This is a genomic window from Bradyrhizobium sp. LLZ17, assembly GCF_041200145.1.
In the GTDB taxonomy this organism is placed as follows: Bacteria; Pseudomonadota; Alphaproteobacteria; order Rhizobiales; family Xanthobacteraceae; genus Bradyrhizobium.
The window spans coordinates 7102995-7160665 of the sequence record NZ_CP165734.1; the positions used below are offsets into that span (position 1 = coordinate 7102995).

A 57671-nucleotide genomic window follows, 5' to 3' on the forward strand; every position below is an offset into this window, starting at 1 on the left:
CGGTCCCGCCCCACATCCAACCGCCGATCGCCCAGGTGCCAAGTGCTACGCGCGACACGTTGATGTTGGTGCCGGGAATGTTGATGTGTTCCATTTGCAGCTCACTCCTATAGGGTCGATCGAGCATGAAGCGGCTCCTGTTGTGTTGGGCTTTCGAGCTTTGCGGTTGGAAGAGATTTCCCGGGTGCGCCGCTCAGTCCGGCCTCCTCGGCGGCCAGCAGGCCAAGCGCAGACCAATCCAGCTCAGAATATCCGCGCGCTATCCCGGTGATGAAGCGATCGCGAACGACGTTGAGAGTTGGCATTGGCACGCCTGCCTGCTCCGCCTCCTGGAGCACCAGCCGCATGTCCTTGAGCGCGAGTGGGAAGACGAGGCCGCCGGTGCGGTATTGTTGTCCTGCGATCTTGCTGCCATAAATTTGATGGAAACGGCTTCCGAACATTGTGCCGGTCATAATGGCCAGCAGTTCCTCGGCATCGAGCCCGCGTTTGCGGACGAGCGCACAGATCTCCCCTAGGATTTCCAGATTGGCCGCGATCATGGCGTTGCCGGCCAGTTTGATCAAGTTGGCCGTCGCCGGAGTGCTGCCTACCGCAAACGTATGCTGGCCGAGCAGATCGAAGATCGGCTGGCAGCGCGCGAGTTCCGGCGGCGCGCCGGCGGCAATGACAAACAGCTGGCGGGCCTTCGCGGCATCAGGGTTTCCAAACACCGGGGCTGCAACATAGCTCTGGCCGTTTCGTGCGTGTTCGCTGGCCAGTTGGGACGCCGTTGTGGGGCTGATCGTGCTCATCGAGAGATGGATTGCGCGCGGCATCAAGCCCATGAGCAGGCCGGCGATGCCGAGGTCCTTCCGACCGAACGCGATCTGTTGAACGGCTGCATCGTCAGGCAGCATGCTGATCACCAGCTCGCACTCCAACAGGTCGCTAAAGGTTATCGTCGGCTCAAGACCGAGCGCGGCCAGGACTCGTTTTTGCTCTGGGCGCCGGACATAGGCGACCACTTCTTGACCGGCAGCGGCGAGATTTGCCGCCATCGCAGTCCCCATTCGTCCGAGACCGATAAAACCGATCCGGCCTGCGTGCGGCGCGTGTTGCCGGCCGGTCCCCGAATTCGCCTCTGCGTTGGTCATTGCCGCTCTTTCCTAATGTTTGTTCGTGGACCGGATCGCCACGCCGTCGAGCACATTCAGGGCCGACGTCCCGAACACCGAGTTGGTGGCGCCGGAGGCAAATCTGATGAAAAAGAGTTCAGGTGGCGGGAGGCCGTTTGATCCTGCCGAGGCCAAGGGCGGCTCCTTGTTCCTTGCTCTGCAGCGAGGAGCCTGCCACCGAGCGAGGCGGCAAGGGATCGGCACGGCAGCGGAAACTCTCTACCCGATACAGGGGCTCGTTCTCGCCGTCAGCCGCAGTAGGATGGCCAGAGATTGCGCGGACGACCATAGTAGAGATCGTAGCAGTCAAGGCCGTTGTCGAAGTTAGCACCGTATCTCGGCCAGTGCATGGAATCGTGGTGTAAACTCGAACCATAGGCGCCCACATGATTACCCGGGCCGATGCGGCCGCCGCCGAAACCACCCATGTGGGTGCCACCGATTGCACCCACATGGACGCCTCCACCGAAACCGCCCATATGACTACCTCCAAAGCCGCCCATGTGGCCGCCACCACCACGTGCCTCTGCTGTCGCCGTAAGCAGGCTTGCCGCAAGTGCCGCCGCAGCCAGCATTGTCAATAGTCGTTTCATCACGTCGTTTCCTTAGTTGGGCAAAGCACCAGATTTTTGGCGTTTCGAGATCAGATCGAATGTTCTCTCTCCGAAATCACCGGCGGTATTGGCTCTCTGTCAGCAAGTGCGAACCCCGGCAGGCCGTTCAAAGGAACATCTTCTCACGCCGCTTCAAAACGACGAGATGATCTCGATAGAACGAGGGATCACCGCACTTGTTAGCTTTCGGCTTTCTTAGCGCCGCACGCCTGCATGAGCGTCTGCCGATTTTCCCGTGGCGCACCCGACGCGATGTCGATCGGCCGACGCACAGCCGGTCTACGCAAGCAACCGGCTGACGAATCAGCGGCGCGCGTGGCCCAACGGTCGACAAGCCGTTTTGTCCCTCTGCCGATTGGGTGGATAGTCGTCGCGAGCGGCTCACAACGCGTTGAATGGTCGCGAGCAAGTGTGCGTTTAGAAGCTAGGTATCTGCTCGCATCTCGTCTGAAGCGGCTCAAACGTCTTGGGCCGCTTGCATCCAGAGGAGAAGTTCGATGACCAAAATCAAGCTAATGGCGGGTGCATTGATCGCTACCGCGATGCTCGCAACCCCCGGCGCGGCTCGCGAGAGCGACATTGCTCAGCGGCACGTCACGCGTGAAGCCAATCCAAGCGCTTTCAATGCCTTCCCATGTATCGACAGCCGGGCCGGCATTCCAACGCACCACGTCGACGCACCTGAGAAAGCCCCCGGGGGCGTTTGCGACTTCGGCGATAACCCGATGATATGCTGATGATGATATGCTGATATTGGCGTACTGCGGCATGGGGACGTCGGTTAGGAGGTCACCGTTACAACCGGACGCTCGTCGGACGAGTTGGTGAGAGGCGCCATCCAGCCAAACACGCATCGGATGCGTGCGCCGAGGAAGTGATCATGACAATGTTGGCCAATGATGCAGCGGTCGAGAGTGTCGCTCCTGGTCATCGGGGCTGCGCACCGATCTCCGCCAGCACGCAATCGGCATTTCATCAAGTGCAATCAGCCAAAGGTGACGAGGCTCGTCAAGCTCAGCTGAATTTTCTGATTGCCGTGGCAAGCGAAGCTCTCGCCAAAGCAATCGGTTTATCGGCAACGAAGGACGTCGACGGTCCCTCTCGAAAAGGGCAGTTGCTGCAGCATAGCGAAACCCTACCAGATCGCAGGAACGTATCAGCTATCGCCGCAAGATGGGCACATTTCTCCGTTTTCCAGTTCCTTATCTGGAGCCAGTCACTGTGAAATCATTCCTTCTTTTGTCTGTCGCCCTCGCCGCGACGGCCTTGGTCTCGTCACCAGCGGTTGCGCGAACCATTTCCGATGAGCAAATGATGAAGCTGGATCTCGGGGCCCGCGTCGAACAACGCTGCAACAGGCGCGCAATGGGTCTTGTTGGACGCGAGCACCGCGGCTTCCACCCGGACGAACTCGTAGCCTACGCTTACGGCGATCCTCGAAGCTCAGGCGCCGTCGTTGATGCGTCAGGAGCGGCTGTCCGGAGCGGCAACGCCTGGTATCACCTCGCCTATTCGTGCCAGACTTCAGCCGATGGCCTCAAGATCGAACGGTTCAAATACTCGCTCGGCGGTGCCATCCCCAAAGGCGATTGGGCCGAACACTACCTCGTTGCGCCTTGAGCCTACGTTGTGAAACGCCGGCTGACGCGTTTCTCTTGGTTAAGGCCGGTCCTGTTCGGGCTGGCAGCGGCGTCGTGGCGCTGTTTGCGATTGATCTCGTGCTGCCGCTTACCATGCGCAAGCATAGCCCTAGTCCGACGCATTCTGCCTACAGAACGTTCTGGGATGCCGCAGAGCGTCGGTCGTGGCTCGACGGCCGCTCGTGGGCAAGCAGGGTCGACATGAGCACATTCGAGTGGTACAAACACCAAATCTTCCGTTGAGTTAAAACGTTGATTTTGTTGAAGTTTGGTGGATTGATGTCCAGTCAGCGCGTAGGTACATCCGCCAATAAGACCGAGCCCGATCAGGGTCAGGACGATCGAGGACGTCCACTCCCCAGGTGGACGACGTGATGTTTTTCGTGGCGCCACCGGCGCTCCCTGGAGAGCTCCATCTTTCGCTTTGTTAGGAGAAGTTTCCGCAGCGCGATCAGCCTCTGTGGCTGGCGAAGTGCCGCCGTTCGTAGACGATGGATCCGCGTCCGTCATGGTTACCTGCCCAACCCACGATGCTTTCGTCTAGGCTTGCTCCGCAACTATAAACGGTTCACGCGCGGGAGTAACCTGCGCAAGTCTACTATTGCGCCGCCTGGGCGATGACAGCCGAGTTGCTAGTGGCGTGATCCTCAAGGACGGCCACGATCCTAGCAAGGGTAGGGCCCGAAGTTTGTGAAGTCGATGCTCGCCTCGTTGAGTTGGATCACTTCTTCGGCGAACAAGACCCTTCCATACTCACCCGCAGCCCCGTGCTCCTTGTCAGGATTGAATAGTCTTCGCCAACAGGGTCGGATCCAAAAATTGTTCGATGTAAGATCGCGCAGATTTAAGCGACGTTTATAAACTCATGCCTATCGTAGTCCCACTGGTCGAAGTTCACGCCACCGAAGGTCAGACTGTTGGACGCTCTCTTCTCGATCAGGTTGGCGCTCGATTGCATCCGGTTCATCAACAGCGTGCGAATAATCGGCTTTTGTGTCTCCCACCAGTCGTTACTCACACACGTATTTTCGAGATATTCGAAGGCGGTCTGAATGGCTAATGCGCTGTACAGCGAAGAGCCTTGGGCAAGAAGCGAGTCGGCAAATTGCTTGCCGATCTTGGAGTGCTCCTTGGGCCAGAGGAATATAACGGTGGCGTGATCCGCCGCCGCGAGAATGTTGAAACAAACGATCTGAGCGATGGTTTCAAGATCATTGAGCACCTGAAGCGGCTTTCCTTCGTAGTCAAACTGGGCAAGGAAGCCTCCGACGGTCATGATCGAGGGAAGCTTCTTGAAGTGAACTACGAGGGCGCTCACCTGGTCGTGCTTTTCTGCAAACAGGTTCGTAGCGCAGGTCTCAAAGGCCGTTCCTGCATCGCGGACCCCTGCCAAAGTACCGACTGCATGCGCCATTAGGAAATCGATTGCTTCTTTGTTCTTTCGCTTGGTTTTTTGCTGTTGTTCGATCTGGTGCAGTATCGAATGATACGCCGTCGCCTTTCGATATAATTCAGATGCAAGCGTCCGATATTGAAGCAGCGTAAGCTGGTGACCGTCGAACACAAGGTTATCGTCTTCAATGTGAGAAAAGATCTTGTTGTCGTGGGTGGCACAGAAGCAATTCAGGATTGAAAAATTTCTGATGCCGTATTTCTTTGCCGTGAGCTGCCCATCGGTGCGGGCAAAATCGGCTGGAGTGCCGGCGACAGCATACACGTGGCCGTCTGGTGCCATCTTGGCAAGTTGGCTGCGCGGAATGGTATGGGCGGCGACGATTTTTCCCTGGCAGGGCTCGGGCGAGTGCGGCTTTGCCAGACATGTCTTCGTCTCGAAGATGCCTTTCATCACCTCCGCCGTGGTCCAGTAATCCGGAGGTATTTGTCGTTCGGCCATCAGCCCAATACCCAGTCCTCTGCGTCGATCAACTGCATCAGGTTGATGCAGTCGACCTTCATGGCGTTACAGACGCCGGGAATCTTGCCGAGGCTGCCGATGCCGGTCTCCTCGGTAATGATCGTGTAGCCTTGCACCTTGGCAAGCGCGATGACGAACGGGTCGGCTTGAAATTTCTCTTTGCCCGCCGACACTAGGCCTGTGTAGGTGTTGACGATATGGTCGACCTGCTGCTGCACCACTTCGTCAGGCGTGATGAACATGGTCTCACGCGGCTTTAGCCAACCGTGAAGCTCCTCAGACCGTTGTTTGTTGCATTCCCGAAGGACCAGCGTCGAGGAAACCAGCCGGCCGTCGGTGACGAGCTGGTCCAGTTGCTCCCATAGCTTCGGAAAACGGTTCGGCTTGTAGCGTTCGTACCAGGCGGCAATCAGCGCGCTCGTATCGATGCAATAGGTCTTTTTGGCCATGCCGGCTTAGCCCGCCATGCCAAAGGCCGCTTTTTCCATCACAGGAACGGTCGTAACCTTCATATTCAAAAGACCTGCGACGTCGCGCAGCGTGAAATATCGATCGTGATACCCCTGGAAAATCAGCCGGGTAAAGGTGCGGCCGAGCTGGCTCAGCACCACATAGTGGTACTTCGGGCCGCCCTCGGACGCCTCCTTCTGCTCATCGAGCTGGGCGTAAATCTTCTGAAATTCGACCCGCTTGCTGTCGTAGAAGGCCTGCGTCGTGCGACCAAGCGTCAGCAGACGGCGCAGGACCGCTTCTTGGCTGACGCCAAAACGCAGAGCTAGCGCTTCCAGCTCGTCGTCGCGCCAGCTCTTCTGGCTGCCCTTCTGCGTCACCAGCTTTTCGCTCAGCAGCCATTCGCGTGGCATCAGCGTCGCCGCCGCGACGGCATTACAGAACTTCTCGACCTCGGGGTTCGGGGCATCGTTGCGGTCACCGCCCATGTTGCTGACGCCGCTCTGGCGTAGAGCCAGGTGACAGAACTCATGCAGTAGTGTGAAGACGCGGCCGTTGCCGCGATCTTTCCCGTTGATGAGGATCACCGGCATCGTTTGCTCGGCCAGCGCGGTGCCGCGCATCTCGCGAATTTTCAGGCGGGGCACGATAAAGACCAAAACGTCCTTGGCCTCGATCGCCAGACGCCAGCCGTCGAAGGCTTTGCGGCCGAAGCGCTGTTGCTGGGCCTCGGTCACACCCAGGTACTCACGAATTTCCTGGCTGAGCTTTTCGATGTCGGATTTAAGCGTGGCCGTCAGGTAGAAGGTCTGGACCTTATCGCCCAATTGGTCTCGAACGGTCAGCGCGATCTCGCGCCGCTCCCTGGCGAGCCGGATGGCGTAGGTCAGCGAAGGAGAGAAGCCTTCCTCGACCCCGGGAAGGCGGCGGAAGTCCTGGATCGGCTGCCAACCTTTGGGGGGCGTCTTGAGGTAGAAGAGACTGACCGGCCGCTTGTAGAGGTCGGCAATATCCAACAACTTGGCGAAGGTCGGCGTCTCGTCGCCCTTTTCGAGCGCGCCGAGGCGATCTTCGTCGATGTGAAGACGGCGCGCGGCCTCGTCCGGGCTGAACCCGGCCTGCTCCCGCGCCCATGCAAGCAGGGCCGGATTGATCAGGGCCTTTACACTCTTCGCCATCTTCCGTTTCCTCGGCGGGTTTCTAACCTGACCGTCAAGGGCGTTACACAACTTTCAGCAGCACCGGTCTAAAGAACCGTTTAGGGCGTGAGCAAGAAAGCACAGGGCCCCGATGTTTATCGAGACCCTGCGCCGATCGAGCATTCCCAATCCCATGTCGAAGATAAGCCTTCTGCGGGCCAGGTCAATGGAATGGCGTTTTCAGCGTCAGAAATAATTCAATATATTCAATAGCTTGATCTTCGTACGGCTGTCGCCGGCTGGTCCGATGTCGGTATGCTGTCGGCATTCTGACGTGTTTGGCTTGCAGAGGCGGGCCTATGCTTCGGGTCATAGGAGGACGACATGAATACCACACTGCTTGACCCCAAGGTTCTCGGTTTCTGGGCCCGCTGCGTCCGCGAAACACAGCATCTGTCCCAGGAAGCCCTGGCTGCGAATGCGTCCGTCAACATCAGGACGGTCCAGCGTTTCGAGGTCGGCCAGCCCATCAACGTGACCTCGCGGCGTGCTCTGGCGAAAGCGCTGGGATATGACAAGCCGGATATCTTCGATGATCCCAAGTTCATCGAAAGTGTACTCGGTTTCTTCGATGGTCTGAAAACCATGCAGCAGAAGAACCTAGACGACGAGCATCCCGACCATGTGCGGATCGGGGCTCAGCCGGTGGCTTCAGGCCAGGAAGCTGCCAAGTTTGCCGACGTAATCAATGCGGTGTCGTTCTCAATCGACGAGGGCTTGCACGACAACACGAAGGCGCTGGCCGCCAGCTTCTGTGACTACGTGCAGGACTTGATGGACCTGGACGACGTGCCGATGTCCAGCCGCCTCGGGTTCGCCAAGGAGCTGGATGGCATCTTGCAGGACCTGCGAGAAAATGGCGCCAGCGTCTATTCAGCGACGCGTGACCGCAAGTTCCGCAATGACAGCTGGGGTGATGCGCCGGCTCTCGAGATGACGGTAGGCTATCTGGTTATCGTTCCCGCCGACCGGCAGCTCACCCAGCTCTACATCCCGCGCCGGGCGAGGCTCGGCTGACGGGGCAGTGCAAACGAAGCAATATGATCGTGCGACGAATGCCCATTTTCGGCCGGATAAGCCCAGTGGTGCGACCAGTAAGTCATTGATTGTTCTTGACCCGTCGCTGACTCTTAATCAGCGGGTCCCAGGTTCGAGCCCTGGTGCGCCCACCATATCAATCACTTATCCAGAAAAACCGTTTGAGCGCCCGATTTTCAAACGGTGATTTTGCTCAGGTGGTGCCTCGCTGCAAAGTTGCTGTCAAAGATGGCTCGCGCGTTTTGAAACCGGCGAATACGATTTCTCCAATGATGGATTGGAGCGAGAGTTCAAATGTTTCAATCGGTTAGAGGGTGGCGTGTGCACAACGTGTGCACCGGGAGATCAAGAAAAATCTATTGAGCGCAAGTGGGGGCGGTCGTTGTTTGGAGTGATGTATGGCCCTAGCACGGTGGACGGCCTAGCAAAGTTGGGTCACCAGCAGAGTAGCTGAGCGTTGGTGGAGGTTCGTCGTGAAGCATGAGCGTCTTGATCACGCTCATTGTCATTGCGTCCTCGCGGTTCGGTTCGGCCGGCTGATCCGGCCCAGCAACGGCGGTTAGTCAGGTCCGCCCAGGGGCGAGCATCGTATCCAACGTTGCGTGCGGCCGATGCGCCCGTCGCCACAGCTTCATACAATTGCCGCCGTGCTACTTTCCCGCGCCCGTGGTCAGGCCGCTAACAATGTAGCGCTCGAGGAAGATGCCGACCAAGACGAGCGGGGCGATTGCCGCCGTCGACAGCGCCGCCATCGACCACCAGTTGATGCCTTGCGAGCCGGTCTGGCTCGCCACCATCACCGGCAGCGTCTTCGCGTCCGTGCTGGTGAGGAGAGCCGCGAAGAAATACTCGTTCCAGCACAGCACCAGCGACAGGATGAAAGCGGCCACCATCCCGGGCACTGCAAGCGGCAGGATGATGCGCAGGAACGCGCCCCAGGTCGACAGTCCATCGACGAACGCGGCTTCATCTAGCTCGATCGGGATCGCGTTGAACTGGTCGCGCATGATCCAGATGACGATGGGCAGGACCGAAAGCGTATAGAGCAGGATCAGGCCGAAGCGGGTGTCGAGCAGTACGAGCGCCTTGTAGAGCACGAGGAAGGGCAGGGCGAGCACGACCGGTGGCAAGATCAGTTGCGACATAAAGAAGAACAGGATGTCGTCGTTGCGCATCCAGGCGAATTTGTAGCGGAAGCGGCTGAGGCCATAGGCGGCGAGCGACCCGAGGATCAACGCGAGCAGGGACGCGCCTGCCGAGGTGATGATGCTGTTGACGAACCGGCTCGTGAACTCCGCGCGGGCGGTTGAGGTGCCGAACAGCGTGTCCGGCGACAGCCCGAGCGAGCGCCATCCCTTCCAATCTGGCTGGAAATCGACCCATGGGATTAGATGCGCCTGCGTGACGTCGACTGCCGATTTGAACGACGTCGTCACCGTCCAGTAAATCGGGAACAGGCAAATGAACGTCCAGAACAGGAGCGCGGCATAGATCAGCACGCGGCCAAGCACCCGCTTGGCGCGCGGTGCCGCGGGATGCCGCCGGACGGATTTCAATGCCGATGTCGATAGCGACACGCGCGTGGACTCCTTGGTTCTAGACGACCCTCTGCGTCCAACGCTTGGACAGGCGGAGGAGCAGCGTCAGGAGGACGATGATCAGCACCAGATAGACCATAGCGAGTGCCGTGCCGTATCCGACATTGGAGCGGTCGCGGTACACGCGATAGATGAAGCTCGATACGGTGTCGGTCGCGCCCCCGGCCCGCCGGCCGTCACGTTGATTACGATGTCCGCAAGCTTCAGCTTGAAGATGATGCGGATGATGAGGACGGTGATGCTGACCGGCAGCATGATCGGAAAGGTGACGTGCCAGAACGACTGCCAGCCGTTGGCGCCATCGACCTTGGCAGCCTCCTGTACCTCCCGCGGCATGGCCTGGAGGCCGGCGAGCAGGATGATCATGATGAAGGGGATCGACACCCAGGCGTCCATCGCCTGGATGCTCAAGCGCGCCATCCAGGGTGAAGCGAAGAACGCCGGGTTCTCCCATCCAAGATAACGCGCCAGCGTCGCAGCGGGCCCGAAGCGATATTCGAGGAGCGACTTGCCGATCATCCAGCTCACCGCGACAGGGCTCAGCATCATCGGCAGCAGGAACACCACACGGAAGAACTTGCGCGCGCGGATCTCGGTGCTGAGCAGCAGCGCGAGGCCGAACGCGATCGCGTACTCGCCGAGGACTGCGACCGCGTAGAAGATCATGTTGCCCAGCGCGTTCCAGTAATAGGTGTCGTTGAGCATCGCGACGAGATTGCCGAAGCCGCTGAAGCGCGGGCCTTCGACCGAGCTGGAGATTCCAGTCGAGCGAGGCGATATAGATCCCGAAGATGGTCGGGAAGATCACCACCGCAGTGGTGAAGAACACCGCCGGCAGCAGGAACAGCGCGCGCTGGCCGCGCTCGCCGCGGATCAGCACTTGGCCGATGGCGAAGCCGAGGGCCCAGATGAGATAGGCGATGAGGACTGGTCGCCAATCGGCGAACCCGGCCGCGGTCGCACCGGTCGTGTGCAGGATCTGGACGAGGAGCACGAGCAGGAAGCCGAGCGACGCCACCGCGACAAGCGCGCGGCCAGCGGCCTTCCGCCTGGCCGTCGCGCGCGCTACCGCGGGCTGGTGGTGCAGGTCGTCGGTCACGGGAGCTGAATTCTGCATGGCAATCGAACTCTGCCGATCCTGAATGCCCGGCCTGCCCCGGGCAAGTTTTCGGCTGGCACCGCGAGAGCGGCGCCAGCCGAGCGTCTTCGTGATGCTCATGCAGCTACACGCCGAGCGAGGCCTTGTAGAGTCCGATCTGCTGCTCGCGGCCGATCTGGTCGGTCAGCTTCTCCCAGGCGCTGGCGATGTTGTTCGCGCCGGTCTGCGCGTCGACCTTCCCGGCGAAAATCTTCGTCAGCTCATCCTCAGCGATGCTGTAGTATTGGAAGATGCCGGGGATGCGCGGTTCGACCGCCCGGTTCGGATGATTGTAGGAGCCAAGCTGCGAGTTGAGGTAGGAGGTGATGTATTTGCGGTCATAGCCCGCGGCCACCCATTCGTCGAACTGGAAGTGGCTGGTGCGGTGGGCCTGGAAGCCCGACGGATACATCACCATCCACAGCGACAGATCCTTGCCGCCAAGATGCGCGGCTGCGCTCCAGGCTGCCTTGTGCTTCTTCTCGTCGCCATTGACCCTGGCCATCACATAGACGCCCCAGCCGAGATAGGCGCAGTTCGGCGCGTGGTTCGGACCGCTCGCGAGCTTGTCCCACTGTCCAGTCTTGGAATTATAGACATCGTCCGATCCCGGCAGGATGTTGAAGCCGACGATATCGCCGATGACCGAGGTGTCGCTCGCCTTGGCGACCTGGCCGATGTCGCCCCACCAGGGGATCATCGAGCCGATGCCGGCGAGAAATTGCTGGAAGCCGGTGGTGTTCGGATCGGCATTGAGTTGGTCGGCCGGCTCGAACGGCAGCGCGTCAATGACGTCCTGGATAGCGCGCACCCAGGCCGGATTGTTGATGCGCGGTTTCATCGTATCGATGTCGAACAGCCAAGCCTTGTCGTCGGGATGTTTGGCGTAGGCAGAGGCGCGGCTGCCGAGGAAATAGAAGCCGAATCCGCCCCAGGGCTTTGGCGCATCGAGATAGCCGAACGCGCTCTGGTTCTTGATCTTCTTGCCTTTGAGGAATTTCGTCACCGTCTGGACCTGCTGCCAGGTTTTCGGCACGCCCCATTCGCCCGTGTTGCCGGCATCTTTCCAGGCCTTGGCAAGGACTGCGTCGGAGAAGACGTCGGTGCGGTAGTTGAAGTTGTGGCAGTCGCCGTCGATAGTGACGCGATAGGTCTTGCCGTTCCAGGTTCCGACCGGCGGCTTCAGATAGTCGACATAGTCATCGATATCGATCTGCTTTTTGACCCAGTCCGGCATCTCCGATGCCAAGCCCTTACCACAGACATCGCCCTCGAACGGCGCGCCCATCTCGAGGATGTCAAAATCGACCGTGCTGGTCGCGATCGCCTGCTGGAGTCTTGGATTGTAGTCGGCCTGGGCGAGATCGATCCAGGAGATTTTAGCGCCCGTGTAAGCTTCCCACGGCTTGAGGAAGCCCCGGAACAGGAGATTGTGCAGGTTCTGATTGTTGAGTCCCATGAACGAGAGCTCGACGCCCTTGAATTCGCCTTCCTTGACGCTCGCCTTTGTCGGGCCGAGGCAGAGCTCGCCGACCTTCTGCCAGTCGGCGTCCGTCGGTGCGCCCTTACCGACACCCGGAATTTGCGTGATCTGCGCGCGCAGGTTGGCTTGCGCCAATGCGAGCTCCGAGAACGTGCCGAGTGCGCCGCTGGTCCCGAGTGCTGCGGCGCTCGCCGCGCCTCTCAGCACCGTTCGCCGGTTCGGCTGGAATGCGGAATGCTGATCGTGATCGTGCTGTTTCACCGCGATACCTCCCGTTTTTGACTTTGCGTGACTTTCTTTTGTGAAGTCTAGTTCGCCCGAGCACCTCGATGACGTGACGCTCGGCGGACTTCCGCGTCGTGGCGATGGCGGCAGAGGCCGCTTCGAGTATGCAGCGGCACATATCAAAGTCAACGAATGCGGTGAGGCTGAGGTCGCACGTGCCGTCGATGCGCGAACGATGAGCGGAGTCTTCGCAATGCCGCGCTGCAAGATGATTGATGCCGTGCAGCGCTGATCACCGCGGTGATCGTGAATGAGCAGGTTCCGCGAGCGCGATATCATCTCGACGTCGTATTTATGTCAGACGCCTCGTGCAGCCGTGCCGTCGTCCAGACAGTTTTAGGTGTTCACCTCAAGCAGCATCGGGCGGGATGACGCCCTAAAGATGAAGCAGCCATAGAAGCGCCGCTCTCCGGTCTGGATCACGCAATAGGATCTCTTCGCAAATTCATAGAATGCAATTCACTCGACTGAGGCCATCGGAAAAGATCGGCCCTGCTTCGCACCGATTTCGGCTTGGACCTTGCTCTGCACAGGCGGATTTTCGTTGGGCTGACCGACGATCTCCATGCGGGATGCCGGCTTGTCCACGAAGCTGTCGAGCGGCAGCCCCGACGGGATCGCGCGTGCGGCGCGGCTTGCGGTGATCGCGCAGCTCTGTTTTAACCTGCTCGCCTAACTTGAAGTTTGCTTGAGCAACGAGGCTCAAAACTCTTCACGGGGGGCGCGAGATCTGCGCACCCGGCCGTCCATGTTTTGCAGGTTAAGCGGGAGCAGATGGAGTGCATCAACGGACATTTGTCCGGAGATGGGCCATGCAATTTTAATTCTCTGACCTATGCATCTCTGTCAGATTGGCAGGAGCACGATTTCCGAATACAGCCTGTCGAGTTGGTCGCCGGCGAGCATCGGGGAGCGGTAACAGGCGTGCGGTGCGAGCATCACTCCTCGTGGGGAGACCGGAAACAGCCGCGCCTCAGCGACGAGCGCCGCCGTTCGCTGTCGGCGCAGGATCGCCAGCTTGACGCGCTCGAGATGCCGCAGCAGGAGCGCCGGCGCACTACAATGCAGGATGTCTGAATAGGAGATTCCTCGCGGTAGAACTCGCGCCAGTACTCCAAGTCGGCCCCCTGCAAGACGGTGAACGCGGCGCTTCACCACGAGATACGCACAATCAGACCCGTCGCTGACCGTGAATTGCAGACAATCATACGGTGCGTGATCGTCGAAGATCTGTCGTTGTTCGCTGGTCAGCCTCTCGCGGACCACGGTCGAATCGAAGCTAATGACAGGCTGGGTCGACGCAAACAGCGTCTCGACCTGTAGCAATGGCGGCATGGCGATCCGGTGCAACTCCAGCGGCTTGAACCGCTGAGCCATGAGGGCAGCCCAGGATGTCCGTTGTGGGGTGAAGCACGTGTAGGTGAGGTTCTCGTCATCCAGCATCGAGGCGAGCAAGGCCATGCCACAGCCAGAGTACTGCGGCTGGACGACCCAAGACGACAGATTGCAGACGAGGACTGCCTCCCCGTTCACGCGGCGTTGGGCGGTGACGGCTCCGATAAAACCAACGACTGCGTTGTCGTCGACGAGTATGAAGCCGCGCCCGTGCTCGGACCAGTCATGGTCCAATAATCGGCGCCATGTCATGGCCTTGATGCCCGAGTCGCGGAAGGATTCCTCAAGGAAGCGGCAGATCGACTCCTGATCGTCCGGGCCCATGGCACGGAGACGCAGACCGGACCGGCCAAACTGCTGGGCCGGCATTATCTCCGCGCCAGTCGACAGGACCGCGATCAGGCCTTCGATCGAGGGAGCCGCCAGAAAAGCCGGGAGGGGCACGGGACGCCCAGCAACGCCCTCGATCTCGAGCAGCAGGCTCACCACTGCCAGCGAATCGGCGCCGCATTCAAGAAGATGATCAGACCAACCGATGGGAGCTACGCCCAGCACGCGCTCGCAGATCGCCTGCAGATCCTTCCGCAGCCGCTCAGCACCCGGGATCCCTTCACGGATCAGCGCCGGTCCCTGCGAGGCACTGGACCCCCGGAGAGCTGGATGGTTGACAATGGCCTCAAGACATTCGGAGTTCTGCAGGGCGTCGCGATTCCGTACGGGGCGGCCATTCACCGCATCGCGCGCTGCGGCTTCGGAGCGCTTGCCGTTGAAGGTGACGGGAAGCGCCTCGACTTGTGCGATACGCGCAGGCGCGAAGGCGGCCGAGCCGCAGCGCGCAAGCTCCGAGCGGATATGCTTCGTCAGTGTGTCATCAATCGCCAGGCCTTCACGCAGCACGACCAAGAGAACCATGCGTGTGCCGCCCGGCTCCTCCTCCGCCTGTTGCTCCACTGCCATAGCCTCAAGGATCTCCTCGACCCCGTCCAAGATGCGGTAGATCTCCGCTGCCCCTATGCGGATGCCACGCACATTGAGAACGCCGTCGGAACGGCCATGCAGGCGCCAACCGCCATGAGGCGTGGCCTCGATCAGATCGCCATGTGTCCAGAACCCGGGGTTTTGGGCAAAGTAGGTCGCATGAAAGCGCGTGCCGTCGGCGTCGCCATGAAGGCCTAGGGGACGCGAGGGAAAAGGGTTGGCGCATACCAGCTCGCCAATCAGCGCTTGCGGATCGTCAGTCGGCGGCAGCGAGCGGACATCGAGGCCGAGGCTCCGGCACTGTATCTCGCCGCAATGGACGGGCAGGTTTGGACTACCAAGGACAAAGCAGCCGATGATGTCGGTGCCACCTGAGATCGACTGCAGCGGCATCGCTGCCTTTACTTGGCTGCTGACCCAATCGTACTGGGAGGGATAGAGGATTGAGCCCGTGGAGAGCATGGCCCGCAGAGCAGAAAAGTCAAACAGTCGGCGGGGGAAAAGCCCTTCTTTTCGCAGAAATGCAGATAGGCAGGATTAGTGCCGAAGACGGTCACGCGCTCCTCGGCCGCGATCCGCCAAAAAGTCTCTTGCGCCCCGAGCGGCCCATCGTAGAGGACAATCTCCACGCCGGATGCGAGCGCGGAGAGCTGCCAGTTCCACATCATCCAACCGCATGAGGTCTGGAAGAACAGCCTGTCGCCGGGACCGAGATCACAGTGCAGCCGGTGCTCCTTCGCATGTTCAAGCAGGGTGCCGCCGGCGCCGTGCTGGATGCACTTTGGCGCGCCCGTGGTGCCGGAGGAGAACATCGTGAACATGGGCTGGTTGAACGGCAGTCGTGGCCAGCGCGATAGATTCTTGTCGCTCCCCTCCTCACGGATCAGATCGGCGAGCCTGTGCAGAGGCACCATGGTTTCGCCGGCGGGAAGTGAGCCGTCGTCCAGAGCAATTATCGCGGTAAGCTCGGGCAGGCCAGCCGCCGTTCCGACCACGCGCTCGGGGACCGGGACACCCGAATCCCATGGCTCCGCTCTGAGGCAGCCGAACAGCACCACAGGTTGCAGAGGGGCGAAGCGGAGGAGGATCGCTTGCACGCCCATGTCTGGCCCGCAACTGGCGAACGTTGCGCCAATGGCAGCCGTGGCCAGGCAGGCAATGATCGCCTCCGCGTTGTTGCGCGCGATAGCCACGACGTGATCGTCACGGCGCACGCCGAGCTGCTGTAACGACCTGGATAGCCGGGCGACCGCTAAGTGCATCGCCCCGCGCGTGAACCGGTCGCGCCTTCCATCAGGATGGCAGGCCGTCACGATCTGTTGGCCTGGAGGGCCAGCGAGGAGGCATTCGGCGTAATTGAGACGAAGCTCAGGGAAAAAGAGCGCGGACTCGCAGGCATCACCGACGCAGACCGGCTCAATCGCGCCATCCCGCGGCAGATCGGACCATTCCACGAAGAGGCGCCAAAAGCGGCGAAAGTCGTCAACCGAGAAGCGATCCATCGCTGCATGATCGGGAAGAATCTGTCCCGTTCGCATCTCACACCATCTGATGAATGCGGTCAGTTGCAGAATCTCGTCTGCAGGCGGTGAGTTGCAAATGCGCGACGGCGCGATCGTTCGGACCGAGCATCACTTCCTCTCACGTCAAGAACAGCGCGGTTTCGCGCGGGCTTCACCTCCAGGTTAGAGTAGCCGGGAAGGGCGGCAATTGAAGGCGCGCGAGCCGGCGGCCAAAACCTCCCAGAAGGGTTTCTATGATCCACCAGCACCGGAAGCCGCGCATTAATGTAAGTGAATGTGTTCGTCTATTAGGAGGTAACTCTTCACCAATCGCCTTGCGACAAAGTGGGCTCTTCACACGCCTCGCGGAAAACCGGATTTTTGCCGAGCCGGGGAAACCCGGTAAACTGGCACCAATGTTTTTCAGTTGGAGGTGACGCCAATGCCGCTCATGGCTTTCGACACGTCGCATTGCAATGTAGATCTGGAGCCCTCACCGATCGAGCCATCGTGGATCATTGAAGGCAATCCGGAAGCTCGCTCGCGGCGTCTGTCGACGAGCGGGTGCAAGACTGCTTGGACCGTGATCTGGTCGTGCACCGAGGGCCGGTTCAACTGGCACTATGATTTTGACGAAACCATCATGATCCTGGAAGGATCGGTTGTGCTCGAAAGCGAAGGCATGCAGCCGAAACGCTACGGCGTCGGAGACGTCGTCTTCTTCCGCAGCGGTGCCAGCGTCAAATGGTATGTCGACGGTTATGTGAAGAAGGTCGCCTTCTGCCGCCTGACAAATGTGCCGGGGCTCGGCTATGCCATCCGCGCGCTCAACAAGTTCAGGTCCGTGATCAGGCGGAGCAACCCGGCCCCTGGTCCCCGCGCTGCTTTGTTTTAACCTGCTCGCCTAACCTGAATTTGCTTGAGCAACGAGGCTCAAAACTCTTCACGCGGGGCGCGAGATCTGCGCACCCGCATTCGACGGCCTGCCAACTCTGTTATAAATTGGGGAGGCCGCCAGCGCTCCGGACGGCAGGGCTTGGGGCCGGAGCCGGTTCCATCCTACGCCTGATGGTCGAGAATGATGATTGACCGAAGAGGTATCCTTCGGCGGCTCGTAGGAGCGTTTTTATTTCGACGCACAAGAAGCTCGTGGATTTGCCCTGCGCGCGTCCAAATCGGAACGATCCGAAAAATGCATCGTTGGCAATCAACGGCGTGCTGGCGTGCTCGAGGCTGTTGGGAGATGACTCTCCGTGCTCTCTCCAGATCATGTCCTACGTGATTGCCCGAACTGTCATGCTTGGCCTATGCCCGCCAACTTCATCCGCTCGAGCTGGTCAGGCCAGTTGCCCCAAACTGAGTTTCGGTGCGCAAAGTGTGGTCATGAAGAGACCACGCAGGTCGAAAGCACAGGGGAGATGAAAGCCATTAAGAAGCGGCGGCGGAGATGGTTCGTCGCTAGATAGTCCTAAGTAGGACCGGCTTTTTTGAAATCAGGCATCGGAACGTTGCTGCTGTTGCCACGTTTCCCATTGCCCTTCCCCGAGGGCGTCTACCAGGCTCCAGCTCCGCAATCCCCATTGCCTCCAGAGCTGGGGCCATTTTCTGCCGAGAGATATCGCGGCTGATCCGATAGCGGCCACAAGTGGTCCAGTGGGGCCGTTTTCCGTTTGGTCTACAGCCAAACAAAAACGCCGCCTGCTTGAAATGGAGCGCAGGCGGCGGAATTCCAGCCCCGGGAGGGGAAATGTAAATATCCCGATCGTGCCCCGTGGCGTGGTGTAGCTGGCGGTGGATCACCGCGTTCGCCGGCGAGAGCCGGGCTGGTCAGCTGGCGATAGCCGTGAGGCTGACGCTCGGATCATCGCTCAACGGCGCGATGGTTTCCAGTGTCATGTAACGGGCACGCTGGACCGCCCATTCATCGTTCTGTTCGAGCAGGATCGCGCCGATGAGGCGGACGATGGCATCCTCGTTGGGGAAGATGCCGACCACCTCGGTGCGCCGCTTGATCTCGCCGTTGAGGCGTTCGATCGGGTTGGTGGAGTGCAGCTTGGTCCGATGCTGCGGCGGGAAGGTCATGTAGGCCAGCACGTCGGTCTCGGCCTCGTCGAGGAAGCCGGCCAGCTTCGGCAGCTTTGGCCGGAGCTGGTCGGCGACCTTGCGCCACTGGGTTCGCGCGGCCTCGGCATCGTCCTGTGCGAATGCTGTGGCAATGAAGGCGGAGACGACACGCCGTCCGCTCTTGCCGGCATGCGCCAACGCGTTGCGCATGAAGTGGACGCGGCAGCGCTGCCAGCTGGCATTGAGCACCTTGGCAACAGTGGCCTTGATGCCTTCGTGGGCGTCGGAGACGACCAGCTTGACGCCACGCAGGCCGCGGCGGGCGAGCTTGCGCAGGAACGCGGTCCAGAACGTCTCGGCCTCGGACGGGCCGATGTCCATGCCCAGCACCTCGCGCCGACCGTCGCTGTTGACGCCGACCGCGACAATCACCGCGACCGAGACGATGCGGCCCTGCTGGCGCACCTTCACGTAAGTGGCGTCGATCCACAGATACGGCCAGTCGCCTTCAATCGGGCGGGCGAGAAAGGCCTTCACCTTGTCGTCGATCTCGGCGCAGAGCCGGCTGACCTGGCTCTTGGAGATGCCGGTCATGCCCATGGCCTGCACCAGATCGTCCACCGAACGGGTCGAGACGCCCTGCACATAGGCTTCCTGAACCACGGCGGTGAGCGCCTTCTCGGCCATGCGGCGCGGCTCGAGGAAGCCCGGGAAGTAGGAGCCCTTGCGCAGCTTGGGAATGCGCAGCTCGACCGCACCGGCGCGGGTCTCCCAGGTCCGGTCGCGGTAGCCGTTGCGCTGGGCCAGACGCTCGGGGTTCTTCTCGCCATAGGCCGCCCCGGTCTGGCCTTCCACTTCCAGCTCCATCAGCCTTTGGGCCGCAAAGCCGATCATCTCGCGCAAGAGATCGGCGTCAGGGGTCTTCTCCACGAGCGTGCGCAGGTTCATCATGTCGGCGGTCATCGGTGGTTCCTCTGGTTGCGTTGGCGTATCGCAACCCGATCCTACCGGAGAACTGCCGGTGACCACCGCAAAGCCGCCCGCCCGCTACGGCGCTATTGGGGGCGCGCGTCCGGGCGGCTTTGCTCTACCGAGCTACACCACTACCGGGGAGTACGTCATGCCAAGCTGATGAATGCTTGTGGGTGCAAGTCCCATCCGGCCAAAGCCGAAGCAGGCAGGCCGGGACCGAGTCTTGCGGGCGTCGCGGCAACGCGGGGTTCGAAGTGTAGACAGGAGCCATGCGGGGTGCGGGAATGAGCCTCGAAAGGTGGATGTTCGCGGAGGCCGAGTGTGTTCCCTAAACACGAAGGCAGCATGAGCATCGTCGTTATGCGAGACGATGCCGCTCCGTCGGGGTCGATGGCCGGATCACGCATGGAAGGTAATCATCGGAACATGAGAGGCCCGACCGGGTCCGTTGGATTGGTCTCCAACGGGGGGCAGCGGCAAGGCAGTGCCAGAGCCGCGGTCCGAGCTGAGGTCGGGAGTCGGACTGGTCCATAGTACCTGTGAAGTCGTCGAAGGAAACGAGACGCATGGAGGGAAGGGGTCAGCCCGAGGGGAGCCCGCGCGAGAAGGCCAGGGTCCGGACACAGAGCCGGGTTGCCTTGCCGCCGAACCTCGAACGGGTGAACACGGCAGCCAAGCAGGCTGCTCAAACCCGGTTCACGGCCTTGCTGCACCACGTCAACGAGGACGCTCTGCGTCGGGCGTTTCGACGACAAAAGCGGCAGGCCAGCGCGGGGGTCGACGGGATAACGGTGGCGAAGTACGAAGAGAGGCTCACGGATAACCTCCGGGAGCTCTGCGGACGCGTCCACACGGGTCGCTACCGGCCACAGCCGGTGCGACGAGTCTACATCCCCAAAGCCGATGGCGGTAAGCGGCCTCTCGGTGTGCCGGCGCTAGAGGACAAGATTGTCCAAAGCGCGGTAGCCGAGGTGCTGAGCTCCGTCTACGAGGTCGACTTCCTCGGGTTCTCCTACGGCTTCCGGCCGGGGCGGAATCCTCATATGGCGCTTGACGCCTTGCACACGGCGATCATGAGCCAGCGCGTCAACTGGGTGCTCGATGCCGACATACGCAACTTCTTCGACTCGGTCGACCACGAGTGGCTGCTGCGGATGGTGGCGCACAGGATCGCCGATCCTCGCATATTGCGGCTCATAGAGCTGTGGCTGCGGGCCGGCATTCTTGAGAGCGGCGAGAAGCAAGAAACGGACAGGGGTACCCCGCAGGGGGCGGGCATCAGTCCGCTCCTCGCCAACATCTTTCTGCACTACATCCTCGATCTCTGGGTCCACCAATGGCGCCGTCGCCGCGCACGCGGTCGCGTTGTGGCCGTTCGCTATGCGGACGACTTCGTCATGGGCTTCGAGAGCAAGGTGGATGCGCAGGAGATGCTCTTGGCCCTCAAGGCGCGGCTGGCCAGCTTTGGCCTGATGCTTCATGAGGGCAAGACGCGGTTGATCGAGTTCGGTCGATTTGCGGCCCTCTCGCGTCAGCGGCGCGGCGAGCGGCGACCCGAGACCTTCGCCTTCCTCGGCTTCACCCACTACTGCGGGCGGACCCGGGACGGCCGGTTTATCGTGAAGCACAAGACGGAAGGGAAACGCCTGACGCGCAAGCTGACGGCGTTGCGCCAGGAGGCCTGGCGGCTCATGCACGAGTCACTGGCCACCCAGCACGAGTGGTTCGCCGCAGTGCTGCGTGGACACTACGGCTACTACGGCAGGCCGCACAATTATCCAGCGCTTAACGGCTTCTACCGCGAAGTGCGTCGGATCTGGCTGCACTGTCTGAGACGGCGCAGTCAGAAAAGTCGGCGCATGGGCTGGTCGGAGTTCGAGGCCCTGACGGCACGCTTCCGTCTGCCCGTTCCACGCATCACTCGCACTTGGGCGCAGGCGCGGATATGACGCGGGTTACCCTCGGGAAGAGCCGGGTGCGGGAAAGCCGCCTGCCCGGATCTGTGAGGGCGAAAGCCAAATGGCTGAGCTACTCGACCACGACCAATATCCCGATACCGTTCTGTTTGCACAGGCCGTGCCAAGGTTCATTGCGCCCGGGCGTGACACTCGCGGACCGGAATTAGCTCGCGGCAAACGACCCGCTCGCCACAGCTAGGCAGGTCATGAAGTGTTCCTCCTCAGAAAGCGGCTTCCAGCCCTCCGTCCTAACTTTACCGCCAACGCGCGTCATTGATCCCTGTTCAGCTTGCCCCGGCCGCAAGGCGGTTCTCTCCCCTTTGGGTTTAACGCCGGGACATGGTGGCGGTTCAATTCCCGCATCACGTCAATCCGTGCAAACATCGTCGGGCCGCCGCCTTTCCGCACCAGGATCAGCGCTTCCATAGCGGCTTGCCATCCAGGCGGCGTGCTCTTTCTTCGGCAGCGAGGAGCTGTATTCGCCAGCCTTCAGGAGCGTCCGTAGAGCCTTTCTGCCAGGCAAGAGAATGGTATCATCGAACACCCGGCACCAACTCATCCGCAGGGGTGATTGTGCGTGTGGAGCGTCGTCCTCGCCGGTTAGCTTTGCCACATAATCATCGATGGCGTCGATGAGTTCGTGCGCCGGTTCGCCCGGCTTCTTTCCAAACATCAGGTTCTGCCGCAGCCGCTCGAGTTCTGCAAGATCCGCTTTCACAACTTCAGCCCGCGCAAACTCGCGGCGTTTCTGTTCCTGCTCCTGATAATGGGCTTTTGCAGCCGCCCGGTTCTCTGTCTTCGTCATGCCGCCGTCGAAGCGAGGCGGCGACCACGAGTCAAATCGTCGAGCCCTAGTAGCTCGGCACACGCGCGAGCTACTGCGTCTCGTGGGTTGTGGAAATGTTGGCTCGCGCGAGAGGCTATGAGGCGAGTTTCCTCTGATGTACCCTCCACGCGAACGGAGCTTGATTCGTCATGCTGGAAGCCGTTCTCATGTTGCTCGGAATCGGGGCCGTGGCCCTCCTGCTCATCGCGTTCTGGGGATTGCACAGACACGTATAGAGCGGTACGAGAATCTCGTTTATGTTCACTCAGCCAAACCTCACGGGGGAAGCGGGGAATGGTTAGGCCCGGTACGCCTTGCCGGAAGTGGACGTACCGGGCCGCGAGTGCTTAATTAATCAAGAGCCGCGTGTTCACGCTGGCGGGCCTGCCGTGCCAAAAGCGACACTTGGGATCGGTGCCCGCCGACCGCCAACATGATCAGTCAAAACTTCCGGCGGCTGCCAGGTCGGCGGGCTTTCTTTGGATCTGAGAACTTTACAAGCGCCTGCTAGGCCTCAGCAGTTAGCACCAGCTTCAGGCGTTCGGCTTCCTCCTCGTAGGTCGGCCGCCCAACCGCCGGTCCCAATCAGAGCAGGCTCCTTGCGTTCTCGATCATAAACGATCCTACCCACGCTTCGCTTCCTGTTAAAAATCTGGACTGTGAAGGCGCACTCTCATTCAACGGATGGTCGTCCCGGAATTCCCCAGCTTTTTGGGCTAAGTAATTCGGAACGATCAAGCTGCGCATTCGCCCATGTGAACCCGAAGGGAAAACTCGGCAAGTTTCCGTCCGGAAATCCGTCGCCAATGTGCGCAAACGAACAGTGCTGATTACCGATTTGTCCTAGGCTCGCGACGCTTGGGCCTCCTCAGAGTCCAGGCACCTCCAGCGGCCCCGGCCCCCAATCCCCAGAAGCCCCCCACGGCCGGGGCCGTCTTTGCCCGCGGCGATCGGCGGCCCGTGACCTTCTCCTCACCGTCTGACGAGCTTGGATCGGGCATACCGATCAGCACCGTGTAGGCATTGCCGTCGCCAAATCAGATTCATCAGGACTAGCATCTCGGCATCCGTGCGTTCTGTTGTCGCCTGGGCCGCCTTCTCGATGGCTCTGAGCTGAATTGGCGACGGCCTATTTTGGATGGGAACGTTTCGGCTGCCGGTGGTTTGGGAGTCATCACCGTCCGAGACCCTTGGCCGTTGCGGTGACAGAGAGACGGCACTCCCGCCCTCGGATGGGAGCGCCATATGCCGCGTTACTATTTCCATATTCTAGACGGAACTTCCACGATCGATGAGACGGGCGTGGAGCTTGCCGATCTCAGACGGAGGCAAGGGTCGAGGCCATAAAGCTGGTCGCGGGCGTGTTGTTCGGCGGGGGGGCCCGGCTTTTTGGGACGGCCATCCCTGGCAGGTTGCAGTCACGGATGGTCCGTCGCCAACGGCGCGGCAAAGATAGTTTGTGCTGAACTTTTCTTCGACTACGCCGGCCTCTGAACAAAGAGAGCGCGCCGTGACCTCCGGCCTCGAAACACTGGCGCACGCGTTGGCAACGACCGCCGCCTCTCCACAGAAGTAAGTCCGCCTGGCAGCTTCCACGTAAGCGCCGCTCGCGCTGGCGGGCCTGTTCTCCGTTGCGGAACGGGTTGATCTTTGCACCCGTCTAGTTACGATTGACAAATGATCGGCGGTTGCTGAGAAGCTGCGTCGCAACATCAATTAAGGCCGCCTACTGAGGCAGCCTCTTGCTGCGCGCCGGCTTACGCCACGGTGCTTTTCCCGTGAACAAAACTTCTCATCAGTAGCGCCGATAATATCGATGGGCGTAAGGCCGACGAACGACAACTACGCCGCGACGATAGACCGGGCGAGTTCGGACGCATCCGTACCGACCGCACACCAGGGCTACTGTCTCAACGATGTTTGCTTGTCCCAGCGGTGCAACTGGCATTGCCGATGCCGTTGGAATTGAGAATGCGGCCCACCGAGAACCGTTGTGCGGCAAGTGTACGCGAGCATCGACGCGGAGCTCCGTAATTGCCTCGCGGACACTGTCGCGATCAAGAATGCGGATGAGCCGGTCGATGGTCGCTGCTACATCGCTCTCGTGCGTGAGATAGTCGGCCAGCGCCATCATCGCGAGGCCATGCTCGACGAGCTCCGCGCAGGGGCAGCGCCAGCTGGACAGCAAACGGCCGGCTGGCATTTCGCTTCGATGAATGCGTGCAGCGCTGGCGCGATTTCGCCGTCGACCATGTCGTGCTCGGCCAGCTCGTCCGCGACCTCGCTGGTCGCATCGCGAGTCCAGCCCTCGACGGCATTCAAGGCCACGACGCGGACCGGGTAGGCGCATTGGCCAGACAGCAGATCGCGGACGACCGTCTCGAAGTCAGTGTCCCGCTCGTCAGTCTCCCGCCAGGCGCAGCCCGCACGTGCGTCGAAATCTTCCAAGACGAGATAGACCTCGCGATCGAGGTGATCGAGCGGCACGATCGAGGGCCGCGACGAACGCATACGCTTACTCCGCAACAGGCGAAGAGACGGCCTCGGCTTGGAAGGGATGGACGGTATGACCGGAACCGCTCCGCCGACTTTTGCAGCAGGCGCGACCGGCAAGCGCGTCGCGACGCACGCCGCCAATCCGCGAGGTCGGCTTCTTATGCAGAATTTTAATGTGTCACTCGAGGAAGAAGGCGAATGTTTTAGCGACTCGCGGTTATATGGTGCCTGGTCGCAGCCGCCTGCGACCAGGCGGCCGGGCGCCATGTTCTTCCTGCAACCCCAGGGCCAATGGATGCTCGGCCGCTGCAGCTAACAGGGGGCGGTCAGAGGAGGCAACACCACCTGAGGTCATTCCTGCGCGAAGCCGAAGACCTGAGACTTAAATGCCACGCCTCTCGCAACGAACCGTCAGATAGCACGCGGCGAGCGAGGAGATCGCTCCAAGCTGGCTTGCGGAGGATGAATATTGTGTGTGCTGACAAGGGCGCAATCCTCGCACCTAAACAGCCAGGACCTGGCATGTTCGCCCAAAAACCTCATGGGCCGTAAGCAAAGATCGCACTTCCGGACCGGCTCATTGCCGCCAGCTTCCGTGAAAATGAACTTCATCTCCACCCCCTGCGCCTCAGGTCATACGAATCTGATCTGCAAGGAAGTTAAAGGGGGCGCGCCCGTACAGTTCGCGATTCGTGGCGGAGTGTTGCCTCTTCTTGCCCTCTAACCCAACGCTGCCGACCGCCGTGGTAAGGTCGAGCGCGGTGCTTGGACACCAAAACCCTCCAGACCCATGCGGCAAGCGGCGCGGAATAGCATGGGCCCGACGTCGCCACGCTCAAACGGTGCCACCTTGATACCATTCGGCCGCCGCGCTAGCAGCCTCTGGAGGTTTGTCTTTCGCAAGTGCAGCGGCAGATCGCAAAGCTCGTCGCTGCCGAGCGCCAGCACGTAGCGCATAAAGCTGCGCTTTATGATCATGCTTGTGCGAGTGAAGAGCGTTGAAGTCGGAGAAGCGATCGACGCCGAGGATCACCGCTTCGCAATCGATGACGAAGTGCTTCTGTCGGTTCTTCAGCGCGGCCTCGGCAATCCACGGATAGCGCTTGCTTCAATCCGTGCCGTTGCGCGAGAGCAGCCGCACGCACTCGTTCTCCCGGATGACTAGCATCCGATAGCCGTCGTGCTTCACCTCGTCGATCCAGTCCGGTCCTGACGGGACCTGCCTGCCGGCGGTCGCCAGGCAAAGCTCGTACGCCATACGCATAACGTCGAGATAGGCGTCGGCCCGCGAATATGCGAGTCTTGCAGCATTTCATGGCGTGTCGGAACCAGGGAGGGAGCCGATGTGCACAGCATTGCCTTACGTGGGAATTGGCGTCTGCGTGTCTCTTATGGCGTGGTTGGCGTTGGGACTGGTGCTCTAGGCCAGGAGACGCCCGAATTGGCATGCACCGGCGCGGGAACGCGGCACAAATGGACCGCGGGAGAACGTGTGGTCGTTTGCGATGCGGCGGGATCGCGTCTCAGCGGCAAGCAAGGTGTCGTTCTCGGGTTCGGCGCTACGCGAAGTAGGCTTCGCGTCTTGCTCGACGGTTCGAGGGGGCCGATTACCCTGCACGTGACCTTTGTCATTCCAGTGGCGCAACAGGATAGCGACGGCGCGCGGCTGCCTCTTCGGGGTGACTAGCCTTGTTTGAATTGAAGTTGAGGAGCGGCAAAGTCGAGAGATCGATCGGCTCGTCCGGCGGTCGATCGAGTTCGACCGCTTTCCCTCTGCTGAGTAGGGCAAGCCAGCGCCCACCAGCAGGGGCCCCGCAATGATCAGCCAGTGCGGTAGTTCCAATGTTGCCATTTGTGAGTAGTGACCAAAACTCAAAACGCACCCGCGTAAAGTGGTCGACTTTGCCCAATGTCTGGCATGGAAGCTGGACGACCCAGGCTCTCGACAGCCGAGTTTTCCTTGCTCAGGGGCTGTTCCAAAAATCGTAACGTCTGAGACATTGGTCTTAAGCAGCCGTCGATAGCGGCTGATGTTGCTGTCATGGGCGTGCAGACAGGTGACTTCTTCGTCGGTCACGGTGCCTGGGTGTGGCTAAAAGAAATCTACCGAGAACGAAAAAGGTAGTAGTGGCGTTCAAACGCGAGTTTATGAAGCAAGCTTCTGCCTAGCACCCGATTGTCAACGAGGTCCGCCGGAGCTTACTTGCGATCAGCCGGGCGCAAATGCCGGGCTTATTCGCTAAATGCCCTTATTCTCGCGCGGGACTCAGTTCTCGAGAACGCTATCATTTCCCTTCGGTACCGCGGCGGTCTGATGCTCTGGGAGCTGCTGGGTGTGATAGCGGGACTCCCGCTCGCGCGCAGGCGGGCGTTCGGACGGATGGCGGCCGATCTTAGCTCGGGCGGCTCGTCGCCGATCATCGGCGGCTGGCTCGCGATCGTGGACACCACGGTGACCCGCACACCGTCGCCTCAAGGTGCTCGGCTTTAGGGGCTCTGAGCGGGTTGTTAGAGAGTGGGCGACACGCCGGCGGCGCGCTGAAACGCCCGATGCTCAAAGTCTACAGCGCGTGCTGTCCTCCAGAACTATCGCCCGCCTGATGACCAATGGCCGCCACGCGTTATCAAAGTCTGAGACCGTTACCGTCGCGGCGATCGAGCAAGGCGTTCCTCTCTTGGTGGAAGCTCGCGAGATCATCACTGCTTTCCACACGATGGTCCGCAAGAAAGCTCGCGTGAATCTTGACTCGAGCATGCGCAAGTCTCGTCGCCGTCCTTCGCCAACGGCATCACCAAAGAAAAGGCCGCCATGAACGCTGCGATTACAACATCTTGGTCCAACGGGCAGACCGAAGGCCAGATTACCAAGCTCAAGCTCGTCAAGCGTCAGATGTACGGGCGCGCCAAGCTCGACCTTGCTTCAGGCCCGCTTGATCGGTGATACATGATCACTGATGCACCAAAATTGCGTCAGAGCCAAATTTGCAGGCCGATTGACACCTCTCTCGGCCTCACACCTCGGCGCAGCCAATCTGGCGAAACTGAAATTGCCAAGATACGGGATGAAATACCAGCCCGGCAATACTAACCTCAGAGGCGCCGAGCTACCGTCGCGATTCCGTTACCATGACTCAAGAGGCCAAGACAGCGGCCACCGACACGCAGACGCCGGCGCCGTGTCGGGGCTCCGACATGCTCGGTTTGGCCTATTTCGCTATGGCCGGCACTTGGAGCGGCTAACCCTTTTTAGCCGTGGCCTTTTCGACCGTTTGGAGGCAGGTTCGGTCCTGAAGGGAACTCTAGCCAGCGGCGTTCTCATGGCTCACTCTCCATCCATCGTGCCGCAGAGTGCGGCAAACCACGATGTCTACATTGTGCTTGAGGACTTTGGCGGCCGTCTCGGGCGGGCTTGGTGCGAAACGGCAGAAGAGGATGGCAATCGTGCGACTCTGCTGCGGCACCTGATCGAAGGTCATTACATTCGTCCAGCTCGCATCGTCGCCTTCAATACGACCGAGGGATGGTCGCGCGATGTGACCGCGGATATTGCGGATGAGCTGCGCCGTCGCTTCGTCGAGTTCGAGGACGTGGCACCCTCCATGCTGGAATTCCTGGAGAGAGCCGCGACCAACAAATCCGTAAAGCGCAGCTGAAGTGTCTTTCCGCCCGCTTTATCCACATGACCGCCAGCCAATTGTGATGCAGTGCACGGAAGTGCCAGCCATACTGCCGGCTCGGGCTGAAGGGGAATGGTCTTATTTTTGCTCGTTCTCCACAGCTCTGAAGATTAGTTGCATCCGCGAGCGCCTATTAGCCCGTCTTGTGTCGCTGGACGTTGGCTTCGCCTTCCCTTTGGGCCGGTTCGCGCGGAGCCTGCCGCAGGCGCCGCCCTCGTTCATGGCAACCATGATCCCCTGGTCGCGGAGATATCCAAGAACCTGTCGCGGGACCTCGATTTCACACGGACATCGGCCGGGAGGTTCTGCCTGCGGCAAGCGGCCTCGAGGAGGTCGAAAGCCTCTGCCTCAAGCTCCATCGGGAATCGATCACAACGCCCAAGTCGCTGTCAACCGACCCGATGGAAGGATGGCGCAACGCTGGGGCGTATGCGGGAAAGATTTTCAAGGGCGCCAATCCCGGTGACTGCCGATCCCGCTGGCAAGTAGATCCCTCCTCGTGATCAATCAAAGAACGGTAAGATCGCTTGGCATCGCCGTGCCTCCGTCGCTTCTGGCACTCGCCGATGAGGTCGTTGAATAGAATCGGAGACTCCCTTCTTGGCCATCCTCAGCCGAAGCTCGCTCGAAACCGGGTCATGTTGCCGTCAATGACAAACCACCCGGTCAATCCCCGCTGGCATCTGCCGCTGCTTTTGGCAAAATAGACATGCGGGGCTGCTACTTCACCAGCTCTCAGCACACCGGATGCAGAGAGCAAGGAGGCTCATGCGTGTTGAAACCGGCGATCAGCTCGAACTTCGCGAGGCTGTTGGGGATCAAATCCGCCATTCATGGAATCGTAAACGATGATCTCGTCAGCAATGTCACGCAGCGCCTATGGTTTTTGGCCTTTAGCCTCTAGCATTATTGATGTCTGCAGGTCCTCGACCATCCGTCGCGTCACTAGGACCGCGCGAAAGACGGCGAGATTCCACACTCGCGAGCGATGGTGGCCAATTGTCAAGGCGGCAAACATCAAGGTGGATCGAGGCTAACGGCGCGCTTCGTATGCCGTCAGGTCATCCGATCTCATCCAGGAGGCCGCGTACGCGACTACTTCGTGGAAAGGCCTTCGCGAGAAGCGGGGCTTTTCCTGGGTTGTTCTCGCGCCAGGCAATTGCTCTATGATCTCTCACCTGCTGCCAGCGCTCGCTCCAGGCAGTGCATCAGATCCGAGGCGGCGAACGGCTTACCTAGGAAACAGATTGCCCCGGCTTCGAGCGCACGCACCCGCACGCTCTCATCCGGGAAAGCCGAGATGAAGATGAACGGCGTAACCGAACCTTGGGCGCGCATCTGCCTCAGCAGATCGATGCCGGTTACGAATGGCATCTGCACGTCCGCGATCACGCAGGAGGTATCGTTCGAATCGGTCGACCTCAAAAACTCCTCGGCGGAGGCGAATGTGTGGACGATGTATCCGCGGGATTCCAAGACATTGTTGATCGCGGCCCGCACGTAGGGATCATCATCAAGCACCGAAATCACCGAAGCCACTGACAAGACGTCCGCTCCTCGCCCGGGATGCGCTTGCCGTCGCTACGGCCGCACATAAACGTGCAAGGTGAACCTGCCGGTCACCATTGGAAACTCATACTTAGGTTTGTACGTCGGGCTTACTGGGTCAGAATCCCGAGCGCCTCGCTCATCCTCACGAGGTCGGCCAGCGATTTCGCACCCATTTTCCGCATGATCTGGCCGCGATAGATTTTGACAGTGATTTCCGCCAAACCCAGCTGGGCCGCCACTTGCTTGTTCATCAGTCCCGACGTTACCAGCGACAACACGTCCCGCTCCCGTGAGGTGAGTGACTCGAAGCGTGATCTGACGCTTGAGATGGTCTTGTTGAAATCGCGGCGCTTGCGGTCTCGCTCGATCGCGGCCTGGACCGCGTCCAGGATGTCCTGGTCGCGAACGGGCTTGGTCAGGAAGTCGATCGCGCCGCTCTTCATGGCCCGAACGGTCATGGGAATATCGCCATGACCGGTGAGGAAGATGATGGGCGTATGGATATTTGCCTTGGCAAGATCGGTCTGCAGCTCAAAGCCGCTCGCTCCGGGCAGGCGGATGTCGAGCACCAGGCAACTGGGGACCTCTGGCGGCTTGGCCTGCAGTAGTTGCGGCGCCGAGCCGAATGCTTCGACCTTGAGACCGACCGACTCGAACAGATTGGTGAGCGCGCGCCGCATGGACGCGTCGTCGTCGACGATGAAGACGATGGGCTGATCGCCCTCGCCCTGCGGCGACGAAGGCTCCGCGCGCTCGGTCACAATGCGTCCTCCCGATGGAGCGGCAGAATGAACTGAAAAGTCGCGCCGCGCTCCTGGTTCGGCATGGCGGAAAGTCGTCCGCCATGGGCCTCGATAATGGAGCGGCAGATTGACAGCCCCATGCCCATCCCAGAGGATTTCGTAGTAAAGAACGGCGTGAACAGGCGGTCCATTGCCTGTTCACAGATGCCGACGCCGCAGTCGGAAACGCTCACCAGCGCCGCGCCGTCGCCGTTCGCGGCCGAATGGATCGCCAGCTCCCGCGGTCGATTATGGACGCCTTCCATGGCCTCGATCCCGTTCATGATCAGGTTGATTAGGACCTGTTGCAATTGGATTCTATCTCCAAAGATCCTGGGCAGTGCCGACGACAGCTCCATTCGCACCGACACGGCATGGCTGGCCATCTCGCGCTGAACGAGCGCGACGGCCTCGCGTACGACCGTGTTGGCGTCGAGCGAAACCATCTCGACGTCGGATCGCTTGGCGAGCGCGCGAACGTGACGAATAACGTCGCTGGCACGCTTGCCGTCCTCGATGATCCACTCGACCGAGCGATGCGCCCCCTTGAGATCGGGCGGGCTGCGCTGCAGCCAGGCGAGGCAGGCGTCGGCGTTTGCGATCACGGCGGCGAGGGGCTGGTTAATTTCGTGGGCAATTGAAGCCGTGAGCTCGCCCAATGTCGTGACGCGAGTCACGTGGGCGAGCTCGGCTTGAGCGTTGCGCAGAGCGTCTTCGGCCTGATCGGCCCGGATGGCCGCGGTCACGTCGGTGCAGACGCCACGATAACCCAGAAAACCTCCGCCGGCGTCAAAGAACGGCTTGCCGCTCGTTCGGACGTAGATCGGCTGCCCGTTGCGGTCTATGCTGCGATACACCAAGTCGCGGAATGGGACGTGGGCGTCGAGCGCCGTCCGATGTTGCCGCCATTTTTCGGGCTCGAGATCGGCGTTCGGAGCAATGTCCCAGCGTGTTAGGCCGATCAGGCCCGCGGGGGCGGTCATGGTATCGGAGTGTTCCGATATCAGAGTGATACGATGGTCTGGCCCCGTCTCCCAGAACCAGTCGGACGCGGTCTCGGCGTAGTCGCGAAAGCGCTGCTCGCTCTCACGAAGCCTTCGTTCTGCCTCTTTGGTTGCCGTGATGTCGGTCACCGATCCGACGAACTCGACGCGACCGCTGGAATCTCGCATCGCCCGTGCTACCGCTCGGACGTACTTGATGGACCCATCGGGCATTAGAAGCCGGTATTCGTGATCGTAATCTTTTCCCTCCAGAGCCGCCCGGCCGGTGGTCCGCTGCACTGCGAGCCGGTCCTCCGGATGGATCCGCTGGAGCATGAAAGGGATCGCTGGCCCGGTCCCCTCGTCGCACTGGAAGATGCGATAGGTCTCGTTAGACCACGTGATCTCGCCGGTTGCAGCCGTCCACCCGAAACTGCCGGTGTGGCTCAATTCCTGCGCCTGCGCGAGGTAAGCCTCGCTCTGTCGCAGCGCATTCTCTGCTTCCTTGCGCTCGGTAATGTTCTCGCAGGCGACCAGCACGATCGGCCCGCCATCCGCCCGCAGCATGGTCTTGGCGTTCTCGCGCACCCATAGCACCGAGCCGTCCTTGCGAACCTTCCGGATCTCCCAAGTGTGGGACTGATCGACTGTCGTAAGGCACAGCGCGACACGCGCGGACGAAGTCGCGATCCTCCTCGAAAAAGACATCCAGCACCGACCGGCCGATCAGTTCCGCAGCGGTATAGCCCAGTTGCGCCGCGCCGAACGTGTTCACGTTGATCACAGTTCCGCTCGGGTCGACCATGAAGTACATGACGGGGTTGTGCTCGAAGACTTGCTGCCACTGCTTGACCGCCTCCGGCAGACCGGCTTCACCGGACTCAGTGCGCGGCTTAGCAGTGACAGTTCGCCTGACGCAGCCGACGAGAAATTGCGCGGCTGACTTCCCGAACGCTGCTGCTCGGCCCGGCTTCATCGCAGACGCTCCCGGCGCTCTCTGCGTGAAGACAAGTAGAGCACGTCGCCGCCTGAGGAGCAATTCCAGCCAACGTCCGATCGAGCAGGTACGACGTTCGCCTTGGAATGACTGCTCACTGTCCTGTCGACTGCGGAGCATCAAGCACGCTGTACGAGGCAATCTTCGCGCGCTGGCCGTGCAACTGACGCAGTGTGCGCCGTCTCGTTGAACATGAACCAGCGCGAGAGCCCCGGGCGACTACGGGGTAAACCTAGGTATAGCTCCTCCATTCCTAGTCATGTCGGGCATTTACCTCCGTACAATTGAGCCCCTCCTGCCCGGCGAACTAGCGTCATAACCATCGGGAGTGACGACCAGCCGAACGCAGCGATTGTACGAGGACCGGGTCTGAACCATACGGCGGAGGTGTCTCACCGACAGGGGCACGACCAACGAAAGGCCGCTGCATCTCTCGACAAAAGCCGCGATCGCGGCAATTCACGACCCGGGAAGTCGAAGGGAACGAACAAGCAAGAGCGCAAACAACCAAGCGAGACAACAATGTGCAATACATCGGAACTTCCTGAGCCTCGCCTATCCGAGTCCGAGCGTTGCTCTTCAGTCAAGCGCTGTGCGCTGTGTGGCGGCAAGTTTGGTCTGATTCGCTATTATTCCTGGCGCACCGCGCTCTGCTCGAAGAAGTGCGTCGATCGCTTCCGCTCCCGCCGCGAACGCGACCGCCGGTGGTTGTTTCGGGCTCAGGCCGCGTGAGGCTGAGTTGGAGAGTTGACATCCTTCAGTGAATCTGAACCCCGGGAGCCCGCGCGTTGAACCGCTCGTGCAAGCTCTTCTGCTCGATGATTCTCCTCGGCTGCACTGCGACAGTCCAAGCGCAGGAGACGAGACAAGGGGCCGTTCATGGCCAGCACCCACCTCAGGACCAGGCGCTGCACGAAAGATTCTATTCGACCTGGCACATGCCGGACAATCCAGGCCTCAGTTGCTGCAACAGCGCAGATTGCTATCCGACCGATATCAAATACGTCGACGGCCAGATCTATGCACGGCGAAGAGAGGACGGCAGATACATTCTGATCCCACCGCAAAAAGTCGAGCGAAACAGGGACAATCCGGACGGCCGCAACCATCTTTGCGCTCCACCGCCCGCACTCTCTCCGTTGGACAGCGTTTACTGCTTCGCTTTGGGAGGCGCCACATGAGACTCGCGTTCTTACTGGTCAACGGCCGGACGCCCCTCCGGCACACCCGGTGCATGCAGTGCTGCGAGCCGATCGGCGGCAGCTATCTCCGCGAGATCGGGACCCACCTTCCTTACTGCGACCATCAGTGCTACGCGCTGTTCTGCGATGCGCTCGCGAAAGATCGCGTGAGGTCGGCGTCATGAAAATCATGGTCGTCATCACGAGCCCCCGTTGCGCGGGGCTACCAGCAGCACCTGCTTGCGGTCCCTCCGGTTCGGCTATGTCCGGCATGTGCGAACACAGCGCCGTTACCGTGACACGATTGCTACCGGTGCGGCGAGCTCGTGACGCTGTTAATGCAAAGGCGTCCCGGGCCGGCGGCGGGAAGGTCGAGTCGCCGCTGGCAATGTGATCGAGCTGTTGGCCGTCCCGAGTGCGTCTCGTGCTGGTGCTGCACAATACAGATCTGGGCCTTCGCAAGAGCCTTGGCGGGCCCGTACCTGAAGGCCGCAATCTGATCACGATGGAAGGAGGGTGACACCTGGCTACGCGACTGCACTCGCGTGGAAGCCGCAGCACCGAACCTCGCAGCGCCGCGCCCAGCCCCGGCGGCGTTGACTAGGGAGTAGGTGCTGCGGCCGCCACGGGTGTCGCTGTGCCGACCTCGTGCGTGACCACGCGCTGCTCGGACTTCCCGGCGACCATTTCGTTGTCTTCGAAGCGCGCACGACAGACGAGCACGTTCTCGATCACGCGCTGAACGTGGTGGGGAAAGAGCGCTGACGGCCGGCAAGAACGGGATCGACGTCGTGGTGCAGTCGCTGACCGGCGATGTGATGGCGGTGGCGAACCGCGACGTCAAGGCGGGCAATGCCGGCCTAGTGGCCGCGCTGGTCCAGGCGATGGCGACCGGCAACGTCAACGTGACCGCGAACAGGGCGATTGCTGCGCGGTCCGGGATAGACGCGGAAAACTTCGGCTCCGGCGCGATCTGGCTGTCACTACCGCTGATCGCGTGGAGTGATCGGTGCTGCTGAAGTAGCGGAGAATTTAAGGAATGGCAGCCGGAGCCGAACTCCTTCACCAATTGCGCAGCACGTTCTCATGAACGCCCAGATGACGGCCTGCTTGCGCCATCGACAGCGCGTTGCCTGATAAGCTTGACCGCTCCGATCTTGAACTCTCGACTGAATTCTGTCTCTGCATGACCAACCTCCGGCTTCATGAAGGGTTGCGACCTATTGCTTCGCTGTCGCCGACTGTCTAACCCGGACGGTGATCTTTTCCGATACGAGAGGCGGCTCGAACGGATAGTGCCTCGCGTCGCCCAGCACTAGTTGCAGGGTGTGAGCCCCGGGCGGGAGCTCGAGAAATGTTTCGGTCTGTCCTGCCCCGAAATGCAGATGCGATTTGTCCTGTGGGATCGGCTCCTTGGGATCGACGGGGTCGTTAACGTCGACTAGCAAATGATGATGGCCGGCGTTCTGATACTCGTCGCCGGCATGGGTCACTCCCATGTTGCGCAACCCGAACCGAACCGAGAATCCGCCGCGGACCTTCTGCCCGTCATGCGGGGTGATGAAGTAGAGCTTTGCGTCCTTGGGAGCCGTCTTGCCTTGCGAAAAGGCTACTCCCGGAAGTAAGGCGAGCGCCGCTGCCAGCGCGACGCAACGAAGGATCTGCATCAAACCAGCTCCACCAGTTAAGGACTGAGCACCACGCGGAATCCGTGCGTGGGATAGCGGACATTGGTGTCGTAGCTATCGCGATTGGACGGCCGCACATATCTCGAATCGTTCTTCCAGGAGCCCGAGCGCAGGACATGCGCGCTGCAGTCCCCGCTGCTCCATGCCGAGCCGTCAACGGGCGCGCCCTGGTAGGTTTTGTGCCAGCAGTCCTCGACCCACTGATCGACGCCGCCACCCATGTCGTGGAGCCCGAACGGATTCGGCCTGAAGCTACCGACCTTGGCTGGCTGCTCGGACGCGAGATCACCGCAATCCTTGCAACCGGCCACGCCCGTCTGCAGCTTGTCGCCCCACCAATATTTGGTCTGCGTTCCGCCCCGCGCGGCATATTCCCATTCAGCTTCGGTGGGAAGCCGATAAGTCTTCTTGGTCGCTTGGGCGAGATAGGCAGCATATTGTTGTGCGTCGGTCCAGCTCACATTACTGACTGGCGCATCGTCTTTGCCAATGGCCGTGAAGCCGCACGCCTTTGCAGCGGCGCACTCGTTCCATTCCTGAACGGTCACTGGATATTTGCCGATCAAGAACGGCTTAATCGTAACCTGGTGGACAGGACGCTCGGTCGGATCGTCATTGCTTCCCATCGCAAAGCTGCCGCCGCAGAATCGCAAGCATCTCGGGTTCGCGAACGGGAGTTGCCGATTGACTTGGCGTCGGAGCGGGCGAGGGTGGTGACGAAGCCAACGAGGGAGAAGGCTGCGGCGTTTGCGTCGCGGCCTCGCGCGGCGGAGCTTGTGGGCTTGGTGGCGCGACCGGAGAAGGGGTGGGCACCGAGGCCTGCTCACCCACCCTGCCGGGCGGCTGCGTCAGCAGATACCAAAGCACGCCGGCGGCAATCACCATAACCGTGAGGCTCAGGAGGAAGATCAAGGTATTCTCGCGCCGACCCCGGGTTTTGCCGATCGCATCCGCGTCCGGCAGGACGCGATAGACGCGCACCGGATCGGTGATGTTTTTGACCTTGCGGTCGCCTAGCGATTCATAGCCGCACACCACCTTGTGCTTGATCTGTTCATAGATCGCCCCCGAGATGTAGACCTGACCAGGCTCGGCAATGCCCTCGATGCGTGAGGCGATGTTGACGCCATCCCCGTAGACATCGTCCGACTCAACGATGACATCGCCAAGATTGACGCCGATCCGGTATTCGATGCGGGATTCCTTTGGAAGCGAGGCGTTACGGCCGACAAGGTTCTGCTGGATGACTATGCTGCATCGGACGGCTTCAACAGGGCTGTCGAAAATGGCAATGAAGCCATCGCCCGTCGTCTTCACGAGACTTCCATGATGCTCGATGATGCTGGGCTGGATGAGGTCCCGCTCGATCCGCTTGACACGTACGTGCGTGCCCTCCTCGTCAGTCTGCATTAAGCGACTGTAGGATGCTATGTCACCGACGATGATCGCTGCGAGACGACGAGGCCCGATGCCATGCGTAGGGGGCCCACCGTTATTCCCGGATCTGAAGTTGCGAATTTCGCCCATAGCGGGGACCCACAAACTTGCAAAAGCCACTCCGGCATACGACCGCACAAGAGGATCATCTATAAGATACATCACATCAATGAACGGAGACAATGTTGAAGCACTCATCTGCGTCGCGTTCCAGACAAATAAGGCCCACATGGATTAAACCTTCTTGGCTGTGGCGCCGACTAAGGCTTCGCCGTTAGCGCGTATGAGAACCGCAGGGTTCCGGAGGCTAAAACTCGTTTGTGATCTTACTTGTCGTGGCTCCATGCTCTCGCCGGTGGAGCCTCCGGCCAACCGGTGGGCTTCGGCAGTCCGAGCGTTCGCTGGGTAGATCGTTCGCGGAACATTGGGCCAATTGTGGAACATTTTTCCCATACCGCCGCACAACCGACAACCGGGGGCGAGCGCAAAGCGCCAGAGCCCGCCGCTCGTCCCGACGTGTTTCGAAGGCTAGCGCAGCTAAGATCGAAGGATTCCCACTCGAGCCGGTTTCTCAAGCTCCGAATCGGCGTTCCACGCGGCCGGCAACTCGCGTCCTTGCTCGATCGCTGCTCTAGTTATCGCAATCGGCAGCCAACCTGAGCTTTCTAAGGAACGGCGCAAACCCATCCGTTGGGGCATTCCTTTGCAACACTCGCTCGAACATTTTGGGTGGACGGCTTGACGGGTTTCTTTGCGACCTTTGCGCGCTTTTGAGCTTCAGCCTTCGACGCACACGGATCATGCCAGTGACGAGGACCGAAATCAGGCGACTGTCTAGGATCGCTGATCGGAGGAGCCGGCTGAGCCTCTTGCTGCACAGCTACGAAGCTCGCCTCTGTTTTCTGCTTGGGCAGCTCGACGTCTCTCTCGACCAAAATTTGCAGCCTCTTGGATTTGTTCGTGGTCGCGGCCGAGGGTGACGCAGCGAACTGGGGCATGCGACTCCGCGATTGGATCCGACCTGTTGCCTCCAGCGGAAATCGCACAGATTGCGACCACGCCAAGTACACCAAACACAATTGCTCTAAGCATTTGCCAATCCCACACCGGCAACGTTAGCAATTTGCTACGAATAGGTCTCGGAATGAGGCTGAGATCTTTAAGTTGATTGTCGTTGCCCCCGTGGGGCGAGCTGCTCGCCGAGGCGGAGTACTGGGATCGCCTGGCCGACGGAGTGTTGCTTACGCAAATGACCGAATGTAGCTCCGTCTCGTACCCCGTGATGCGGTCGCTATTAACCGCAAATGCCAACCACAAGCCATGAAATGCAGTTGCCGACGCATGAAAGACCTCGATACCGATCGATTGGGGTAATCCATCTGTGCAGGCGCACGTTTTAGACCCACGGATTAGGCTGGCTTGCGATACCCGGCGCGCGCTCCCCGTGCGCCGAGATCACCAGCGGCTCCAGTATTCGCGCAGCCGCAAGCGCCAAGGATGCTGGGGCCGTTGTACTCCGAATGGCTGGTGAATTGGCCCGGGTCGCTTGCGGGGCGGCGGCTTCGCCTGCGAATGCGTTTGCGACTCCGGGCTCTCGCTGCTGGACTTGAGAGACTAAAGGATCCGCGTCACCAGTCTATGTGGATCTCTCTCAGGCTGCACGCATAACGTCGTAAAGAATGAATTGAGTTTGATCGAGACTCCGAAAGCGAACGGAAGGTTCGGAGGCTTGGCAATCTTCAGCACGCAAAGGCGGTCAGCAAGCAATGCGCGCGCTCATTTGGGAGTAGTGGACTTGCTTTCCGGGACAGCACATACGCTGGACGCCTGGTCTTCGATTCAAGTTACTTTGGTTGAAAGGACAAAGCCTGTGAATGCTATCGATCCGAACGTCCAAACGCGTGCCGAACCACCGAATGAGACGGCGAACGCAGGCGCAAAGCGCGCGCTCGACAGGGCCTTTGCTGCGCGACGAAGGCCAAGCTGGAGGAAATCGGAATGAGTATGGAGATGATCAAGTGCCCGGAATCGGGTAGCGCCATTCCGAGAGGCATCGAGAGAGATCGCGATAACTTCCGCCGTCATTCGGTGAACGGGAGGTGCCAAGCGCCGACATCGGATCGACCGCACCGTCCGTGCCGATCACCGCGGTGGCGACTGTCTGCAGTTCGGTAGGTCTACGATGAACGCTGTCTCGCCGCCGCAGGGGTAGACAGGATGCTCGATCCGATGGCCCAATCGGACCCAGTACGGCGTCACGTTCAAGCTGAACGCTCCGCAGTTAGGGTGCAAGCAAAGCGAATCATTCCCCACTGAGATATCGACCTCAGATGAGCGGGGGGATTGTGGTTTCAGAGCGACAGTCGACCCATGTGCCGGTGTTCTGGCCCGTGCTCTACAGCAATCTTTTGAAATTGGTCCCGGAAAAAGCCGAGGACAGAGTGGCCCATCTGAGCGTTACCCGACCTGAATCTGCGGATAGAATAGGGACATGTTGCCGACAATGATCGCATAGCCACCGAAACGGATCTAGTCGCTTCGAAAAGACCGGCTCGCGCCCGCCAGGTTGATGTTTGCTTGGTTGGAAGATGCGTGCGCGATCCATCCGGCTCACGGCTTGACGTAGGTCCAGCCGATCTCCTGCAATTCCATCACGCGCACGACGCCCGACTTAACAACCTCCGCCTGCCGAATTATTGGTATGTCCTTGTTCTCGGTCTTGTGCATTTTCTCCTGCGTGTTGCCACAGGCCTTGAATGAAACCTCGGGCGTGCTCAGGGCCATCTCCTCGATGCGCGCCTTTACCGGCGACGTGTCTTCACGGAGCATGTGCAGGCCGGGCCCGAACGTAACCACTTCGATCTTCACTTTCTCGCCAACCTCCTTGTAATATTGCGCCACGTTGGCCGCGTTGTTGAGTGCGAGATTCATAGCAGCCGGGTCATTGGTATTCACCTGCAGGACCAGGTGATGGTCTCGCTTCTTCGTTACGGCCGGATCGTCCATACGGGCAAACGCGGACCGTTTTCGCGTCGTCGTGGTCTGCTTCGCTAAATGTTGCCTGGGATGGACCGTCCTATGCAGGACAGGTTGCCCGTCTGCGGGCGTCCAATAATTTCCGCCCTGTTCCGCGGCCGCAAACGATGTGGAAACCAGAATGGCAATCGCTCCCGTCGCGACCGCTGTGGCAATATGATGAAACTTGGTCACTATGCGCCTCCATCAAAGAAGATCATTTGCACGCCATCAATGATTCGGTGTCGCGATCGCGCGCGGCCATTTGCATGCTGCAGCCATTTTTGCGCGCGCCGCGTCCAGCCCAGCGAGAGAGAAGCTTCCGTCACGGGGAACCCGGCCTCCTGATGAGAGGAGGACAATAAGATCCCCGCTGTCCGGAAGGGTCTGCACCAAGCGGACGACATCCCCGGCAAACGCCACGCCAGGACCGAATGACGGCACGGCTGCTGCGACCTGCACTGCGGGATCATCATTGACGCGATAGGAAATCGCATCATGACCGCCTCCGCCGGAAATGTCGGGTCCGGCCAGGACCAGCTCCGTCCGGCCGCCGCGGCAGCGAATCGATAACTGCATCACAGAGTCGCCGGCCCCGCTGCGCGACGATGTCGTAGCCGTCGCGATTGGTGAGTAATCTATGGGGGAGGTCGTCTGGCTGACGATCCAGTCGTCTTCAGGTGCCTGGCGACGTTGAGGCGGAATGGTACGCGTCAATTTATTCAGACACTCCAAGCGTGCCGCGTGTTCCTCCTGAAGGCAGGAACGCAGCTGTGTCATGGGATCGTCGGCCAACGCAACGCCGTCTGTACCCCCGAGTGCGACAAGAAGGAGGATCGCTGCGCGCTTCATTTCGATGCTTGTGTTGTTCGGGGCTGACGATCCAGCCACGCTTGCGCCGCAGGGACGCGCGTGAGACCCGGGACCGTCGCGGCGAGGTTGATGGACTTCCACTTCGGATCGAAACCGGGCGCCTGCAATCTATCGATCCGGGAGAACAGGTGTTCGATGAAGCGTGCGACGCGCTCAGAGCGATTTGACTTGGCCGGCCAATTGAAAGCGACCAGAGCGGTCGGCACGGCGATGGTTGAAACCCGTTCACCTTGCTTGATCAGATTGGGATAGTCGGTCGCGTCGAGAGAGGCGGGAAGATAGTAATCCTCGAACTTGCTCTCGTACGGGACAGGCAGGAACTTGAAGCCCGGCTCCCACCGGCCCTTCACGAAGGCATCCACGGGTTTTGATGTAATGAAGACGACGGCTGCCATCTCGCCTTTGCGCATCTGCTCGAGTGCCACCTGGTGCGGAATGAACGTTTTTTCCACCTCGATATTGAGGCGGCTGAAGATCAGCGGTCCTGAATAGGCCGCTGCGGTGCCCTGGGTATTGAAGTTGACCTTCTTGCCGGCGAGGTCGTTCAAACTTCGAATTTCCGGTCGAACGAAGATCTGCAGCTCGGACGGGAACAGATTCAGGACATATGCAATTCGTCGCTGTATGTCCGGTACCTCGGTCTTGTATTCCTCGAGCACGTCGGAATTGATGATTGCCGCATCGATGCCGCGCAGATGGAGCAGGGAGTTCAGGTTCTCCGTGGCCCCGCGTGTCACGACCGGAAGAACATGCAGGTCGTCCCCATCGTCGACCACGCGCGCGATCTCTGAAGCCAGCCGGATCGGTGCGCCCTCGAGGAGACCCCCGGCCAAGCCAACAGTCCAGGCGTTCATGGAAAGAACTTCAGGCCTCTGCTGCGGTGGCTCGGGCCGTGTCAGACGAACCTTGTGAGGCCGACTATCCTGCGACCGCGCAGCTGCCCAAGGCTGAATGGGCAGGAGCAATGGTGCGAACGCGGCGAGTAAGAGCAGCCGACGCAATCCGATAAGCCTTTTCATCGACCAACTCCTCTAGACATGCTGCATTCGTGTCGGTGCTTTCGATCCTTTGACTGCGCATTGCTGACTTGGAACATCGTCCAAGACAGTGCTATCGACGCAGCGCGTCGAATCGCGCCTTCGCCCCCTTGATTCCTCCAGCTTCGGCCCGCGCGTAAAGAGTTCGCGCTTTATTGAGATCGCCTTGCGTTCCATACGTGCCAAAATTGGGAAGGATCAGCGGATCGTAGGTTTCCGCAAGCGCGAAGCTTGCTTGCGCGCTGCCCATCTCAACGGCGCGCTCCAGCACGATCCGCGCCGCGCCGATGTTTCCCTGTTCAAGCAGTACGTTCGCGCGCGCGATCAATTTCGCCGCTTGCACCCCTTCGTTAGCATTGACCGGAGCATCGCCCTGGCTGCGCGCCGCTGTGGCCTGGTCCTGGACCGGCTTGTCTTGGGCACCACGCTGGCTTTGGATTGGCCGTGCCGGCGCCGACAGCGGCTCCTCGCGCGCGGCCTTGCCAGTGGCAGCCAGCCCGGTGGCGGCCAGCGGAGACGCAGCGGGAGGGATTTTTGCCGAAGGCGCGGCTTTGTCTTGACGTGCTAATGCGAGATCCCGTTCCAGTCCCTCGGCCCGCTCGCGTTCACGCAGCAACAAGCTACGCAGTTCGGCCGACTCTCGCTCTCCGGCCTGCTTGACCCGTACGACCTCCGCGCTCGCGTTGGACGTGCGCTCGGTCTGCGCGTCGAGATCGCGGTTGGCTTTGGCAAGATCGCGGGCCAGCTGCTCGGCCCGCTCGCGATCGCGTTGCTGCGCCTGTCTCAACGAGGCGATATCACTCGCCTGCTGTTTGAGCTGTGCCGCTTCCTCGTTGGCTTTGGCCGCTTGAGCTTCGTATGCGTAGATCTTGGTGCGTGCCATCGAGAGATCCTGCGCCAGCGCATCGGCTCTCTCGCGCTCCTTCTGCATCGATCGTTGCTCCGCGGCGCCGGCTTTTGCTGTCTGCGTCAGCTTGGCGACCTCATCGCTCGCCTTTGCCGCTAGCGCCGTCTGGGTATCGATATCTCGCCGCGCGGCCGCCAGCGCCTGCTCCAGCTGTCCGGACCGGTCCCGCTCCTGTTGCAGGGATTTCTGCAACTCGCCAGCGCCGCTTTCCCCGGTCGCTTTCGGCGGGGATGCGTCCTCGCTGCCTTTCGCCAACCGTGCTGTTTGCGCCTGGTAGGCATAAATAGCGCTTCGCGAGAGGAAGAGATCCTGCGCAAGCGTGTCGGCCCTTTCCCGCTCCTTCTGTATCGATTGCTTCAAGTCCGCGGCACTGGCCTCCGCCGCCCGACTTCGCTGCGAAAGTTCCTCGTTTGCCTTTGCCGCCAACGCAGCCTGGGACTCGACGTTTTGCCGCGCGGCTGCAAGATCCTGCTCCAACCGCGCTGACCGCTCGCGCTCCTGTTGCACGGCCTTCCGCAGCTCCGCGGTGCCGCTCTCCCCCGCCTGTTTCAGCCGGGACGTTTCCTCGCCTGCTTTGGTCACCAGCGCAGTCTGGTTTTCCGCATCGGTTCGCGCGGCTGCGAGATCCTGTACCAACTGCGCTGTTCGCTCGCGCTCCTGTTCAAGAGCCTTCTGCAGCTCAGCGGCTTCGCTCTCTCGTGCCCGTTTCAGCCGGGACGTTTCCTCGCCTGCTTTCATCGCCAGCGCAGTCTGGGTTTCGGCATCGCGCCGCGCGGCTGCGAGATCCTGCTCCAGCAGCGCCGACCGCTTACGCTCCTCTTGCTGCGATGCCTGCAACTCACTCAGGCCACTTTCGCCCGCTTGATTCAGCCGGGAAGCGTCCTTCAATCGAGAAGCTTCCTCGACGGCCTTCGCTGCCAACGCTTTTTGAGTTTCGACCTCGCGCCGCGCGGCTTCGAGACTCTGCACCAGCCACTCGGCCCGATCGTGCTCCTGCTCGAGATGTTGCAGCAACCCGATGTCGCGCCTTGCAAGGGTAAGTTGGCAGGACAGTGACTCTGCCCAGTCGCGTTGCTGTTCGGGAGCCTGCTGCGGGGAGCCTGCATCGTTGTTCGTCGTTTGCGCAACCTCTATCGACTTGCCGCTGCCGCCTCGGCGCCGCAGTAACGTCTTGAACTCGCCAGAACTGAGATTGCGGGCATTCGCCGCCTGTTGCCCATTTGCGAGGTGCTGCGCCCGATCCGGGGAAGCCTCCGTTTCCGACGCCCATATCATAGCGAGCATGACCGCCGCTATCCGCAGGGGTCCATATCGTCCCCGCGTGAGGGAGATCTTCACCACCTCCTCGTTGAGCATGACTGTGCGAGCCATCCGCTTCACCTGTCGCGTGGCGATACGACTTCCTTATGCGTCATTATGCTCTCCACCTTTAGGCAAAACATATGGCTCGCATAGAGGACCCTCCGCACCACCTTTGGGTAGGCTACGGATTTGTATCCGCTCATCGAAACCGTGAACTGCTCAAAGTGTCTTCCGGCGTATTTCCCGATCTGACCTGATTGCCAACGAACGATGGCGGCCCGCCGTCGTCGCCAATGAGACGGTCCCCTGCGTGCTGAAGCCCGGGCTGTCCATTCCTCTGTCTTCACCAAGAACAGACCCACAAGCTCGCTTCTATTGCGCCCGAAAAAGGCTACGGGGCAAGCACTACAAGTTGGTACTCCGTTTGGCTGCAATAAACGGGCCGACAATTCTCATGAGCAGCCACAATCAACCGTACTAGAGAACTCGCTTTTTCCCATTGAAGAACGGCAGCAGCTTCTCGAAAATCTCATCCCGATGCCGGTCGATTTCCCGGTTGAGTGCGTCACTAAAGCCAGGCGCATGGTTATGGATCGTTTCCCGGTCCGCAGAGACTTTCGTCGGCGTTCCGTCCAGGTCTACCCAGCCGCTCAGAGCTTTGCCGTCCCATTCAATGGTTTGTGTGCGACTAATCGACAAGTTGGCCTCCGAGTAGCGAGTTCCTAGCGTCAGCGCATTGCCATCCCCCCGAGGCGAGCAGAAGCTATTGTTGCTAAGAGATGGTGCTTTAGAATAACTGCCATGGATGGGTACTCCCACTGCCGGTCAGCCGTACCAACGCTATTTGAAATATACCTCGAGCGTCCAATGATGTTTCGGACCTAACCGGTCGTGTGCCGATCCAGAGCAAGCGCGTCGAGACGTTGCAGGAGGCCACATCCAGATTGTGGCTCAGGGTCCGATCCCTTTGGGAGTACTCTCCCTTCGTCCACCTGCATCAATGAATTCTGCATGCAAGTGCGAGGAGGAGGTGGTAACTTTGACTTAGTGTTCGACGGTTAGATGGGAACTAAATTTGATCGAAGGGGTTTCCGCAGCAGGAGATTGGGATTGTCCCAGAGCAATCGGGCGCCGCTATCTAGATCAATGCCACGGCATACACGCACGCCCTACCGCAGTCCCCTAAGCTCAGCATGGAAACTGGCGGATCGATCTGGCTCAAGCTGGAGCGCTCCCGTCGACTGGCTCGTTCAAAGTTCGTGGCCTGGGTGCAGTACGAAGAGTATTTGCTGAAGGGTTGCGAGTATTCGTTTGTGGGGGAGGGAAGGTGCTCTTGAAATCGAGACTCAGAAATGGAGAGCCCCGGCTGGGGCAACCCGTCGAGGCGCTTTAGTGGTTATTGCCGCTCTTCTTCGGCTCGTCGCGTGGCTGCTCGCGGCCGCTGTCACTTTGGTAACGCTCGGACCTGAGGACGTTCGGCCTTATCCTGTTCTCGGACAGCAAGGCGATCATGCGCTCGCCTTCCTTCTGATCGGGATTTTCTTCGGTCTCGCCTATCCGCAGCGGCGCTGGACTGGTTCAGCTGTCGCCGTTGCCCTGATCGGCCTACTTGAGTTCATGCAATTATGGGTGCCGGGACGGCATGCGAGGTTTGAGGATTTTGTGGTCGATGCACTCTCGGTCTGCTTCGGCTTCGCTGGGTCCGCAGCTGCCAACTGGATGATGGCGCAACTTCGGCCAGGATCCCGGCGCGGTGCGGATCTGCAAACGGCGCGACTCCCTAAGGCCGGCGATACGTCGGCGGCAGTCGCCGACCAACGACGATGAAGCCGGGCGCGATCGTCTTGCGCCAAGTCTAACGATTTCGCAAGGCCAGGGCGGGTTACCCGCAGGTAAGGGATTGATCATCCAAAGCCAAGGCGTTCGGACCGCTTCTGCGGAGCAGCCGGATCTGGGCGCTCTCGAAGCCAAGGTGCCTTGGATGCGCGAGCCGGAAGTGGTTCGCAGTCGAATCGCATGCTAATTATTAGCTGAGCTGACCGCGAGGCGAACACGCAACGCTCAATCGAGCTCAGTGCATTGGTGCGCGGGCGCCCCGCCGCCGCCTGGGTCGCTGCCGCGGATCGCCAAGTTTGAGCTCGGCGACCAGCCGCCAGAGCTGAACCTCATGGCCGTCCGCCAGCCGCCCAGCCCGCTCGGTTGCCGACGCGTCGTCTGGGCAGTGAAGGTTGACCACGCTCCCCAACTGGCCGTGTTCGTCCAGAACGAATGCACGATAGTGTGGCATCGCAAATCCCCACGCGCCAGCATCTTAGCTGCTGCCCCCGCGTCCGGCGTGGAGATTCTGGGTATTTACGAGCTACCCCTGATGGGCGGTATGCCTGCCGCGATGGCCGCTGCTAACCCGCTCCTGCGCTCAGATCCTTCGCCCGATCGAATAGCTCGCGTACGCCGCTCTCAGCCGTGAGGGCGGAAATGTCTGGACAGCTTCCGGACTTTCGGAAGCTCGCTGCCATGGTAGCCGTCGGGATTCTGCAATTGCCAACGCCAATGGTCCGCACACATTTGCTGCAACGATCGGGTCGATTTCCAGCCCAACGCGTCGATCGCAAAGGTCGGGTCGGCATAGCAGACGGCGACATCGCCGGAACGGCGCTCCCTGATTTCATAGGGGATCGGCCGTCCGCTCACCGCCTCAAATGTGCGAACGACCTCCAGAACGCTGCTGCCATTACCCGTGCCAAGATTGACCGTGAGCACACCGGGCTGTTTCAGTTGACGCAAGGCACTCAAATGCCCGGACGCGAGATCGAGCACATGGATGAAGTCGCGGATTCCGGTGCCGTCAGGCGTGTCGTAGTCGCTTCCCCAGATCTGCAGCTTCTCCCCGCCGCCCAATCGCCACCTGCGCTACGAACGGCAGCAGATTGTTGGGAACGCCCAGGGGGATTCTCCGATGAGCCCGCTTTCGTGCGCACCAACCGGATTGAAGTACCGCAGATTGGCGATCCGCCAACTGTTGTCGGACCTGCAGAGATCCTTCAACATCTCTTCGATGACAAGCTTTGTGCGGCCGTACGGATTGGTCGGACCGAGCGGATGCTTCTCGTCGAGCGGCAGGTATTTCGGTGTTCCGTAAACGGTCGCGGACGAGCTGAAGACGAGCGTCTTCACATCCGCCCTCTTCATGGCCGAGACGAGCCGCATCGTTCCCAGGACGTTGTTGTCGTAATACGTCATGGGCCGGACATTGGAATCCCCGACGGCCTTCAGCCCTGCAAGGTGAATGACCGAGGTCACACCGCATGCACGAAGTAGGTCGTAGATCACCTCTTCATTCCGGATATCTGCGTGCCGAAAGACGAGCGAGCGTCCGCAGATCGATTGCACCCGTTCCAGCGAAGCCCTGTTGCTGTTGGAGAGATTGTCGACGACAATGACGTCGAGCCCAGCATCTAGCAACGCGACGCAGATATGCGACCCGATGTAACCAGCGCCTCCGGTCAACAATATCATTTCGGACACCTTCCGTGTGCGCAACTATGCGGCAAGACGCCGCAGCGTCCCGTTCGGGAATCGCGCCGGCCTTATCATCTCTGCCCGACGCGCAGCGAATCGCCGGTAGTCGCATCGGTCCGGCCTGCGTCTGATGGAACATTTGAACTGCTTAGCCTTCCAGGAGAGACGGCAGGACCATCCTGGTAGTGTAGGCTGACCTCGACGGCGTCACCCGGCTGCAGCTCGGTATCCTCGCTTGCGATGATTCGTTCCCGCTCCTTATTGCCCTTCCTTATAATGGCAATCTCCAGGTTGTTGCCGGCTCCTCGCACGAGTTGTGATCGCACCATTGCAACGTACTGAAGCTTCTCGCCGACGCTCTGCAGCTTCTCGCGAGTTTGATTGAGCCTTACGCTGGTATCTTGCAGCTCACGGAACAGGTCGAGCCTGCGCTGATCATCCAGCTTTGCCAGCTTTCTGACGAACTCGTCCTGCTGCTTTTTGACCTGCAGCAGTTGCGCAGAGGTTTGCAGCTTCCGTGTTGACGACAGCAGCACCGCGCGACGCGCGTCCGTAACGCGAGGGCTGATCAAGGAGCCCTTGCCGAAGAGCTCGGTCGTTTTCTGCAGGTCTTCGAGATCCGCCTGAAGTCCTTCGTCATCTTTCTTCTGCTGCTCTGACAACACGCGGACCTCGTCGTCTCCCTGTCGAATACCGTGCTGGAGATACGTTTTTTCCTGCTGATAATCACTCTGCTTGGTCTTGAGATATTCCTTTTCCGCATTAACGATTTCCGAAATCGCCGATCGAGCCAAGGGCGCGTCCATCAGAGCGCCGGGGCTGATCTGGGCTCCCTCTCCAAGTTCAGTCTTGATGCGCCACAAACGCGCCTGTTCTTTGGCCAGCTCTGTCCAAAGTGAACCATACTCGCTCCTCAGGTCTGCTGACTCGAGATAAGGGTTGTTCATTCTCATACGCATGATGTCGTAGCCGCCTGCAACGGCGACGAGCTGGCGTGCGGTGATAGACGGACGATAAGGGTACTCACCGGGCTTTGATACATCCCCATTTACGTATACGGGCTTGTACTCTGCGATGACCGTCGTGACCTCGTCTGCGTCGATCACGACGACCGCCTCACGGCCATCCGACGTCCTCTGTCGAAACGCCTTGCTTGCCAGTGCAGCGCCGATTTTGGCTTGGATCTGCGGTAGGGGCAAGCCGGCCACCGGAAGGGTTCCGACCAGTGGCAACGAAACATTTCCGTCCATTTGAACGGCAGCACGATGCCGCAGCTCCGGCACGCCCGCCACTGCAACCTCCAGCACATCTCCGATGTTTACCAGATATTCTGCCTTCGATGGAGTGACGAAAGTTGTCAAGCTAACAGCCACCAAGGCCCATTTGATGCAACGACGCAGGTCGCTGCTCGAGGCCTCGAGATGAAAGGTATTGCGCAGTCTGGAGTTCGGCATTGCGTCATTCCCCGTACGAGCTGGTCACCGAAGTGAAAGCCTTTCAAATTTGTTCGCGGAAGGCAGCGCGTCGATGACCGTCCGAATGACCGTCTAGTCGGGCGATCCGCAAGATAAGTTCTATGCTCTCATTTACGCCAAACCGCTCGGTGCTATTCTGTTCGACTGATCGGTCCTCATGCCCGTCGAAATTTATTGGAGCGGGCGCTTCGTTAGCTGCCCGAGTCTAATCCCGCGCCGTCGCGGCTCAATCGACCATCGTAGTTACCCACTTATTGCCGGTCCCATCCAGTCATTGCCAATTTCCATCCAGCGACCCGGACTGTATTGATTCCGTCCAAGTGGAGAGTGATCGGGTGGCTGACTGCTATGCGTTGCGCGTCCTTCACCAATTTGCCGGTGTCTAACAAGCTTCCGGCACATTCGGTCGCTTGGGGCAGCGCGACCGCCCGAGCGCGGGAAGGGGCAGATTGACTGTTCGATTTGAATTGGTAGCAGGTGCCGAGTTCCTGCCCGCAGCTTGTTCGGCCTGTTTCGCAACTCATCTGCATGGACCCGGGCCTACATGTGGGAGAATGCGATCGCAACTTCGCAGCTTCCGCACACGGTTTGCGCGGTCGCTACGTGCTCGTCTCATACTGCTCCAGAAATTACGATTGGGAGCGACCATGGCTAGTTTGTCGGATCTACCGGTAGCGATCGTTGGAGCAGGACCTTATGGCCTCTCCGTCGCGGCGCATTTGCGCTACTGTGGTGTGCCGTTTCGAATATTCGGTACGCCGATGCGTCGGTGGCGAGAGCAAATGCCGGTAGGCATGTTTCTGAAATCTGAAGAGCACGCGTCAAGCCTTGCCGATCCGTCCGGGCACTACACGCTACAGCAATTCTGCGCAGCAGCAGGATTGTCCCTCGCGAAGGCTCCTATTCCGCTCGACACATTCACCAGATACGCATTGTCATTTCAGCAGCGTCTCGTTCCCGTGGTGGAAGATGTATTGGTGACGGCGCTCGACAAGAGACCAGGCGGGTTTGACTTGAGGCTGGCTGACGGGGAAAGAGTCAGGGTTAAAAGTGTTGTTATCGCGACCGGCTTGTCACATGCGGAGTATATTCCCCAGGAACTGGCGCAGTTGCCCGGAGAGCTGCGATCGCACAGCAGTGTCCATCGCGACCTGAGCCACTTCAAAGATCGCGACGTTATTGTCATCGGTGCGGGACAGTCGGCTCTCGAGACTGCAGCTCTGTTGAACGAGGCGCAGGCAAAGGTGAGTCTACTCGTACGCGGGTCTTCGATTAGCTGGAATCAGATCCCCTCATCTGATGCTCGATCGCTCTGGCAACGAACGCGGCGGCCAGACTCCACGCTGGGAGCCGGGCTTCAAACGTGGTTCTGCGCAAATGCCCCCTTTATGTTCTACTACCTACCCCAAAGGGCGCGTCTCGACATGGTGCGAGGCAGCGCGCGGCGCGAAGCGTTGCTGGGTCCTGCTGGCGCGTGGTGGCTTCGGGAGCGGGTCCTCGGCCGTGTCCAGATCCTGTTGGCCCAATCTGTGTTAGGCGCGACGACGAGAGGGGGAGGGCAGTGCTCCACGTCAGTGGACAGAATGGAAGATCACCAGATCTCGCGGCCGACCATGTCATCGCTGCGACAGGCTATCGATTTGCCGCCAATTCGCTGCCGTTCGTCGATACGTCCTTGCTGCGCGAGCTGCGTTGCGTCGAGCAGGTTCCCCTGCTGTCTTCCAGCTTCGAGTCTTCAATCCCAGGTCTCTATTTCACCGGGCTCGCGAGCGCCTACAACTTTGGGCCGGTGATGCGTTTCCTGTGTGGGTGTCAGTACACGGCCGAGCGCATCTGCCGCAGTATAAGCGAAAGGCAAGCGCCATCCCGCTCGGCTTTGGCGACGACGCTGGTTTCCGAGCACAACCCGAACAGCTCATAAGACACCGCTCATGACCGCTCCTGTCCCCGTGCTTATCCTGAAGACCGGGAGCTACGCTATTCACCATGGGCAGCTTGGCATCATACGAAGCCTGGGAAGGTTGGGCATACCCGTATACACGGTTGCTGAGGATCACCTGACTCCGGCGGGCACTTCCAGATATCTGGCAGGAAAGTTTGTATGGCACGCGGGCGATCTGCCAACACCGCAGCTCCTTGAAGCGTTGGCGAAGATCGGCCAAAATCTCGACAGGCCCACAATCCTCATTCCCACAGATGATCTGGGGGCTATCCTGGTCGCCGAAGAATCCGCGACGCTGCGGCAGTGGTACGTATTTCCTGATATATCAGCCGGCTTGCCGCGAAAACTCGCGAACAAGCAGATGCTGTACGCGCTCTGCCGTCAAATAGGCGTGCCCTGCCCGAACACGCAGTGCCCCACGTCGATCTCAGATGTGCACGAATTTGCGGTATCCGCGAGATTCCCGATTGTTGTTAAGCCGGCAGCGGGATGGCTCCATCCGAAGCTAAGGGTGTCAATCGTTCACTCAGAACAAGAGCTTGTCGATGGCTGGCATCGAGCGGGGGGCTCGCAGAGTCCGAACTTGCTGCTTCAAGAATACATTCCTCCTGGAGCGGACTGGTTCTTCCACGGCTACTGCAACGGCGCGTCGGATTGCCTGGCTGGCTTCACGGGAATGAAACTACGATCCTATCCGCCACACGCTGGAATGACTACGTTGGGCAGGTCCACAACCAATGACGTTCTGCTCCATCATGCCCAGACTTTGCTCAAGGCGATATCCTATGCGGGCATAATGGATTTGGACTTTCGCTTCGACGAGCGAGATCGACAGTACAAGCTTCTGGATTTCAATCCGCGCATCGGTGCCCAGTTTCGCGTGTTCGTGGACGACAACGGTCTCGACGTTGCGAGAGCTCTCTACTGTGATCTCACCGGGCAGACTGTGCGACGCTCCAAACAGGTCGATGGGCGCGTTCTTATTGTAGAACCGGACGATCTGCGTGCAAGTGCGAACTACTTTTGGCGGGGCGAACTGTCGGCCTATGATTGGTTGCGTTCATTCAAGGGTCGGAAGGAGCTCGCTTGGCTCAACTGGGATGATCCTCTGCCTTGCCTGATGGTGTGGGCTCGTTTTGCGATCCGAGGCGTTGGCAAAATACTCCGAATCGGGCCGTTTGAGTACGCCACGCGCCGGTCGGCTGGTTCGGATCTGGAGCACAAACCGGATCAGGTGATCCCGCGTTCGCGCTACGGCTCGTGGTCGGGCTTGATCTCGGTCGTAGGTTCACTGCGGCATTATCTGGCGAGGCCGTGGTGGAATTAACGGGTGTGGAGCGTACTAGCTCGCTCGGAACGGCGCATTAGTCGCCCGCCATCCATGAAGCTAGCTTCCTCTACCGCTCCCGCAGCGCCTCCTGCTTGTATCTCGCCAGCGGTGAAAGAAGGTAGCTGATGATCCTGCGCGTGCCGGTTTTGACCTCGACCGTCACCGCCATGCCCGGGCCGAGCTTCACGAGCTTATCTTCCACTTGCATGTGCGTGCGGTCGAGTGAAACGCGCGCCGCATATTCCAGCTCCTGGCCCTTCGGCTCGCTGCTGCCTTGCGCCGTGCCCGACGCGCGGTCGTTCGATCCGCCCTGCCTGTCCCGGGTGATGGCGTCGGTCGACACGCTAAGCACGTCCCCATGCAGGAGGCCATAGCGCGTGAAGTTGAACGTATCGATCTTGATCTCCGCCTTCTGTCCAGGATGGACGAAGCCGATGTCGCGGTTGGAGAGCATGGCCTCTATCTCGAGCTGGCTCTCGCTTGGAACCACGATGGCCAGCGCCTGCGCCGGCGTCACCACGCCTCCCACCGTGTGAACGGCGAGCTGTTGCACGACGCCGTCGACCGGCGCAGTCAAATGCTGAAGCTTCGAGCGCCGCTCCGCCTTGACCACTTCCTGCGCAGCGCTCGCGGCCTTCTGCTCGGCTTTCGCAAGTGCGTCATAGGTCGCACGACGATACTCCGCGGCGGTTCTGTCCTTGGTTTCCTTCAGCAAGGCGATCGCTGCGTCGGCTTCGCGGAGCCGGCTCTGCTGGAGGACCAGATCCTGCTGAAGGCCGACCAGCTCCTGATACTCGGAGAGATAGACAACCTTCGAAGCCAAGGCCTTGTCGACGAGGGTCTTGCGAATGTCGACCCGCTCCTGAAGCACCGGTATCGTCGCCTGGAGCTTCGCCACGCTCGCCGACGTGGTGGCCCGCTCCGCTTCCTTCTGACCCTGCTGACGCTCGATCTCGGCGAGCTTGGCGCTCTGCTCGGCGCGCTGGCTGATCAGAAATTGGCGATGCATCTCGATCTCTGCAGCAGTTGCGCCCTGCGGTGACTTGAAGGCGGCAAGTGGATCGTCGGCGAGCGCCGCGCGCAGCCGCGCGACGTCGAGTTCGGCCGCAACGAGATCGCTTCTCTGGCGCTCCTGATCTGCCTCGGTCATCGTTGGGTCGAGCTCGATCAGAACGTCGCCGGCATTGACGGTCTGTCCGTCACGTACGTGAATGGCGCGGACAACGCCCGTCTCGAACGGCTGGATCAGCTTGGTACGCCCGCCAGGCACGATCTTGCCCGTCGCGGTGGCGACGATATCGACGCTGCCGAATGATGCCCACAACAGCGCGACGCAAAAGACTGCGATGATGCTCGCCCCGATCGCGCGACCGATCGGCGACGGCGGCGATTCGGTAATCTCGAGCGCCGCGGGCAGAAATGCAATTTCCTGCTCTCGGCGTCGAATCTCGGCTCTCGGAAACGTAACAATATTTCGGCTAGCGGACGTCATGGATACCGGCCTGTAGATAGTGGAGGTTCGCGTAGCGCCCATTCGAGCGGATCAGCTCATCATGGCTGCCGTCCTCGACGATGCGGCCATGCTCGAGTGTTACGATCCGGTTCGCATTGCGCACGGTCGAGAGCCGATGAGCGATGACGAACACAGTCCGGCCGGCGGCAATTCGTTTCATGTTCTGCTGGATGGCGCGCTCGCTTTCGTAATCAAGCGCGCTGGTGGCCTCGTCAAGGATAAGGATCCGGGGGTTAGTAATGAGTGCGCGGGCGATTGCGACACGCTGACGCTGCCCGCCGGATAAACTGCTGCCTCGTTCGCCCACGATGGTGTCATAGCCCTCCGGCAGCTCCAGAATGAAGTCGTGAGCGCCGGCGAGTGACGCCGCCTCGATGACGCGCTCCATGGGCATGGCCGGGTCGGCGAGCGCAATGTTCTCGCGAATCGAGCGATTGAACAGCACGTTCTCCTGCAAGACCACCCCGATCTGGCGCCGAAGCCAGGTTAGGTCGACCGTCGCGAGGTCAACGCCGTCGACCAGCACGCGCCCGCTCTCCGGCACATAGAGCCGCTGGATCAGCTTGCCGATGGTGCTCTTGCCCGAGCCCGATGAGCCCACGATACCGACGACCTGGCCGGGTTCGACGCCGAAGGACACGTCGTGCAGCACTTCGGGGCCGTCAGCGCGGTAGCGGAAGGTTACGTGCTCGAACACGACCTTGCCGCGGATCGGCGGTAGCGCGGCGCGGGCAGAACTAAAGCTTGGCTCGGGAATGGTGTTGAGAATATCGCCGAGACGATCGACCGACAGACGAGCCTGATGGAAATCCTGCCAGATCTGCGCGAGCCGAAGCACGGGCATGCTCACCCGCCCCGCCAGCATGTTGAACGCGACAAGCTCGCCGACGCTGAGGTCGCCGCCAATCACGAGCCTGGCGCCGAAGTAGAGCGTTGCGGCGGTGACCAGCTTGTTGATCATCTGGACCGCTTGGCTCGCCGTATTGTTCAGGCTGAGCACGCGGAAGCTCGCGCCCACGTAACCGGCGAGTTGCTCTTCCCAGCGGCGTTGCATCTGCGGCTCGACCGCCATCGCCTTCAGCGTCTCGACCCCCGTGACGCTCTCGACCAGGAAGGCCTGGTTCTCCGCGCCGCGATTGAACTTCTCATCGAGGCGCCGGCGAAACAGCGGCGCGGCGCCGACGGAAATTCCAATGTAGAACGGGAACGATGCCAAAACGATCAGCGTCAACGACGTCGAATAGTAGAACATTACCGCGAGGAAAACGGCAGTGAACAAGAGATCGACCGCGAGCGTGAGCGCCGAGCTCGTCAGGAACTGACGGATGTTCTCGAGCTCGCGAACGCGTGCGACCGAATCGCCGACGCGGCGTGTCTGGAAATATGCGATCGGCAACGCCATCAGGTGGCGAAACAGCCGGGCGCCGAGCTCGACGTCGATGCGGTTCGTCGTGTGTGCGAACAGATGGACGCGCAACGTGCCGAGAACGGTCTCGAACAAGGTCAACGCGACGAGGCCCGCGATCAGGACGTCGAGCGTGCTGATGCTTCGATGCACGAGCACCTTGTCGATGACGACCTGGAAGAACAGCGGGGCGACGAGGGCAAAGACCTGAAGGAAGAACGACGCAATCAGCACTTCGCCGAGGAGATGGCGATACTTGTGAACCGCACCGACAAACCAGCTGATATCGAACCGCCGAGAGGGATCCGTCAGAGCCGCACGCCGGGTCATCAGGATGATGTCGCCGTCCCAGATGGCTTCGAGTTCAGCCTGGGTCATGGATTCGGGACGGGGAGACAACGGGCGCTGAACCAGAAGCTTGTCGTCGATGACCTTACCCAGGATCAGGAAGCCGCCGTCGCGCAGCACGGCAATTGCCGGTAGCGGCGTGACGCCAAGCCTGTTCCAGCTCGACCGCTGTGCCCGGGCCTTGAGCCCGAACTCCCTGGTACAGCGCAGGATTTCGGTCACACCGACTCGCGCCGTGCCCATACGATGCCGAATCTGCTCCGGGTCGGCCGCAATACCATGGCAACGCAGCAAGATCGCCAAGGCGATGAGCCCCGACTCATCGCCACTCGCAGGCTCAGGATCCGCCTCCTGGACGGGTATATCGCGAGGATCGGCGGAGTATGCCTGCCTGAGGGCGTCACCGGCGCGGCGAATGAGGGCGTCACCGACGCGGCCAACCAGATCACGCCCATCCGCAATCAGACCGGTAAGGGTGTGATGCGCACGACCGGCGAGGCTCTGAGGTCCGCTCAGGATCAAGCGGCCGTCCCAAATTTCTTCAAATTCCGCACGCGGCATCAACTTCGGATGTGACGCGGTTGGATGCAGCACAAGCGCCGCATCGTCCTCGACCTTCCCGAGCAGCAGAAATCCGCCATCGCGCAGCGCTGCAATTCCGGGCAGGCTGATGTCTGCGAGCTGTTTCCAATGTGTCGTGCGCGAACCGACCTTCAGCCCGAAATAGCGGGCGCAGCGAAGCATTGCACGGATGCCAATTGCGCTCTCCCCGCAATGGTCGCGGAGTTGGTCGGGCTCGGCGCTCACGCCATGAAGGCGCAGGAACAGAGCTAGGGATCGAAGCCCGAGATCTGCGACCTGGGCATTTCCATTCTGGATCGCCATTTTTTTCTAAACCTTTCGCGGCTACCGACCGCGTCGAGATTCCTTCTCATGCATTCACAAACATTGACGATGAGGCACCAAGGCGTTGAGCCTGGGTGCCTCATCGGGCACTAATGCTGCGGTCGGGCCAGCAACGGTTCGCAACCCCCTCCGATCGCTTGCGATAGAGCCGCTACGACCTGACCGGGATCCACCTGGCCGGTGTGAGCGGCCAGATACTGGTTCAGCAGCGCAAAGCCCTGGCTTGCGAAGGACGCCGTGCCGTTCGCAACCGGATGATCTGCCACAGCGATCGACTGCGGCGCGGTCGTTGCCAGGGTGCTGGTGGCCGGGTCCACATGTTGCTGAAGCAGCGTAAAGCCTTGGCTTGCCAAGGAGGCCGTGTTTGCAGCGGTCGTTTGCTGATGACCTGCATGGTCGATCGTCCGCGGCGCCGTCGGGGCCGCGGCCGTCGTTGTGGCAGCAGGATGTTGATCCGTCGCGGTGTGGTGGTGGTGGTGGTGCGACGACGTTGTGGTCGTGACGGGTGCGGGGCGGGGATCCGTCACGGTGATGGCCTGCGGCGAAGCCGTCGAAACCGCACCGGTTGACGGATCCTTCGCACTTGCCGTCAGCGCAAGTGTCGCAACCGGATGGCCGCCGCCACGATAGTACGAGTGCAGTTCCAGTCCGCTGTCGACCTGCGCAGCCGTCAACGTGATGTTCTGCCCCCTGAACGTGTGACCATCGCGCTTGTCGGTGATCGTCTCGTAGCTCGGGAGACCTGTGATGTTTACCGTCACCCGATCGTTGTGGTCGGACGTTGTCACCCTGGTTCCCAAGCCGACCTTGCCGCCTCCGCCGGTCACCGAGAGCGTGTGATCCGCGACAGTGAGGACAGGCGTGGTCACGTACGATGCCGGATCAGTCACGGTGATGGTCTGGGGCGCGGCTCTCTTTACGGCGCCGGTGACCGGGTCCTTCGCGTTTGCGGTCAGCGTGAGTTTTGCGCCCGGATGACCCTTGCCACTGTAGTGCGAGTGCAGTTCCAGTCCGCTGTCGACCTGCGCAGCCGTCAACGTGATGTTCTGCCCCCTGAACGTGTGACCATCGCGCTTGTCGGTGATCGTCTCGTAG

General features: G+C 60.4%; 39 protein-coding genes, 1 tRNA gene and 8 pseudogenes (2 of these 48 cut by a window edge). 15 read left to right on the forward strand and 33 right to left on the reverse strand.

The window, feature by feature from the left end; translation table 11 throughout:
• From AB8Z38_RS34010 to AB8Z38_RS34020, 3 genes are all read right to left on the reverse strand, one after another.
• Positions 1–127, reverse strand: partial view of an aldo/keto reductase gene (locus AB8Z38_RS34010; RefSeq protein WP_369721921.1) — the 5' portion only. It extends 902 nt beyond the left edge of the window; the window shows 127 of its 1029 coding nt (coding positions 1–127); its start codon is at positions 125–127; its stop codon lies off the left edge, out of view.
• Entirely contained in the window at positions 108–1136 is a 1029-nt protein-coding gene (locus AB8Z38_RS34015) for an NAD(P)-dependent oxidoreductase (protein ID WP_369721922.1), read from the reverse strand. The genes AB8Z38_RS34010 and AB8Z38_RS34015 overlap by 20 nt, the downstream gene beginning before the upstream one ends.
• Positions 1137–1405: 269 nt before the next feature.
• Positions 1406–1750: a hypothetical protein gene (locus tag AB8Z38_RS34020; RefSeq protein WP_369721923.1), complete on the reverse strand. Its 345-nt coding sequence runs from the start codon at positions 1748–1750 to the stop codon at positions 1406–1408.
• A 518-nt stretch (positions 1751–2268) separates the two neighbouring features.
• Between AB8Z38_RS34020 and AB8Z38_RS34025 the strand changes: the two genes are divergently transcribed.
• The 3 genes from AB8Z38_RS34025 (at position 2269) to AB8Z38_RS34035 (ending at position 3391) form a co-directional block, all read left to right on the forward strand.
• On the forward strand, positions 2269–2508 hold the full coding sequence (locus tag AB8Z38_RS34025; RefSeq protein WP_369721924.1) for a hypothetical protein: 240 nt from the start codon (positions 2269–2271) through the stop codon (positions 2506–2508).
• A 143-nt stretch (positions 2509–2651) separates the two neighbouring features.
• Positions 2652–2996 (forward strand): hypothetical protein, encoded by a 345-nt coding sequence (locus AB8Z38_RS34030; protein WP_369721925.1) that lies wholly within the window; start codon positions 2652–2654, stop codon positions 2994–2996.
• An 86-nt stretch (positions 2997–3082) separates the two neighbouring features.
• Entirely contained in the window at positions 3083–3391 is a 309-nt protein-coding gene (locus AB8Z38_RS34035; RefSeq protein ID WP_148738312.1) for a DUF930 domain-containing protein, read from the forward strand.
• Positions 3392–4255: 864 nt separating this feature from the next.
• On the opposite strand, the gene AB8Z38_RS34040 is transcribed toward AB8Z38_RS34035, so the two are convergent.
• From AB8Z38_RS34040 to AB8Z38_RS34050, 3 genes are read right to left on the reverse strand one after another with little or no spacing between them, the layout of a single operon-like run.
• Complete coding sequence (locus AB8Z38_RS34040; protein WP_369721926.1) at positions 4256–5305, reverse strand: hypothetical protein; 1050 nt, start codon at positions 5303–5305, stop codon at positions 4256–4258.
• The gene (locus AB8Z38_RS34045) at positions 5305–5775 is read right to left on the reverse strand and encodes a DUF4411 family protein (RefSeq protein ID WP_369721927.1); all 471 of its coding nucleotides are present in this window, start codon (positions 5773–5775) and stop codon (positions 5305–5307) included. Before AB8Z38_RS34045 ends, AB8Z38_RS34040 begins: the two co-directional genes overlap by 1 nt.
• Positions 5776–5781: 6 nt before the next feature.
• Positions 5782–6954, reverse strand: a complete 1173-nt coding sequence (locus tag AB8Z38_RS34050) for an ImmA/IrrE family metallo-endopeptidase (protein WP_369721928.1) — start codon at positions 6952–6954, stop codon at positions 5782–5784.
• Positions 6955–7299: 345 nt separating this feature from the next.
• Here AB8Z38_RS34050 and AB8Z38_RS34055 point away from each other — a divergent pair, with 345 nt between their 5' ends.
• Positions 7300–7992 (forward strand): multiprotein-bridging factor 1 family protein, encoded by a 693-nt coding sequence (locus tag AB8Z38_RS34055; RefSeq protein WP_369721929.1) that lies wholly within the window; start codon positions 7300–7302, stop codon positions 7990–7992.
• Positions 7993–8046: 54 nt separating this feature from the next.
• Positions 8047–8147 (forward strand) — tRNA-Ser (locus tag AB8Z38_RS34060).
• Positions 8148–8663: 516 nt separating this feature from the next.
• Here AB8Z38_RS34060 and AB8Z38_RS34065 read toward each other — a convergent pair.
• From AB8Z38_RS34065 to AB8Z38_RS34090, 6 genes and pseudogenes are all read right to left on the reverse strand, one after another.
• Positions 8664–9524, reverse strand: a complete 861-nt coding sequence (locus AB8Z38_RS34065; RefSeq protein WP_369726675.1) for a carbohydrate ABC transporter permease — start codon at positions 9522–9524, stop codon at positions 8664–8666.
• Between the two features lie 85 nt (positions 9525–9609).
• Positions 9610–10728, reverse strand: a pseudogene (locus tag AB8Z38_RS34070) (carbohydrate ABC transporter permease).
• 106 nt (positions 10729–10834) lie between these two features.
• Positions 10835–12493, reverse strand: coding sequence for a sugar ABC transporter substrate-binding protein (locus tag AB8Z38_RS34075; RefSeq protein ID WP_369721930.1), 1659 nt, complete (start codon positions 12491–12493; stop codon positions 10835–10837).
• A 373-nt stretch (positions 12494–12866) separates the two neighbouring features.
• Positions 12867–13162 (reverse strand): annotated as a pseudogene (locus AB8Z38_RS34080) (RbsD/FucU family protein); the annotation flags it as partial.
• A gap of 201 nt (positions 13163–13363) precedes the next feature.
• A complete protein-coding gene (locus tag AB8Z38_RS34085) occupies positions 13364–15283 on the reverse strand; it encodes a non-ribosomal peptide synthetase (RefSeq protein ID WP_369721931.1) in 1920 nt (639 codons plus the stop codon).
• Positions 15284–15291: 8 nt separating this feature from the next.
• Complete coding sequence (locus tag AB8Z38_RS34090) at positions 15292–16428, reverse strand: AMP-binding protein (RefSeq protein ID WP_369721932.1); 1137 nt, start codon at positions 16426–16428, stop codon at positions 15292–15294.
• 406 nt (positions 16429–16834) lie between these two features.
• Here AB8Z38_RS34090 and AB8Z38_RS34095 point away from each other — a divergent pair, with 406 nt between their 5' ends.
• Positions 16835–17287, forward strand: coding sequence for a cupin domain-containing protein (locus tag AB8Z38_RS34095; protein ID WP_369721933.1), 453 nt, complete (start codon positions 16835–16837; stop codon positions 17285–17287).
• 932 nt (positions 17288–18219) lie between these two features.
• Here AB8Z38_RS34095 and AB8Z38_RS34100 read toward each other — a convergent pair.
• A complete protein-coding gene (locus AB8Z38_RS34100) occupies positions 18220–19419 on the reverse strand; it encodes an IS256 family transposase (RefSeq protein ID WP_369721934.1) in 1200 nt (399 codons plus the stop codon).
• Between the two features lie 548 nt (positions 19420–19967).
• Between AB8Z38_RS34100 and ltrA the strand changes: the two genes are divergently transcribed.
• The gene (gene ltrA, locus AB8Z38_RS34105) at positions 19968–21377 is read left to right on the forward strand and encodes a group II intron reverse transcriptase/maturase (protein ID WP_369721935.1); all 1410 of its coding nucleotides are present in this window, start codon (positions 19968–19970) and stop codon (positions 21375–21377) included.
• 376 nt (positions 21378–21753) lie between these two features.
• On the opposite strand, the gene AB8Z38_RS34110 is transcribed toward ltrA, so the two are convergent.
• From AB8Z38_RS34110 to AB8Z38_RS34125, 4 genes and pseudogenes are all read right to left on the reverse strand, one after another.
• Positions 21754–22191, reverse strand: a complete 438-nt coding sequence (locus AB8Z38_RS34110) for a hypothetical protein (RefSeq protein WP_369721936.1) — start codon at positions 22189–22191, stop codon at positions 21754–21756.
• 2174 nt (positions 22192–24365) lie between these two features.
• Positions 24366–24723 (reverse strand): annotated as a pseudogene (locus AB8Z38_RS34115) (hypothetical protein); the annotation flags it as partial.
• Positions 24724–25816: 1093 nt separating this feature from the next.
• Positions 25817–25966: a hypothetical protein gene (locus AB8Z38_RS34120; protein ID WP_369721937.1), complete on the reverse strand. Its 150-nt coding sequence runs from the start codon at positions 25964–25966 to the stop codon at positions 25817–25819.
• 1008 nt (positions 25967–26974) lie between these two features.
• Positions 26975–27174, reverse strand: a pseudogene (locus tag AB8Z38_RS34125) (NYN domain-containing protein); the annotation flags it as partial.
• Between the two features lie 343 nt (positions 27175–27517).
• Here AB8Z38_RS34125 and AB8Z38_RS34130 point away from each other — a divergent pair.
• Entirely contained in the window at positions 27518–27649 is a 132-nt protein-coding gene (locus AB8Z38_RS34130; RefSeq protein WP_369721938.1) for a hypothetical protein, read from the forward strand.
• Between the two features lie 286 nt (positions 27650–27935).
• Complete coding sequence (locus AB8Z38_RS34135) at positions 27936–28361, forward strand: hypothetical protein (RefSeq protein ID WP_369721939.1); 426 nt, start codon at positions 27936–27938, stop codon at positions 28359–28361.
• Positions 28362–29549: 1188 nt separating this feature from the next.
• Here the strand turns inward: AB8Z38_RS34135 and AB8Z38_RS34140 are convergent.
• The 4 genes and pseudogenes from AB8Z38_RS34140 to AB8Z38_RS34155 form a co-directional block, all read right to left on the reverse strand.
• Positions 29550–29930: a response regulator transcription factor gene (locus AB8Z38_RS34140; protein ID WP_369721940.1), complete on the reverse strand. Its 381-nt coding sequence runs from the start codon at positions 29928–29930 to the stop codon at positions 29550–29552.
• Positions 29931–30043: 113 nt separating this feature from the next.
• Positions 30044–30697 carry a response regulator transcription factor gene (locus AB8Z38_RS34145; protein WP_369721941.1) on the reverse strand — a complete coding sequence of 218 codons (654 nt, stop codon included), beginning with the start codon at positions 30695–30697 and terminating at the stop codon, positions 30044–30046.
• Positions 30694–32409, reverse strand: coding sequence for a PAS domain S-box protein (locus AB8Z38_RS34150; RefSeq protein ID WP_369721942.1), 1716 nt, complete (start codon positions 32407–32409; stop codon positions 30694–30696). Before AB8Z38_RS34150 ends, AB8Z38_RS34145 begins: the two co-directional genes overlap by 4 nt.
• A gap of 22 nt (positions 32410–32431) precedes the next feature.
• Positions 32432–32818, reverse strand: a pseudogene (locus AB8Z38_RS34155) (PAS domain S-box protein); the annotation flags it as partial.
• Between the two features lie 1057 nt (positions 32819–33875).
• Here AB8Z38_RS34155 and AB8Z38_RS34160 point away from each other — a divergent pair.
• Both AB8Z38_RS34160 and AB8Z38_RS34165 read left to right on the forward strand, forming a co-directional pair.
• Positions 33876–34064, forward strand: coding sequence for a hypothetical protein (locus AB8Z38_RS34160; protein ID WP_369721943.1), 189 nt, complete (start codon positions 33876–33878; stop codon positions 34062–34064).
• Between the two features lie 606 nt (positions 34065–34670).
• Entirely contained in the window at positions 34671–34898 is a 228-nt protein-coding gene (locus tag AB8Z38_RS34165; RefSeq protein ID WP_369721944.1) for a hypothetical protein, read from the forward strand.
• Positions 34899–35099: 201 nt separating this feature from the next.
• On the opposite strand, the gene AB8Z38_RS34170 is transcribed toward AB8Z38_RS34165, so the two are convergent.
• The 7 genes and pseudogenes from AB8Z38_RS34170 to AB8Z38_RS34200 form a co-directional block, all read right to left on the reverse strand.
• Complete coding sequence (locus AB8Z38_RS34170) at positions 35100–35546, reverse strand: DUF4399 domain-containing protein (RefSeq protein ID WP_369721945.1); 447 nt, start codon at positions 35544–35546, stop codon at positions 35100–35102.
• Positions 35547–35563: 17 nt separating this feature from the next.
• Positions 35564–37094, reverse strand: a pseudogene (locus tag AB8Z38_RS34175) (SUMF1/EgtB/PvdO family nonheme iron enzyme).
• Positions 37095–39614: 2520 nt separating this feature from the next.
• A complete protein-coding gene (locus AB8Z38_RS34180; protein WP_369721946.1) occupies positions 39615–40214 on the reverse strand; it encodes a DsrE family protein in 600 nt (199 codons plus the stop codon).
• 36 nt (positions 40215–40250) lie between these two features.
• Positions 40251–40871, reverse strand: a complete 621-nt coding sequence (locus tag AB8Z38_RS34185; RefSeq protein WP_369721947.1) for a hypothetical protein — start codon at positions 40869–40871, stop codon at positions 40251–40253.
• Complete coding sequence (locus AB8Z38_RS34190) at positions 40868–41911, reverse strand: TAXI family TRAP transporter solute-binding subunit (RefSeq protein ID WP_369721948.1); 1044 nt, start codon at positions 41909–41911, stop codon at positions 40868–40870. Before AB8Z38_RS34190 ends, AB8Z38_RS34185 begins: the two co-directional genes overlap by 4 nt.
• Before the next feature lie 91 nt (positions 41912–42002).
• Positions 42003–44207 carry a hypothetical protein gene (locus AB8Z38_RS34195; protein WP_369721949.1) on the reverse strand — a complete coding sequence of 735 codons (2205 nt, stop codon included), beginning with the start codon at positions 44205–44207 and terminating at the stop codon, positions 42003–42005.
• A gap of 408 nt (positions 44208–44615) precedes the next feature.
• Entirely contained in the window at positions 44616–44837 is a 222-nt protein-coding gene (locus AB8Z38_RS34200) for a hypothetical protein (protein WP_369721950.1), read from the reverse strand.
• A gap of 699 nt (positions 44838–45536) precedes the next feature.
• Here AB8Z38_RS34200 and AB8Z38_RS34205 point away from each other — a divergent pair.
• The gene (locus AB8Z38_RS34205; protein ID WP_369726676.1) at positions 45537–45965 is read left to right on the forward strand and encodes a VanZ family protein; all 429 of its coding nucleotides are present in this window, start codon (positions 45537–45539) and stop codon (positions 45963–45965) included.
• Positions 45966–46595: 630 nt separating this feature from the next.
• Here AB8Z38_RS34205 and galE read toward each other — a convergent pair.
• Together galE and AB8Z38_RS34215 are read right to left on the reverse strand one after the other, a co-directional pair.
• Positions 46596–47654, reverse strand: a pseudogene (gene galE / locus AB8Z38_RS34210) (UDP-glucose 4-epimerase GalE).
• Positions 47655–47728: 74 nt separating this feature from the next.
• Complete coding sequence (locus tag AB8Z38_RS34215) at positions 47729–49111, reverse strand: polysaccharide biosynthesis/export family protein (protein ID WP_369721951.1); 1383 nt, start codon at positions 49109–49111, stop codon at positions 47729–47731.
• A 668-nt stretch (positions 49112–49779) separates the two neighbouring features.
• On the opposite strand from AB8Z38_RS34215, the pseudogene AB8Z38_RS34220 reads away from it, so the two are divergent.
• The 3 genes and pseudogenes from AB8Z38_RS34220 to AB8Z38_RS34230 all read left to right on the forward strand — a co-directional run.
• Positions 49780–50403, forward strand: a pseudogene (locus AB8Z38_RS34220) (NAD(P)-binding domain-containing protein); the annotation flags it as partial.
• A gap of 290 nt (positions 50404–50693) precedes the next feature.
• A complete protein-coding gene (locus tag AB8Z38_RS34225) occupies positions 50694–51053 on the forward strand; it encodes a hypothetical protein (RefSeq protein ID WP_369726804.1) in 360 nt (119 codons plus the stop codon).
• Between the two features lie 10 nt (positions 51054–51063).
• A complete protein-coding gene (locus AB8Z38_RS34230; protein WP_369721952.1) occupies positions 51064–52401 on the forward strand; it encodes a hypothetical protein in 1338 nt (445 codons plus the stop codon).
• 70 nt (positions 52402–52471) lie between these two features.
• Here AB8Z38_RS34230 and AB8Z38_RS34235 read toward each other — a convergent pair whose 3' ends face one another.
• The 3 genes from AB8Z38_RS34235 to AB8Z38_RS34245 all read right to left on the reverse strand — a co-directional run.
• Positions 52472–53896, reverse strand: a complete 1425-nt coding sequence (locus tag AB8Z38_RS34235) for an HlyD family type I secretion periplasmic adaptor subunit (RefSeq protein ID WP_369721953.1) — start codon at positions 53894–53896, stop codon at positions 52472–52474.
• Complete coding sequence (locus tag AB8Z38_RS34240) at positions 53883–56555, reverse strand: type I secretion system permease/ATPase (protein WP_369721954.1); 2673 nt, start codon at positions 56553–56555, stop codon at positions 53883–53885. The genes AB8Z38_RS34235 and AB8Z38_RS34240 overlap by 14 nt, the downstream gene beginning before the upstream one ends.
• 110 nt (positions 56556–56665) lie before the next feature.
• Positions 56666–57671, reverse strand: the final stretch of a protein-coding gene (locus AB8Z38_RS34245; protein WP_369721955.1) for a heparin lyase I family protein. The gene runs 2843 nt beyond the window's last position; only the last 1006 of its 3849 coding nucleotides appear in the window; its start codon lies off the right edge, out of view; its stop codon occupies positions 56666–56668.

What these genes read in the sequence shown, in the direction of transcription:
- AB8Z38_RS34015 (WP_369721922.1), bottom strand. Translation starts at nt 1,136, where the DNA reads ATGACCAACGCAGAGGCGAATTCGGGGACCGGCCGGCAACACGCGCCG.
- AB8Z38_RS34020 (WP_369721923.1), bottom strand. Translation starts at nt 1,750, where the DNA reads ATGAAACGACTATTGACAATGCTGGCTGCGGCGGCACTTGCGGCAAGC.
- AB8Z38_RS34025 (WP_369721924.1), top strand. Translation starts at nt 2,269, where the DNA reads ATGACCAAAATCAAGCTAATGGCGGGTGCATTGATCGCTACCGCGATG.
- AB8Z38_RS34030 (WP_369721925.1), top strand. Translation starts at nt 2,652, where the DNA reads ATGACAATGTTGGCCAATGATGCAGCGGTCGAGAGTGTCGCTCCTGGT.
- AB8Z38_RS34035 (WP_148738312.1), top strand. Translation starts at nt 3,083, where the DNA reads ATGATGAAGCTGGATCTCGGGGCCCGCGTCGAACAACGCTGCAACAGG.
- AB8Z38_RS34040 (WP_369721926.1), bottom strand. Translation starts at nt 5,305, where the DNA reads ATGGCCGAACGACAAATACCTCCGGATTACTGGACCACGGCGGAGGTG.
- AB8Z38_RS34045 (WP_369721927.1), bottom strand. Translation starts at nt 5,775, where the DNA reads ATGGCCAAAAAGACCTATTGCATCGATACGAGCGCGCTGATTGCCGCC.
- AB8Z38_RS34050 (WP_369721928.1), bottom strand. Translation starts at nt 6,954, where the DNA reads ATGGCGAAGAGTGTAAAGGCCCTGATCAATCCGGCCCTGCTTGCATGG.
- AB8Z38_RS34055 (WP_369721929.1), top strand. Translation starts at nt 7,300, where the DNA reads ATGAATACCACACTGCTTGACCCCAAGGTTCTCGGTTTCTGGGCCCGC.
- AB8Z38_RS34085 (WP_369721931.1), bottom strand. Translation starts at nt 15,283, where the DNA reads ATGCCGCTGCAGTCGATCTCAGGTGGCACCGACATCATCGGCTGCTTT.
- AB8Z38_RS34090 (WP_369721932.1), bottom strand. Translation starts at nt 16,428, where the DNA reads ATGCGAACGGGACAGATTCTTCCCGATCATGCAGCGATGGATCGCTTC.
- AB8Z38_RS34095 (WP_369721933.1), top strand. Translation starts at nt 16,835, where the DNA reads ATGCCGCTCATGGCTTTCGACACGTCGCATTGCAATGTAGATCTGGAG.
- AB8Z38_RS34100 (WP_369721934.1), bottom strand. Translation starts at nt 19,419, where the DNA reads ATGACCGCCGACATGATGAACCTGCGCACGCTCGTGGAGAAGACCCCT.
- AB8Z38_RS34110 (WP_369721936.1), bottom strand. Translation starts at nt 22,191, where the DNA reads ATGACGAAGACAGAGAACCGGGCGGCTGCAAAAGCCCATTATCAGGAG.
- AB8Z38_RS34120 (WP_369721937.1), bottom strand. Translation starts at nt 25,966, where the DNA reads ATGGCGTACGAGCTTTGCCTGGCGACCGCCGGCAGGCAGGTCCCGTCA.
- AB8Z38_RS34130 (WP_369721938.1), top strand. Translation starts at nt 27,518, where the DNA reads ATGAACGCTGCGATTACAACATCTTGGTCCAACGGGCAGACCGAAGGC.
- AB8Z38_RS34150 (WP_369721942.1), bottom strand. Translation starts at nt 32,409, where the DNA reads ATGTCTTTTTCGAGGAGGATCGCGACTTCGTCCGCGCGTGTCGCGCTG.
- AB8Z38_RS34160 (WP_369721943.1), top strand. Translation starts at nt 33,876, where the DNA reads ATGAGACTCGCGTTCTTACTGGTCAACGGCCGGACGCCCCTCCGGCAC.
- AB8Z38_RS34170 (WP_369721945.1), bottom strand. Translation starts at nt 35,546, where the DNA reads ATGCAGATCCTTCGTTGCGTCGCGCTGGCAGCGGCGCTCGCCTTACTT.
- AB8Z38_RS34185 (WP_369721947.1), bottom strand. Translation starts at nt 40,871, where the DNA reads ATGAAGCGCGCAGCGATCCTCCTTCTTGTCGCACTCGGGGGTACAGAC.
- AB8Z38_RS34190 (WP_369721948.1), bottom strand. Translation starts at nt 41,911, where the DNA reads ATGAAAAGGCTTATCGGATTGCGTCGGCTGCTCTTACTCGCCGCGTTC.
- AB8Z38_RS34195 (WP_369721949.1), bottom strand. Translation starts at nt 44,207, where the DNA reads ATGGCTCGCACAGTCATGCTCAACGAGGAGGTGGTGAAGATCTCCCTC.
- AB8Z38_RS34215 (WP_369721951.1), bottom strand. Translation starts at nt 49,111, where the DNA reads ATGCCGAACTCCAGACTGCGCAATACCTTTCATCTCGAGGCCTCGAGC.
- AB8Z38_RS34230 (WP_369721952.1), top strand. Translation starts at nt 51,064, where the DNA reads ATGACCGCTCCTGTCCCCGTGCTTATCCTGAAGACCGGGAGCTACGCT.
- AB8Z38_RS34235 (WP_369721953.1), bottom strand. Translation starts at nt 53,896, where the DNA reads ATGACGTCCGCTAGCCGAAATATTGTTACGTTTCCGAGAGCCGAGATT.
- AB8Z38_RS34240 (WP_369721954.1), bottom strand. Translation starts at nt 56,555, where the DNA reads ATGGCGATCCAGAATGGAAATGCCCAGGTCGCAGATCTCGGGCTTCGA.